This is a genomic window from Paenibacillus sp. FSL R10-2778 (assembly GCF_038593035.1).
GTDB lineage: Bacteria > Bacillota > Bacilli > Paenibacillales > Paenibacillaceae > Paenibacillus_AQ > Paenibacillus_AQ odorifer.
Window position 1 is genome coordinate 3805060 of sequence record NZ_CP151956.1, and the last position, 57671, is coordinate 3862730.

Genomic DNA, 57671 nt, shown 5'->3' on the forward strand with positions numbered 1-57671 from the left:
CGGATATATCCCGCACGCAGCAGTAGCTGATGACTGCTTGTCTCCGCCTCTGAAGGTGCCTCACGCAGAGTTGTTAATAAAAGATTACTTTGACGCATATTTGTACCCTCCCTAAAAAATGAACGCTCTAAACGCAAAAAGACACATTCGTCAGGGACGAATGTGTCGTGATACCACCCTTATTTAACCGCCAGCCCGTACATAGTCTACACTTGATTTGGCGATCCTCGATCGAATAACGGCCGATTCCGGCAGCGGTTATACGCTGCAGCTACCCAGGCAGGATACCATCCACACGTATTTGAGGAACCTTTCAGCCGGTGAGTTCCCTCTCTGTTCTAACGCTACTAGGATCGTAAGTCCTTGGTCAATGCTTTTGTCATTTAAATATTGTATTAAATCTATATGAAAATAATATTTCCGTCAAGCGTCGGCTCCAAAAAGAAGCCGCTTCTCCAGCAGGTAAACTGCTTTTGAAACGGCTTCTTGAATTAATGCCTAGACAAGAACGCTTGAGCCCATCAGGTATTTATCCACTTCACGTGCAGCTTCGCGACCTTCATTGATGGCCCAGACCACCAAGCTTTGACCACGACGCATATCGCCAGCAGCAAACACTTTATCCACGTTCGTATTGAATTTGCCGTAACGTGCTTTCACATTGGTACGACGATCAGTCTCCAGGTTAAGCTCCTCAACAATATCTTGCTCCGGTCCATCGAAACCAATAGCGATGAGAGCGAGTTGAGCAGGATATACAGCTTCCGTTCCAGGAACGGGCTGGTAGATTTTACGACCTGTCTCATCCACGATCCGGCGGATCTGCACCGTATGAAGCTCCTTCAAGTTCCCCTCTTCATCCCCAACAAATTTAGTGGTCATGATAGAGAATTCACGCGGATCATCGCCAAAAATAGCTTTCGCTTCTTCTTGCGCATAATCCAAGCTGTACACATTCGGAAATTGTGGCCAAGGATTAGCAATCGGATCCCGTTGCAGAGGCGCTTTTTCATGTGTACCAAATTGAGTGATACTGCCGCAGCCATGACGAAGCGCTGTGGCAACACAGTCAGATCCTGTATCCCCGCCACCCAAGACGATTACATCTTTACCTTCAGCGGATACATAGTTACCATCCTCCAGATTGGAATTCAAGTAACTCTTGATCGTGCCATTTAAATAATCCATGGCATACATAACGCCCTTAAGCTCACTGCCTTCAATGTTGAAACGGCGTGCCTTAGTTGCTCCACCACACAGAACGACCGCATCATACTTATCAACAAGCTGCTGAGCCGGAATGTCTTTACCAATCTCAGTGTTCACTACGAAGTTAATCCCTTCAGCAGCCAGCAAATCTACACGACGTTGTACAACTTTTTTATCAAGCTTCATAGTAGGTATTCCATATGTCAGCAGTCCGCCAATGCGGTCACTGCGCTCAAATACAGTTACAGAATGTCCAGCCTTGTTAAGCTGTGCTGCTGCGGCAAGTCCAGCAGGTCCAGAGCCTACGATTGCAATTTTTTTGCCAGTCCGTTTCTCCGGAGGATTAGGTACAACCCAGCCCTCTTCAAAACCCTTATCAACGATCGCAAGTTCAATTGTTTTGATGGTTACCGGCTGTCCGATCAGACCCACTGTGCAAGAGCCTTCACAGGGTGCGGGACAAATACTGCCTGTGAATTCAGGAAAGTTGTTTGTCTTATGCAGACGTTCCAGTGCTTCTTTCCAGAGTCCGCGATACACCAAGTTATTCCACTCCGGAATTAAATTGTGTACTGGACAACCTGAGGTCCCGCCAGCCATATCAATACCTGTATGGCAATAGGGGGTTCCGCAATCCATACAACGTGCGCCCTGTGTCCGAAGCTCGTCCTCGGATAAATGATGGTGGAATTCTTCCCAGTCCTTTACCCGCTGCTCAGGATCCCGATCACCTGGGAGCTGCCGTTTATACTCCATAAAACCTGTAGGTGTAGACATGTTTACGTTTCCCCCATCCGTTCTCTTCGTGTTGAAGTATAGTACATTGTAGTATATTGCGGCTTCGTATGGTTGTCAGCAACGCAATGAAGTACCTGCACATTCTATTCTATACCTATACATAATCATTTCTAATTTTAATTATAGTAACATTCATCACTTTTGCACAGTAATGGATAAATCTACTGATTATTTGTACTATTTCACATGTTATGTCAGAGAAAACGTTTTATTGCTATTCCGTACGTTCATAAACAAGGAAACGGTAATCATACGGATTCTTCTCATCACGAATTCCCTTGATATTGGAGACCTCTTTCCACATCCTCCAGTCAATCTCAGGAAACCGGGTATCTCCTTCAAAATCCTGTTCGATCTGCGTCAACATCAACTTGTCAGCATACGGCAACATCAACCGGTAAATTTCCGCACCACCGATTACCATCAGCTCATCTTCTTTTCTACCCTCGTTGAGAGCCTCTTCAAGCGTGTGTAGAACCTCTGCACCTTCAGCTGAATAATCAGTATCCCTAGTTAGAATTAGGCTCGTTCTGCCCTTCAAGGGCTTGCCTCCGAGCGAATCCCATGTTTTGCGGCCCATTAGCATTCTTTTGCCTAATGTTTCTGCTTTGAAATAAGCAAAATCCAGCGGCAAATGCCAAGGCATATCGTTATCTTTTCCTATGACATGATTGGCACCCATTGCCCATATTAAGCTAATACTCATGAAGTTCTCTCCTTCCTCCATACTAAAGTAAAAAACTATACTGCCAGAAATAATATTTGCGAATCTTCATTTACAATTACGTTATACTGCGATCGGCGCTTTTATCGAAGGATGCGGATTGTACCCCTCAATGACCAGATCTTCCAGTTCAATATCAAAAATTGATTTCTTCTGTGAATTAATAACCAGTGTAGGCAATGCTCTTAATTCTCTTGATAATTGCTCTTTCACTTGCTCAACATGGTTTGAATAGATATGCGCATCACTAATGCTGTATACAAACTCGCCTACTTCTAGCCCACATTCGTATGCGATTAAATGCGTAAGCAAAGAGTAAGATGGAATATTGAAGTTTGCCCCGAGAAAAGAGTCCGCACTGCGTTGCAGCAAGTGACAGCTTAGTTTACCATTTGCAACGTAGAACTGGAACATAACGTGGCAGGGCGGTAACGCTGCTTTGCTTCCTTTCGTCCCAGCATTTATAACATCTTCCGGGTTCCATGCGCTGACAATTAAACGCCGAGAATCAGGATTTGTTTTGATCTGATGAATAACATCTTGTAATTGGTCAATTGATTCGCCAGTAGAAGATGTCCAATTCCGCCATTGCTTACCGTAAACGTTTCCTAGCTCGCCATATTTGGCAGCAAACTCATCATCTTCTAAGACACGATCACAGAATGCTTTCATCTCTGCTTGATATAATTGATTAAAATCTTCATCAACTAAACAACGATTCCCGAAGTCTGTCATATCCGGGCCAGCATATTCGTCCGATTCAACCCATCTTTTAAAAGCCCATTCATCCCAAATATGATTATTATTTTTCAATAAATAACGAATGTTGGTATCACCTTTAATAAACCACAATAACTCACTTGCAATTAAGCGAAACGGTGTACGTTTTGTTGTAAACAGCGGGAATCCTTTTGATAAATCAAATCGCATCTGATAACCAAATACACTAATTGTACCAGTTCCTGTACGATCTTCTTTTTTCACACCATGATCCAAAATATATTGTAAAAAATTCAAATAGGTTTGTTCTAACTCATTCGTCAAAGTATTGCACCTCCGTAATATTTCACCTCATATATTATATCTGAAAAATCCGATTTTTGTAGAAGGTAAGATAATTTTTAAATATATTTAATAATCGGGTTACCTATTCAATTATAAAGGATTGATTCAGCAATTGTATCTCTACTCCGCTATCCTAAGCTCCACTCTTGCCCCATAAGCCCGAAGGCTTGCTTGTCCACCCACAGGAAAGGTAATCATCGGCGATGTATGTCCAAAGTCCACGTCTGCAATCACAGGAATATCGGATAATTCTTCTTTTGAGCGGATAATTGTGGTCAGCAGCTTCTTTGACATACGCGATTCTTTTTGGAACCTGCCGATCACCAACCCTTTGACCTCTTCAAACTCAGGCTGATGAATTAGGGATTGCAGATCTCGATCAAAGGTTGCAGGTGCTGACTCATAATCATCCTCAATGAACAAGATAGAATTTTTAAAACTTGGCATATACTCTGTTCCCTGCAAAAGATTTAAAGTGCATAAATTGCCACCAATAATCGTTCCTTTCGCTTCCCCATCATTGATAATGAACGAACCTTCATTTTTAATAAATATCCGGTTTTCCTGATCCAGATACCACTCATCATCACTCCAATGCCTGGAAGGCTGCACTAGAATTTCTTTATTCTCCATCATCAGCTTGCGGAAATATTCGATAGTATATTCATTATCGTGGAGCATCGCAAATGTGGAAAAATGCGGTCCGGAGTATGTAACTAATCCTGTTTGAGCATAAATCGCATTACTTAGTGCAGTAATATCCGAATAACCACATAAACGCTTTGGATTCTCTGCAATGATTGAATAATCTATATAACGCAGCAGCTGGTTACTATTGAAGCCCCCAATGGTCGTTAATATTCCTTTCACTTTGGGGTCTAAAAAGGCTTCGTGCAAATCCTCAATTCTCGAATCAATAGAAGAGGAAACAAAATCATCCGTCTCAAAAGAATTTGTTGAAATGGATATCCGAAAACCTAACCGTTCAAGCTGCTCTTTAGCGATTTTTCTTTGCTGAGCATCGATTAATGACAAACTTCTGGAAGGAGAGATAATACGCAGCTCATCTCCAGGCTTTAATTTATCAGCTCTCATCATTGAACCTCCCTATATTTATAAAATACAGATTAAGTAATTGCTCTTCCTCCCAGTATATCTCTTTTCAAAAAAGTGGAAAACACAAAAAAAGGCGGAACGCATTTGCGTCCGCCTTTCTGTTGCCTGCTAGAGCAATTTTTGGAGAAAAATTATTTCATTACATGAATTGGGTGACCTTCAACCAATTCAGCAGCTTCCATGACGATTTCGCCAAGGGTTGGATGCGCATGAATAGTCAAAGCGATATCTTCAAGCGTTGCGCCCATTTCGATTGCCAAACCAAGTTCAGCGATCAAGTTAGAAGCTTCGATACCAACGATTTGAGCTCCCAGTACCAAATTGTTCTCGGAGTTAGCAACAATTTTGATGAAACCTTCTGGGCTGTTCAAAGATACTGCGCGACCATTTCCTGCGAACGGGAATTTGCCGCTTTTCACTTTGTAGCCTTTGTCTTTTGCTTCTTTTTCAGTCAAACCAACGCTTGAACACTCAGGATCTGTAAATACAACAGCTGGGATGACTTTGTAGTCAACAACAGATGTAAGTCCTGCGATTGCTTCAGCAGCGATTTTACCTTCGTAAGAAGCCTTGTGAGCCAAAGCAAGACCTGGAACAACGTCGCCGATAGCGAAGATGGTAGGAATGCTTGTGCGTCCTTGGTGATCAACTTTGATCAATCCGCGCTCGTCGAGCTCAAGACCGATCAGGTCCAGACCAAGTTCACCGTCAGTGTTAGGACGACGACCTACAGTAACAAGCAAGTAATCTGCTGTAACTTCTTTGGACTCGCCACCAACAGAGTATTTCACGGTTACTTCTTTGTCGTTCTGAACAGCACTTTCAGCTTTAGCGTTAGTTACGATTTCGATGCCAGTTTTAGCCATGTTTTTCGCAACAAGACGAGTCATATCTTTATCGAAGCCTGGAAGTACAGTATCCAAACCTTCGATGATTGTTACTTTAGTGCCAAATTTAGAGTACATTTGACCAAGCTCGGCACCGATGTATCCACCACCGATTACGATCATGCTCTTCGGAATTTCTGGAAGTTCCAGAGCTTCAGTCGAAGACAGAATACGTCCGCCGAATGGGAAAGGTTTAAGTTCAATTGGACGGGAACCTGTAGCAATGATGCAGTGTTTGAAGCGGTAACGTGGAGATTCATGATCATTGAACACACGTGCTTCTGTGTCGCTGATAAACATGCACTCGCCGTTAAATACTTCAATTTTGTTGCCCTTCATCAAGCTAGTCACACCGCTAGTCATTTTTTTAACTACGCTGTTCTTGAATTCTTGAGTTTTGGCAAAATCCACTTTAACATTCTCAGCTGTAACGCCGAAAACTTCACCATGCTGTGCGGATTCAAATTGATGCGCAGCAGCGATCAAGGCTTTAGAAGGAATACATCCACGGTTCAAACATACACCGCCGAGTTCCGATTTATCCACGATGAGGACTTTTTGGCCGAGCTGGGCGGCACGAATTGCCGCCACATACCCACCAGGACCTGCACCAATGACCAATGTATCAATATCTAGTGAAGCGTCTCCTACTACCATAATTATACCTCCATAACCAGCAGCTCAGGATTATTGAGCAGCGATTTAATGTAGTTCATAAAGTTTTGAGCAGTCGCACCATCGATAATACGGTGGTCAAAGCTGAGTGACAACGCCATTACTGGAGCAACAACGATTTCACCATTTTTCACAACTGCTTTTTCACTGATACGGCCAGTTCCGAGGATAGCCACTTCAGGGAAGTTGATGATTGGAGTAAAGAACATACCGCCAGCAGAACCGATGTTACTGATGGAGATCGTGCTGCCCTTCATTTCGTTAGCAGACAATTTACCGTCACGGCCACGAACGGCCAAGTCAGTGATGCTGCTAGCAATCATCCAAATGCTCTTACGGTCAGCGTCTTTGATAACTGGAACGATCAAACCGTTTGGTGTATCAGTAGCGATACCGATATTGTAGTATTTCTTGTAGACAATTTCCCCTGCTTCTTCATCAATCATAGCATTGAGTGCTGGGAATTGACGGGAAGCTGCAACAAGTGCCTTAACGATGAATGGAAGGTAAGTAACCTTAACGCCTTTTTTCTCAGCAATAGGTTTCATACGTGTACGGAATGCTACCAGTTCAGTAACATCTACTTCATCCATGATGGTTACGTGTGGAGCAGTGTAAGCCGATTTAACCATTGCGTTGGAGATCGCCTTACGAATACCCTTGAATGGTACACGTTCTTCTTCAAGACTAACGTTACCGCTAGCTGCTGCAGGTGCTGCTTTAGCTTCGGTCTTAGCAGCCTTAGGAGCTTCAGACGACGCTGCTGCTGCAGGAGCTGCTGGTGTAGAACCACCTTTCAAGAAGGCTTCTACGTCTTCACGAGTGATTTTACCACCTTTACCAGTTCCGTTCACTTTGGAAATATCCACTTTTTGCTCACGAGCAAATTTGCGAACGCTTGGTGTAGCCAAAACATCGCGGTCAGGAGCTGGTGTTACACTTGCAGATCCGCCTTCTTTAGCCTCAGCAGGGCTTGTTGCTGCAGGGGAAGAAGTAGTGTTTGCACTTCCTTTTGCTGCATCGGCTTCAGCAGATGCATGACCTTCTTGTTCAGGAACGTCGCCTTCAGCAGCGATAATAGCTACAACTTCGCCTACGCGGCAAACTTGGCCATCTTTAGTCAGAACTTCCAATACAGTACCATTCACTGGACATGGAACCTCAACTACCGCCTTGTCATTTTGAACTTCCATGATGATGTCATCATCCGTTACCTTGTCACCGGCTTTGATATGCATTTTGATGATTTCACCTTCATGCAGACCTTCACCCAGCTCAGGGAAGCGATATTCAAAATTCGATGCTTTGTTAGATGCTGGAGCAGCTGGTGCAGCTGGCGCTTGAGCAGCAGGAGCTTCAGTAGCAGCACCCTCTTGATCAGGCACGTCACCTTCTGCTTCGATAATAGCCACTACTTCACCGACACGGCATACTTGACCGTCTTTTGTCAGAACTTCCAATACAGTACCGTTTACTGGGCAAGGCACCTCAACTACCGCCTTGTCATTTTGAACTTCCATTACGATATCATCATCCGTTACCTTGTCACCGGCTTTGATATGCATTTTGATGATTTCACCTTCATGCAGACCTTCACCTAGTTCAGGAAATCGGTATTCAAACTTTGCCACTTTGAAAACCTCCTCGTGAAATTGGGACTAACCTTATGATTTAAACTTTATAAGATGAAACAACGTTGTCATCCATATGGATGACAACTGTTTCTCGTAAAAATATTTAGAATTCCAAAACTTTCTTCACGCCTGCAATAATACGTGCAGGGTTTGGAAGCCATGTATCTTCTATTTGTGCGAATGGATACACAGTATCAGGACCTGCGATACGAAGCACAGGTGCTTCCAAGTGCAGTAGTGCTTTTTCATTGATTTGTGCGATAACTTCAGCAGCTACACCCGCACTCTTTTGTGCTTCTTGCACCACGATAGCACGGTTAGTCTTCTTCACAGACGCTACAATAGTATCGATGTCGATTGGACTTACAGTACGAAGGTCGATAATTTCAACATTAACGCCTTCTTTTTCGAGTTGCTCGGCTGCTTTGGTAGCTGTATGTACCATCAGCCCGTAAGTAATGATCGAAACGTCAGAACCTTCACGTACTACGTTCGCTTTACCAAGTTCAACTGTATATTCACCTTCTGGCACTTCAGCACGGAATGCATGATAAAGGTTCAAGTGCTCCATGAAGAAGACAGGGTCATTGTCGCGGATAGACGCGATTAGAAGTCCCTTAGCATCATATGGGTTTGAAGGAATTACAACTTTAATCCCTGGGCTTTGTGCGATCAAACCTTCGAGTGAGTCAGTGTGAAGCTCAGCAGCCTTAACTCCGCCACCAAAAGGAGTACGGAATACTACTGGAGCGTTATATTTACCGCCAGAACGCCAGCGCAAACGCGCTGCTTGAACAACGATTTGATCCAGTGCTTCAAAGATAAAACCTACGAATTGAATTTCAGCAATCGGACGGAAGCCTTGTACACCAAGACCAAATGCCAGACCGCCGATAGCGGACTCAGCTAGTGGTGTATCAAAAATACGATCTTCGCCAAATTCCTTTTGCAGACCTTCAGTTACACGGAAAACGCCACCTACATTACCAACATCCTCTCCGAAGATAAGAACGTTAGGGTCACGATTCAGTTCAACGCGCATCGCGTCGCGAATCGCTTCTTTCATATTCATTTGTGCCATTGCCTGATATCCCCCTTATTCAAAATCGGCTTTTTGCTCTTCCAGATGTTTAGGTGTTACTTCGAACATGCTGTCGATCAAGCCAGGTATTGTCATTTTTTCGGTTTGTTCAGCTTTTTTGATCTGCTCGTTAACAGTAGCTTTCGCTTCATCCTTCACGCGCAGAGTATCTTCTTCAGTCCAAAGACCTTTCTTCTCCAAATACTTGGCAAGACGGGCGATTGGATCCTTTTCACTCCATTGTCCTTCTTCTTCTTTCGAACGATATTTACTTGCATCGTCAGAAAGGGAGTGTGGACGGAAACGGTAAGTTACAGCTTCGATCAATGTAGCACCTTCGCCGTTGCGTGCACGTTCTGCAGCATCACGTACAGCACTGATTACTGCAAAGATGTCCATACCGTCAACCTTAATCCCTGGAATACCAGCTGCAACCGCTTTGTGAGCGATCGATTTGGAAGCCGTTTGTTTAGCGAACGGAGTCGTAATCGCATAACCGTTGTTTTGAACAAAGAAGATTACAGGCAGTTTAAAACGACCAGCAAAGTTCAAGCCTTCGTAGAAGTCACCTTCTGAAGAACCGCCATCACCAGTGTAAGTAATTGCAACATTCTTTTGTTTTTTCAATTTGAAGCCCATAGCAATACCAGTAGCGTGCAGGATTTGCGCACCGATGATTATTTGTGGCATCAATACATTAACCCCGTCAGGAATAGCTCCACCATGTTGGTGACCGCGGGAATATAAGAAAGCTTGGTACAATGGAAGTCCGTGCCATACTAGCTGCGGAATATCACGGTAGCCTGGGCATAAGAAGTCTTCTTTCTCCAAAGCGAACTCACTACCAATCATGGTAGCTTCTTGACCGGATACCGGTGCGTAGAAACCAAGGCGACCTTGACGGCCAAGGTTTACTGCACGATCATCCCAAGTACGGGTAAATACCATACGATACATAATTTCTTTCAGTTGATCGTCGGTTAAATCGGGCATCTTATCCTTATTGATAATTTCTCCATCCGGGGAAAGTACCGATAGAGCCTCGACGTCCTCTGTATACACTTCATAAGGAACTTTACTCATTATCTTCACCTCAATAAAAAAATTTGAATATCAGCTGCCTCTGTTATAATATTATTATACACCTGTTTAGTTACTTTCGTCAAAGAAATACTTATAAAATTTATATTCCTTCAAATTTTGTATGTATAACAGGTGAGGAAATTTTATATAACAGTTTAACACTTTTCCAACAAGTAAATGATTAATAACACAGTTACACATTTAATAATTTTAGCGTAACCCTGTGTGTATTGCAAAATTCGACAAGAAAGGTGACGTGACAACGATGAGCGATTCTGTTTTTCTGAAACGCACAATTGTAAAAGAAACGCTTTGGAGTGAACATCTGCAGGAGGAACGTAAATTACGTATCTATCTGCCCCCAGGCTACAATGAAGTTCTGAGTTACCCCGTGGTGTACTGCCAAGACGGAGAAGAATTTTTCAACTTTGGACGCATTGCTACACTTGCTGCACAACTTATTATAGAAGAAGATGTCGAGCCCTTCATTATCGTTGGTGTAGAAGTTAACGTCGCTGTTCGGACTCAAGAATACGCTCCGTTCGGCAGCCGATTCAAGGAGTACCTATCTTGCTTTTCCGAAGAGATTATTCCCTTCATTGAAAAAAATTATCCCGTACGCCGTACACCCGACGAACGAATCTTAGCCGGTGATTCCCTTGGAGGCAGCGTCTCCCTCCATCTCGCTCTTGCTTATCCAGCTATCTTCACACGTATCATCAGCCTATCCGGTGCATTCTATCCCGAATCACAAGCCATGCTGGCTAAAGAAGAAGATCTCTCCTGGCTCAACATTAATATGGTCGTTGGACTGCAGGAAACAGATTACCAGACTGATACAGGGACCTATGATTTTGTTCAGATGAACAGAGAAACAAAAGCATTGCTTGAAGCACGTGGAGCTACCTTATCCTACCGGGAGAAAGACGGTCGTCATCTCTGGGGCTTTTGGCAAAAGGAACTCCCTGAATCTCTACTCTATTTTTTAAACACATAATGCCTTATTGATAGAAGCAAAAAATGAACATCTAAAGAACGTATGTAGATTTCAGCCGTGTTTACGCTTACAGTTTAATCCAGCAAATTTCCTTAATTTACTTTAATACTAATCAGAGAGGCTGGAACCCAACCGGGTTACAGCTTTTCTCTTATCACCATTTCTAGCAACACGTCACAGCCTGCATTGATCAAATCATATACCTGTTCAAAATTACCTGTAAAATAAGGGTCTGGTACTTCTCTCAATTCTTCCTCAGGCAATAAATCCATGAAGAACAAAAGCTTAGCCTCTTCCCCACCAGGAACCTTTCGAACATTCTCTCCATTAGACTTGTCCATGCAGACGATATAATCAAACTTCTGAAAATCCTCGCTACTGACCAAACGCGCTGCCATATTTGCATAGCTAATCTTGTTTTGATCAAGTATACGTCTAGTCCCTTCATGCGGTTCCTTACCTATATGCCAATCTCCAGTTCCTGCAGAGTCAACCAGAATCTTATGTGAAAGCTCTCGTTCATCAATCTTATGGCGCAGAACGGCCTCCGCCATTGGTGAGCGACAAATATTACCCAGACAGACAAATAGCACGTTTACGATTTCATTCACCTCCCAATTGTTAAAACATTAGTAAATATGAATTTATGCACATAAAAAATCACACACTATCATTTTAGCGTTGTCTTGGTCAATTGTGCAACTTTTCGATCTGCATTATACTGGGACAGGATAAACAACTAGAGTTTTAGAGGAGGAATGGATGTTATGCCATCCAAACGAGTTGTTATTTTTGCCGGTGGAGAACTATCTCCGGATTATTTCGCTCTATTAGATGAAGAAGATTTTATTATCGGTGCGGACCGGGGTGCATTATTCCTCATCTCACATGGATATATACCCGATATTGCGGTAGGTGATTTTGATTCTGTATCGCCTGAGGCTTTTCAGGATATTCAATCCAAAAGTAAAAAAACAATCACTTGTGACGCCGTGAACAAGGATTTAACCGACAGTGAGATGGCACTCGATATTGCAATGAATCAGCAACCTGATTCTATTTTACTATTAGGAGTTACAGGCACTCGAATTGATCACTCCTTAGCCAGCATTCAAATGATGACAAGGGCTCTGCAACGGCAAATCAATTGCTACGTGATGGATTCTAATAACTATGTGACACTTACCGGATCCCAAACAGTCATTGAAGATTTGGGCTACACCTATGTATCTTTGCTTCCATTAACTCCTGAAGTAACAGGGATTACATTAGAAGGATTTCAATATCCTTTGAATGATGCTACTTTAAAGCTAGGGCAATCTCTAGGTGTAAGCAACAAACTGATTTCCTCCACTGGAACAGTTAGAATACGTAGTGGATTATTGCTGATTATCCAGAGCAAAGACTAAATACATAGTGATATAGAAACATCCTTGTAACTTTTGTTTCAAAATTAAAAAGCCGTTAAATCCTTTATATATCAAGGGGTTTGCGGCTTATTTTATTGCCCAAAATATCAAGTTATTAATTTTTTGTAACTTTTAATGAATTTTTAATAAAACGTTTACAACCCAGGCCCAGCCTCACTTTATTGCTGCTCTACCAAATTTTATGACATAGATAACCTGCTATACTACGAATCAGGCAAGCAAGACAAGCCAAGCAAGACAGATTGATATACTAACTTTGGAGGTACTTACAACATGAATAAACAACAATGGATAAAAAAAGCGATTGTTATAGGAATGGTTACTACAATGGGCTTAGGAACAATGATGGCAACTGGTGTAGGTGCAACTAAAGTTGAAGCCGCTACGGTGTCCAAAGGACAAAGCGTTGTCAATTTCGGAAAAAACTTTATGGGAACTCCATACAAATTCGGAGCCTCTACTTCTACTACTAAGGTTTTTGACTGCTCTTCCTTTATGAAACATATCTTTAATAAATATAATGTATCATTACCCCGCACAGCTGCGGCTCAATCAAAAGTAGGAACTGCTGTATCCAAAGCTAACCTTCGTGTCGGCGATCTTGTATTCTTCTCCAGCGGCAGCAGAGCAACTGGTAAAAATGTAACTCACGTAGCTGTTTACGCTGGAAACGGTAAAATTCTGCACACTTACGGTAAACCAGGTGTTACGGTTTCTGATCTTAATTCTGGTACATGGAAAAAGACTTATCTAAAGGCTCGCCGCGTACTGTAAACAACAGCTCTATAGTAGAGTCTTTTCTATAAAAGAGAATTAGTCTCAGGATGTGGTGCTGCCTTCGGGCACCCTCATTACATATCCTGTTCCGCGAACAGTATGAATCAACTTGTTCCGGTACCCTTTATCAATTTTTAAGCGGATATGCCTGATGTATACATCTACAACATTGGTATCTGCATGGAATTGATATCCCCATACTTGTTTGAGTATTTCCTCGCGGGAACATATAATCCCTCGATTCGCAGCGAGATAATATAGAAGATCGAATTCTTTATGCGTCATCTTAAGCTCGATCCCTTCACGGGTGACCAGCCTGCGGCTGGGATCGAGCATTAAACCATCTACCTTTAACAGATGTTTTAAATTTCGACGCCGACCCGTGAGGGTTAATAAATTTAGAATTCTACATTTAAATTCACCGGTATGTAGTGGTTTTGTCATGAAATCATTCCCTCCGGCTAAAAAGGCCGCAACTGCTCCGTTACCAGATAATTCTTCGGAAATCACCATGACCGGAAGAATCATTCCCTCATCTCTTACTGCGGAAATGATTTTCCATCCTTCCCATGTTCCCACCTCGCCTAAATCAGCAAGCAGCAATACCGGTTCTACTTCAGAAATGGATAAGCGAAGATCTTCGGGATCTTCGCTTTTTGTTATTTGCAGACCGATATCATTAAACACTTTCGCAATAGCGTCTAGTTCTTCCTCTCCTCTTCCGTTTCCCGCAAACATATACCATATCATTTGCTCACTCACGAAGATCCCCCGTATCCATCAGACATGCATCAGCATCCCATTAATAGATATAGAATCCCCGGAAAACAAAGAGACCATTCCTATGAAATGGCCTGAGGATCTGTTTATTATGCTTTTTATCCAAAATATCGATGATAAAAGCTACGGGCAGCGGCAATATCCTTCGTTCCATGGATCAATGCCCGGCCATCTGCGAAGATCACCATCCGGTAAGGACCTTCCTTAAAGGAAATTAGATAAGGATTGCTCTCTACCTCACCGTCTCCTAAACGAGACAGACGACTGGCTGTTTCCTGCAAGTTAAGTTTCTGCAGCCGGGCAGGGCGGATCTGTACGGTATCCCTGCCACAAAGCACATCACTTCGTTCCGTATTTAAGGCTGTTAGATAAGGGTAGATCGGATGAGTCCCACAAGATGGACAATTCTCCTTTTTAGCACTTTTCACGCCAATTTCTTGATGTTCATTACGCCATACATCGAAAGTCAGCAGTTTATTTCGTAATTGGTCCTTACGGTTACCGAGAAGCTTTAACGCCTCAGCTGTAGCATTTGCAGTAACCAATTGCACGGCCTGTGGGAGAATACCCGCTGTATCACAGGTATCTCCCCCTAGTGGGACTGTACCTAAAAGACAATGAAGACATGGCGTTTCTCCAGGCAAAATCGTATATGTAATTCCATAGCTTCCTACACATGCTCCATAAATCCAAGGGATATTATTCTTTTGGGCAATATCATTAATGATGAGACGTGTATCGAAATTATCAGTCCCATCCATAATCAGGTCCACCCCAGAGATGAGTCCTTCCAGCTCTTCCTTCCGCACATCCATAACATGCGCTTCTATGACAACCTCAGAATTAATCTGCTGCAGTCTGTTCTGGGCTGCAATGGCTTTTGGAGCTCGCTCCTGCGCATCCATCTCGGTATATAGCTGTTGGCGCTGCAGGTTACTCCACTCTACATAATCGCGGTCAACGATAAGAACATGCCCAACCCCACAGCGGACTAATGTCTCTGCAATCCCTGTACCTAACGCACCCGCACCAACTACAAGCACTTTTGATTTTACGAGACCCTGCTGTCCTTCAGTTCCAAACGGCGCGAAACGTATCTGTCGTGAGTATCGATCTTCTCGCCCAGCGTTATGAAACATACATTATCTCCTCCCCATATCCAAAAAGCGGAGAACAGCAGGATGTCTGCTATTCTCCGGATTTATGATTATTCTATACCTGTACAGCTGACCACTGCTCAACATCCCAAATTTTCGTAACCCAATCTTCATAAAAATCAGGTTCATGAGATACAAGCAGGACTGTGCCTTTATATTCTTGCAAAGCGCGCTTCAACTCTGCTTTAGCAATAACGTCAAGGTGATTGGTAGGTTCATCGAACAGTACCCAGTTGCTTTCGCGCATCAAAAGCTTACAAAGACGCACCTTCGCTTGCTCCCCACCACTCAGCATACTAAGCGGACGTGTAATATGTTCATTTTTTAGACCACAGCGTGCCAGATGCCCACGAACTTCGTTCTGAGTTAAACTGGAGAATTCATTCCAGACATCCTCAATGGGTGTAAGACTAGCTGCTTTCACTTCTTGTTGGAAATATGCAGGGTTCAGATAATCCCCAAGATAGGTTTTGCCGCTGTATGTTGGGATCACTCCCAGAATTGTCTTCAGCAGTGTCGATTTACCCACACCATTGCAGCCAACAATAGCAATCTTCTCACCACGTTCAATGACCATATTTAGCTGTGGCAGCAGCGGACGATCATAACCGATCTCGAAATCAATTCCCTCGAAGACGGTTTTCCCGCTTGCCCGGCTCTCTTTAAACTTAAAGGTCGGCTTAGCAGCTTCTTCAGGACGATCAATTCGGTCCATACGATCAAGCTGCTTCTCACGGCTTTTTGCCCGGCCTGAAGTTGAAGCACGCGCTTTATTCCGCTGTATGAAGTCCTCTTGTTTTTTGATAAAATCTTGTTGCTTCTCATAGGCATCGATATGCTGGTTTTTGTTCATCTCCGCCATATTAAGGAATTTCTCATAGTTGGCCGTATAACGGGTCAATTTACCGAACTCTAAGTGATAAACGACATTAACAACTTTATTCATGAACTCAGTGTCATGGGAAATCAATATAAACGCATAAGGGTACTGTTTCAAATAGTTGGTCAGCCAATCGATATGTTCAACATCCAAATAGTTGGTAGGCTCATCAAGCAATAGTACATTGGGTTTCTCCAGTAGCAGCTTCGCCAGCAGCACTTTGGTTCTTTGACCACCACTGAGAGAAGCAACATCACGATCTAGCCCAATCACGGACAGGCCTAAACCATTGGCCATTTCCTCTACTTTTACATCAATCAGATAGAAATCTCCGATATCCAGTTGTTCCTGAATGTCTCCCATCTGCTCAAGTAGTACTTCTAGTTCCTCAGGCGAAGCATCACCCATCTGCTCTGTGATCTTCAGCATTTCCTGCTCCAACTCAAGCAATGGCAAAAAAGCGTCCTTTAGAACATCGCGAATCGTTTTGCCCGGTGTAAGAATCGTATGTTGGTCCAAATAACCGTAACGCACCCGAGGGGTCCACTCTACTTTACCATTATCCTTCAAAAGCTTTCCTGTCAAAATATTCATTAGCGTCGATTTACCAACGCCATTTGCTCCAACAATTCCAACATGTTCTCCTGGTAACAACCGGAAAGACACGTTCTTGAACAATGTCCGATCCCCAAAATTGTGGGAAACGTCTTCTACAGTAAGTAAACTCATAAATTCTCCGCAAGCTCCTGTCTATACTTAAATAATGCGTAAATCAAATCACATATAAATATATATTTTATCATACTTTAGCGGAACACTGAATTAAATGTTAGTCCCAATAGCCTATCTTAAGAAAAAACCACGGCGTTTTCCAACGTTTCGCTCGCCCTTAATGTCCCCTAACAGCTCAGCAATTACATCTGCCAACTTCCCTTTTTGTAAAAATGGATCTTGCTGACACGGTAGATTATAAACTCTATCTATACCTAAAGAATTTCGCAATAGTTCAACAGATTGGTATTCAGCAAGTGGTAACCCCACTCTCCATTCCCGTTCAGGCTGCAGCCCACTCCGTTTAATCCATAATAAAGATTCCTCCAACCGCCAATCGGCGCCAGAAGCAATTAGAATGGGAATATCGCTATGCTTGATTTCTTCCAGCGCTCCATCAAATCCACCCGTGCCCAGATCTAATACCACAAATTGATAAGCTCCTCTCATAAGCTCTGCTACATCCCCATGGTGAGTTCGCTTCCAGTAATGAACCTTCCTCCAGGAAAATGCAAGCTCAGGGCTCTTAGCAGGAACTGAAGCGCTCTGCACATCAACCATATTGTGCATGCGCTCATAAACCGATGAATCCGGTGATAGATCAACCCAAGCTGTTGAACCGATCTGTGCCAGATAACTGCTAATTGCAAATGAAGTATGTGTTGTTCCAAGTCCCGGCCCTACTCCAAGTAAGGCGATCACTTTAGCCTTCCGTTTATCAACCGCTAGGGGCACAGACACTGCTAAAGGATTACCTTCATCCATATCATTCTCCACACGAACCAGCGCTTGAATAACAGCTGTTGCCTCCTGATATCTTTCCTCCGGATGAGGCCGTAATAAACGTCTAATTATAGGAATAAAAGCTTCGGGAACATGGTCACGCAACTTATTTTCCATTCCAGACTCCCAGTGGCTGCATAAGCCTCCGGTAGCCATATACAAAAGTAATGCACCAAGACCATATAAATCAGAAACCGGCTGACTCTGCCCATTCCCATACTGCTCAGGAGCCGCAAATCCTACTGTACCAAGCTTCACCGTATCTTCAACGATTCCTTTTCTAAAATTCCGCGCGATTCCGAAGTCGATTAACATCAATTCTTTTTGCTTAGTTAACATAAGATTGGAGGGCTTTAAATCACGATAAACAATGGGCGGATGATGACCATGCAAATATTGCAGGACTTCTAAAAGCTGTTTAGCTATTTGTAGGATGAATTCACAAGGCAATGGTCCGGGATTATCCTTCATCAGCTGACTTAAAGTTATCCCTTCAATATAATCCATAACTAAATAAGAATACCCTTCTTGATCCGAAAGATAGTAATCAACAATACGTGGAAGCCGCGGGTGATCCAGACACATTAGCATCTCCGCTTCCGCCTCAATGTCTGAAGGTAGTTCTTCTGAGCTTACACTTTCTTTTACAGCCCAACGTTTCCCCTTTAAACGCAGATCCTCCGCAAGATAAACAATACTCATTCCACCTGTTCCAATCTGTTCAATAATTCTGTATCTGGCGTCCATTATCTGCCCTATCCCAAGCTTCGATGCAAAATTCAACTAAACATACCCCCTTTTTCACATAAAAAAAAGAGAAAGCTTCCGCCATTAACGTTGTTACCGCAGATTACGATAACGTTAATAACGGGATGCTTTCCCTTAAGATTTTTAAATTAGGATCTAACTTAGTATTTAATCATATAAAGTGTGATCTCATCACGATTATGAAACAGCTGCTTGGCCCGTTGAATCTGCATACGTTCGCCCTCAAACATTGCAATGATCTCTTTGATCATCGCTAGTGGTTTCTTATGCATCAGCTTTACGGTCACAATCGCTGTTCCGCCTGGGGACAGGCTGTGCAGCAGCCCGGTTACAAGCTTCGCCATCAGCTTAGGACTCCAGCTCATATCACATACAAGCAGATCAAATTCATTATCACGGAATTTCACTTCTCCGGCATTTTTGCGCAGGATCTTCAGACCCGGGTAATTACGCAGCGATTCATGCATCAAAGCAGGGTCAACCGCTGTTACCTTCATTCCACGCTCCAGCAAGAAAGAAGTCCAGCCCCCTGGAGAGGCACCGATATCAAGCGCGTTACGGAAGCTGTAAAAAGGAATAGCGAACTCCTTCTCCGCTTCCATCAGCTTGAACTTAGCACGTGAGATTTGTCCGTCTTCCTTGCGGAAACGGATTGCACCGCCATTCCAGCCGGATAGATTCTCTTCTGGTCTGGACACTCCTGCATATAAGGCATTCCCGTCTGCGTAGACAGAAATGACCCATACCGGATCTTGTACTGTAAATTCTGCACCCAAGCTCTGCAATTGCTCCTGCAGCCATTCACGAAGTTCGCCCGGACTTTCCTGCCAGAAGGAAGGATCCCCTTTACGAACATTTAGGGATACTTTCTCCCCCTCTAGCTCACTGCGGCGGCTTAAATACACAGCCAAACGCTGTAACGCATCCATGGTTCCTTCATCCTGAAACTGCACAGGCTGTATATGACGAAGGAAAATGGGCAGATTCTGTGTGAGCAATCGTGATACTTCCTCGGGTTCAGACTGCAAGGTGGCTAGAAAGATTTCTCCCGGCAACAACAGCGTACTCTTTACTGCTCCGAATAAACGCCGAAGCTCTTCCTGAGCATATGGCGCAAAGCCGTGATTAGCTGTACAAATATATCGGGAGTACAATATTTCTTCCGGAGCAGTGGTCTGCTCTTCGTTATCATGTCTTAATTCGTTCAAATCGTTTTGCCTCCAGGTCTAATTTTAATCCAGGGACGACCGCTATCCCATTCTACATCAACAGGAATATCATAGGTGGCCAAGATCATTTCTTTGGTTAATACTTCTTCTTTCGGTCCGGAACCAGCTAGCTTACCGTCGCGAATTAAAGCAACATGTGTAAAAAGCGGGACGATTTCCTCCACATGATGAGTTACATATACAACGGAGACATTACGTTGTCTCAGCTTGTCTACTTCAGCCAGCATTTTTTCTCTTTCGTACAGATCAAGACCTGCACAAGGCTCGTCCATAATCAGAAGTTTGGGGTCAGCCATAAGACATCTTGCCAGCATTACTTTTTTTCGCTCTCCCTGTGACAAGGTTCCAAAAGGATGAAGTGCCATATTGCCCAGATTCATATCCTCTAGCAAACGGATTGCCTTCTCCTTCACATCGTGTGGAATGCTCTCGTAGAAACGCAAATAAGCGTAAGCTCCTGTAGCGACAACCTCCCACACCGGATCATTTAAAGACATCTTCTCCATTAAGGAAGGACCAATATAACCAATTTCTTTACGAACCTCGCGTAAATCACATTGACCATATTTATTCCCCAATACCTCAACAGTTCCTTTGCTAGGGAATATATAACCTGTCATAATCTCCAAAATGGTTGTTTTGCCCGAACCATTTCGTCCCAAAATGACCCAGTTTTCGCCTTCCTTCACTTCTAACGATACATCGTCCAAGATTAGGCTTTCTTCTCTGCGCAGAGATAAATGTTGTAATGAAATGATCATGATATAACACTCCTTATGTATTCCAGAATCCGCTCAACTGAAACCATTGAATAATAAATATGCGGATTCTCTATCCGGTCAGCAGAAGCCACAAGTAGAGCAGGGACACTGGTAATACGGTATTGTTGGACCAGATTAGGCAACATGTTTACATTTCCGGCAACCATTTGGAGTTCAGCAGGCAATAGATGTGCCGCTACTTCCAACATGCGTTCTGTAGCCTTACAGGTACCACACAGCGGAGTATGCAAAAATACTACCAGCGGTTCTCCCGGTCTCGTGAGTATCTCCAGTAAATCCGCTTCATTCATTTCCTTCATTTCAGACCCGTCTCCCCAGCGATATCATAAAGCTTATCAGAACTTAGGGGACCATTAAACAAGATCATCCCCTCAGGTTTAGCCGCGTATAAGATTTCATACATTTCTTTTCTCCCTAAAACACTGGAGGTGTGTAGATAGATTTCACGGGGGTACAGTCCTTCCAGAACAATCCGTCTAGCCACTTCCCCACCAGAATAATCATCCGGTCCCATATCATAATCTAACGACAAAATACCAACCTCACACTCACGCAACATCAGAAGACATTCTTCTGTTGTCCTGGCTAAAGCAAATCCAAGCGGACCTTTACGGAGATCGTCCATATAGATATGAGTCACTTTCTAGCCCCCCGCTTCAAACCAACTGCGAACAGTAGCTATTTCATTCCGATGACTGCCATCTGAACCCTTTTCAGTTTCCAAAACAACAGATTTTTTACGTAATGGATCAGAAGTTATTAAGCGCTTAAGACCCTCTTCGCCGATATAACCTTTTCCTATTCCAGCATGCCGGTCCCGTCTCGAATCAAAGGGAAACTTAGAATCATTTAGATGAACAGCTACAAGATGTGGCCAAAATCCAAGCTGGTTTCCTCGTTCAAGCAAGTCTTCCGTATGCTCAGGATTCCAAATTCCCGCTGCAAAAGCATGACAGGTATCCAGACAAAATCCAATCTTCTCGGGAAACTGGCTAAGCTCACGAACCTTCACCAATTCTTCAAGTGTAATCCCTTCGGTACCATGATTGCCCGCTTGATTCTCGATTAGCAGCTTGGCGTTACCTTCCCATGACTCCAGCGTCTCATTCATACATTGTATAATATTTTGATAGCCTTGTAACGGCTCCATTCCAGCAAAATGTCCAAAATGAACAACAATACCTAAGGAACCGCAGGCTTCAGCAATTTCCAGATCATTAAGTAGGGAGTCTACATACACCTTTCGAGGGGTAGTGTCATCCCTATTCGCAGCCATATTGATTGCATAAGGAGTGTGGGCGATAGAGGTGATTCCTTTTTCTTGGCAAAAGAGTGCACAATCCCTTGTATCTCGAATATCAACCGTCTTTAACTTCAGACTGCGCGGATTTTTCGGAAAATATTGAAAACTTGTTGCACCGCTCTCCCAAGCAAATCGGGCAGCTCTCCCATATCCACCACGAATGCTGACATGAGCCCCTATTTTGGGTTTAGGCTTCATGCTGACAGTCTGGGCAATAAAATACTTTGCGTCCAGACAGCTCTGTTTTGATAATCGTTCCCCCATCGCGTAGGCAAGGCTCGCCCTCACGGTCATAGACTTTACATTGATCATTATAAGAACCCGTAACCGTATCACCGGTCATAAATGGCATTTCCATGTATCCGCCAATCTCTGTCGCATCAGTTAATACTTTTTGAATGCTTTGATACAGACGGGAAATGGCTTCAGGTGATAAATTTTGTACTAAAACTGAAGGCAGAAGTCCTGCGTCAAAAGCAATCTCATCCGCATAACAATTTCCAATACCCGCCATTACATGCTGATTCACTAACAGACTTTTTAACGCACCACGCCGCCCTTTTAATATTCCAGCAAAACGTTCCGGCGTCATCCGTCGATCCAGCAGCTCAGGTCCAAGCTTACCCATCGTTGCTTCGCTTTCCTTCACGGATACTAAATGTAAGAACCCTAACCGCAGGCCCATAAAATAAAGGATCTGATCACCAAATGCGATTTCTACTTGGGTATTACGATCCGGCCGTTCTTCTTCTGAACCATAAAAAAGCAATCCACCCAGCATTAAATGTAATAGTAATCTTCGTCCATCATGGAGATGAAACAAAATGTACTTGGCACGCCGCTCTACAAAAACAACACGCGCACCGATCAAGGCATTAATGAAAGCTTCTGTCTCCATGTTAATTGTTTTTTCTCTGTTCACAATTACATTAGTTATCGGAACATTTATAATACGCTGGCTAAGCAGCTGTCTATAATTCTCCATTTCCGGCAATTCTGGCATACTCATCGTCCCCTCTAAGTTGGTGAAGTAAATAAGACCCTAGCTATTATACACCGAGAAACATTTTAAGTTCAGCTAAATCGGCACATATTTCATCGGGAGTGATCCCTGTGATGCTTTTATAGTGCTCCAGATTCTCTGTAGTGGTTAAACCGGTAAGAACAAGGATTGTACGACAGCCCGCATTAACACCCGCAGCGATATCCGTACGCATATTATCCCCAACAACAGCAGCATGTTCAGGTTGAATGTTCAGAAGATCTGTCGCATATTTGATCAGGTGGGATTCTGGCTTACCGATCACTACTGGCTTCACTCCACTAGCAGCCTCAATTGCTGCACCAATCGCACCCGCACCCGGCATAACCCCATCATCTGATGGTAACATTAAATCTGGATTGGTGAGCACAAACTTTGCCCCGCTCAAAATCCAACGCGAAGCTTGAGCTAACGAAGCATAATTAAAAGAACGATCGATACCTTGCACCACATAATCAGGGGATTCTGTGACGATTTGGAGCCCTGCCTCAACACAAGCCATACGCAGTCCCTCTTCTCCAAGTATCGCCACTGTAGCCCCAGGTGATTCCTCAGCTATGTAACGTGCGGCTGCCATAGAAGAGGTACATACCTCCTCAGGTTTCGCCTCAATTCCCATTCCACTTAAGTGGGCAGCAACGTTAGCTGCCGTACGCGATGAGTTATTAGTAACAAATAAAAAAGGGATATCCGCTTCACGAAGAGCTTTTATCAGCAGATCAGCACCGGGAATCATTTTATGCCCATGGTACAATGTACCATCTAGATCAATCAATAATCCTTCAATTTGTTCCATCACTAACCCCTCAGTTTCCACAATAAATTTAATTAATATAATAAATAAATAATAGTATTAACAAACTCGTAGCCTTTGCCCTGCTTGGATTTACAGAAAAACTCAATCCCTTTAGGTGGAAGATATCACCTACTGATTTTCGGCAATATGTCCAGCCATTCGTTCGTCTTTTACTCCGTGATTACTTTAAATCTAACACACTTCGTCGAATGAAATCGAACAACCGTCCCATCCAGCATTTTTTAGCATAGCACTGTCATTTCCTGCGCTTTCCCGGAAAATAATCATTCCCCCTGTTGCCCATTTAGTCTGCGAGGTACCGGATATGCATTAAATTCCTCAGCTAATAATGTCTCTGGGAATAGGAGTTCAGCTTCCTCAAGCAAAGGAATTAACTCTTCATGCGAGCTGTAACGAGAACTGAAATGAGTCAGCAACAGCTGTCCTGCTTTGGCTTGTTTTGCTAACTCTGCAGCCTGACGGGCTGTACTATGATGATATTGATACGCCATGTCAGCCAGATCATGGGCGAAGGTTGCTTCATGAACGATAAGGTCTGCATTAAGAGAGAGTTCTAAGGCTCCCGAACAAGGTCTTGTATCTCCAAGGATAGTAACAATACGTCCTCGTTTGGGTTCCCTGACAACATCAGCAGCACAGATTCGTACACCTTCATCCGTAACAACATCTTCACCTTTTTTTAATTTCCCATAAATCGGTCCCGGTTTTAAACCATAACTCTTAAGCAATTCCGTATTGAGGCTTCCGGGACTATCCTTTTCCGTTACCCGGTAGCCATAGCTGTCAATGCGGTGCTCAAGTAATGCAGCCTCAACTTTAAAGCTATCATCCTCGAATATAATTCCTCCTGTATGCTCTACAATCTCAATCTTATAAGGAATTCGGGATTGGCTCACAGCTAAGGAGATCTCTAAGTAAGCTTTTAATCCAGGGGGTCCGTACACCGTTAACGGCGCTGTCCCTCCCTGATAACCACGACTTGATAATAGACCTGGAAGACCAAATAGGTGATCACCATGCAAGTGGGTAATGAATAGCTTTTCCAGCTTTCCTAGCCGAATCGGTGAACGAAGAACCTGATGTTGTGTACCTTCCCCACAATCGAACATCCAAATACTGCGACGTTCTTCCAGCAGTCTTAATGTAACGGACGTTACATTGCGTTGTAGCGTTGGCACACCTGCATTAGTACCTAAAAAATATAAATCCATTCTTTTTCCTCCCTTCTGCTTATTGGCTCAACCATCTCTTTTCAATTCTAAACGACCTTCTTCCAGCAAAAAACCCCCCAGTTACGGGAGGTTCCGCTGAAAGGGATACAATCCCCTACAGACCAGGTATATAAATGAAAGAATTACAGCTTCTCTACATTAAAATACTGCGCTTCTGGATGGGCAAATACCATAGCCGAAACGGAAGCTTCGGGCTCCATCATAAAGCCTTCTGTAAGGTGAACACCGATATCCTCCGGAGATAACAACTTAAACAGTGGACCTTGATCTTCTAAATCCGGGCATGCAGGATAACCAAATGAAACACGGATTCCTTGGTATCTTGCCCCATGTCTTTGCTTCATCGTCATATCCGCCGGATCCGGGAAACCCCAAGTATCGCGCATCATATGATGGACGCGTTCCGCCAGTCCTTCTGCCACTTCAAGAGCAACCGACTGCAAGGCGTGTGAACGCAGATAATCTCCGCTTTCTTTCAGCTGAGTAGACAATTCACGTACACCGTGACCTGCTGTTACAACTAGGAATCCAACATAGTCCATAATACCACTGTCAACAGGTTTCAAAAAGTCCGCCAAGCACAGATGAGGCTCTACCCCTTGTCTCGGGAAAGTAAAGGTATGCAGGATCTCGGACGTATTCTGTGGATTATACACTATAATATCATTCCCTTGCGATTGTGCAGGGAAGAATTGATACATAGCATGTGGAGTAATGGTACCCTCTAGCATTGCTTGATGGAGAATATCGTCTACGGTACCCTTCAGTTCAACAGTCCGCTGATCTCCAGCAGCTAATTGGGCTTCTACCGAACCCCGTAACCCCAAATGATGACCCAGCAGCATTTGCATATTCACATAGGGGATAATATGCCCCAATGGATAGTTACGCAGTACGTGGCGTTCTAAATCCGGTGGAACAAATACAGGTGCATCTGGAGATATTTTGGAACGCACTGCTCTGGTTAGTTTCGGCAGTTCTTGCTTAGGCGCCACCGCAACCGCTGCTTCTGCCTCCACACGAATTTCCTCGGCAATCTTCTCCCGTTCTTCAGGGTTCATAAGCCGATTGGCAATATCCAGCCCGTCCATAGCGTCCTTAGCATACAATACTAGACCGTCATATTCTGGACGAATACGGGTCTTCGTAAATTTACGGGTCAAAGCTGCGCCGCCAACCATAATCGGAACATCGATCCCTGCTGTACGTAAATCCTGAGCGGTGAGGACCATCTGCTGAGCAGATTTCACAAGCAGCCCGGACAATCCTATCGCATCAGCTTTTTCTCGACGGAAGGCTTCGATAATGGTCTCTGGTGGTACTTTTATACCCAAATTAATGATCTGATAACCATTATTGGAGAGGATGATCTCCACAAGATTCTTACCAATATCATGCACGTCCCCTTTTACGGTTGCCAGCATAATTTTTCCTTTAACTGCTGTCTCATCCTTCTGCATAAACTGCTCTAGATGATTGACAGAAGCCTTCATAACTTCAGCGCTTTGCAGCACCTCAGCAACGATCAATTCATTATTATTAAATAACCGGCCGACTTCCGACATCCCTGCCATCAGCGGTCCATTGATGATCTCCAGCGGGCCAGATTTAGTCAATGCTTCATTAAGGTCAGGAATGAGTCCTTCCTTCGTACCTTCAACCACATAGGAAGCTAAACGTTCTTCAAGTGACAGGTTGGAAATCTTCTCTTTTTTCTCTACTTTTTTACCACGGAAAGCAGCTACAAAAGCAGAAAGCGTCTCATCATTCGTATTATAAATCAGTTCCTCAGCAAGATGACGTTCTTCAGCAGGAATGGAAGCATACCGCTCCACTTTCTCTGTATTTACGATCGCATAATCCAACCCAGCTTTTGTACATTCATAAAGGAATACGGAGTTCAACACTTCACGTCCCGCTTCCGGCAATCCAAAGGAGACGTTGCTGATGCCCAAGATCGTATGAACACCTGGAAGTGCTTCCTTGATCAAACGAATGCCGTCAATCGTTTCTTTTGCTGAACCGATATATTGTTCATCTCCGGTTCCTACAGGGAACACCAACGTGTCAAAAATAAGATCTTCTCCTGCTAAACCGTACTTATTCACTAGCAAGTCATAGGAGCGTTTAGCCACTTCCAGTTTATCTGTCGCCTTAATGGCTTGTCCCGTCTCATCGATGGTACCCACAACAATAGCTGCACCATATTTATGAATGATCGGCGTCACCAGCTCGAATTTTTCTTCACCATCTTCAAGGTTAATGGAGTTAATTATCGCCTTACCTTGACAGTACTGCAAAGCCAAATCGATAACCTTAGGATCGGTAGTATCGATCATCAGGGGTACTTTAACCTTTTTCACAACCAGTTCTAAGAAAAGCTTAATATCTTCAATCTCATCACGGTCAGGGTCTTGTACACACACGTCAATAACCTGTGCCCCACTCTTCACCTGAGCACGGGCAATTTCTGAGGCTTCCTCATATTTACCTTCGACGATAAGACGTTTAAATTTACGAGAGCCAAGTACATTCGTACGTTCACCAACCATGTATGGGCGGTTGTCGTTCTCAATATAGATAGGCTCAATGCCTGAAAGTGCAGGTGGATGATTACCTGTCAGCGGGCGTGGAGGATATTCAGAAAGTGCTTCCTTCATCGCACGGATATGCTCTGGTGTCGTTCCACAGCAACCCCCTGCAATGTTCAGCCAGCCTTTTTCGGCAAAGGCTGCAATCTTGCGAGCTAAAGAATCTGGAGATTCATGATAATGTCCGTTCTCATCCGGCAATCCTGCGTTTGGATAACAGCTCACGGCTGCGGAGGAGATCTCCGAAAGCGAACGAATGTGATCCCGCATAAACTCAGGACCAGTCGCACAGTTGAGGCCCATAGAGATAGGCTTCAGATGTTCTAATGAGATATAAAATGCTTCAATATTCTGACCTGCCAATGTAGTACCCATTGGTTCAATTGTTCCGGAAATCATAACCGGCAACGTGATGCCAGTCTTTTCAAAAGCATTACGAATACCAATACTTCCAGCTTTAACGTTAAGTGTATCTTGAGAGGTCTCCAGCAGCAAAACATCTACTTTACCGTCGATCAATGCCACTGCTTGTTCCTCATAGCTATCAACTAACTCTTGGAAAGTAACGCCTCCAGTTACTGAGAGCGTTTTTGTTGTTGGACCCATAGCCCCCACGACGTATCGCGGACGGTCAGGTGTGTCATATTTGTCTACTGCTCTTCGAGCCAACTCTGCTGCCGCTAGATTGATCTCACGTGCCCGCTGAGGAATATCATATTCAGCTAGCACAACAGAGGTTGCACCAAATGTGTTAGTCTCAATGAGATCAGCCCCTGCTTCGAGGTACTGCTCATGAATCGTCTGAATGACTTCTGGGCGTGTTAATACCAGCATTTCATTACAGCCGTCCAGCTCATCGCCTCCAAAATCTTCTCCAGTAAGAGGCACCTGTTGGATCATCGTGCCCATTGCGCCATCAAGGATCAAAATCCTTTGTTGTAAGCTTTCCTCAAGTGTATATTTAGCCAACTAATAGTCCCCCCAGTAAAACATTAGAGTAAGTTTAGCAGAATAAAGGAATTTCGAAAAGCCTTCCTTTCCACTCTGCTTTATCTGTTATTGCTCAGTAACCTTTGCGAACCTTTGAATCATGGTTTCACAGACAGCTCTTTGCTAGGCATAGAGTGCTGTGTCCGGGCTGTCACATGTGAAGTGACATTATATTGTCCTTCCTTTTCAAGGGTCCCTTCTGCTTGATAGACTCCTTTACCAATTAGCTTTCCCTTAAGCTCTATTTTCTGTCCCTCATCATTTTTATTCACAATTTCGAACAGAACCTCTTTTGCATCATCTACTGCCTCGTTATCTTGGGTCACCACAGCTTCAAAGGTTACCTTTTGATTTACAACAACTTCTTCAGGACTCCATTGTAGTTCGACTTTGATAGGTTCCATAGACATGTTCATATTCATGTTATGTATTTCTGAATGCTTGGTTCCATTTGAAGAACATCCACCTAGTACTAGAAGTGTTGCACCTAATAATACAGCGACTAATTTCTTCGATCTCATCATTTGGAGCCCTCCCAATCATTATCGAATAATAAAAATCTACCAATTCATGTTATACATCTCCATCTATTATACACATTATTATTGGTTTTTCAGTATTTCGCATCAATTCCGCATTAGTCTTGTGACTTAAATCATTTACTTAAAAATCTAATGAAATCCTTATGTTAGTATGTATGTACAGAAAAGCAGCGAGTTTCTTAGGATCTCAGAAACTCGCTGCTTTTATAAAGTCTTTATGTTGGAGCTAATAGCTCTGTATATCTTACAAGGATTGAACTAGTGGAAGAAGTTCCTCAAGGTGATTGATTTCATGATCCGGATGAATATCAAGACTAGGTGCTCTACCTTTTCTATTAATCCAGACCGTGGTCAACCCTGCTGCCAGCCCCCCACGGATATCCGTTGTCAGCTTATCGCCGACCATAACCGCTTGCTCAGGCGTTACATCAAGAAGCTCTAAAGCATGCAGGAAAATTTCCTTATCCGGTTTGCCTTTACCAAAGCTTCCGGAAATCACAATATGATCAAAGAAAGGAATTAACTCGGGCACACCATCTAGTTTCTCTTGTTGCAATGCAGGACAGCCGTTCGTAAGTAGCAAAAGCTTCACTTGACCCCGTAACTGCTCCAGTACATGCATTGTTTCTTCATAGATGTATGGACGTTTTCTGCGCTCTGCTGCGAATTTAGTTGCCAAGGTCTCAGCTAGTGCTTCGTCTTCCACCCCTAACGCTGCAAGTCCGCGACGCCAAGACTCTTTACGATATACCGGTGCAAGCTGCTCCAATTGACGGAATTCTGGCTGTTCACCTGCCGTAAAGTTAGCCCAGAGTGCTTCATATGGATTAATTCCGATCATCTTTGTAAATGGGAACGTCTCATAAGATTCATACAAGCTACTTGCTTCCTTACGAACTGCAACTTCTAGTTCTTGTGGATCAATCGTATCCCCGGCGGCTTCACAAGCAGAACGAAATGCTTCTTCGACGCTCCGATCATCCCACAGCAATGTATCATCAAGGTCAAATAGTACAGCAGAAATTGGCATTACAGGTCTCCCTCTCCCTTTAACTGGTCTAGTTCTATTCGTGAACTACTTCAATGTTGTGAGCTTTAGCAAATGCTTCTAATCGTGTACTCATCGCATTAGTATCATAGCGATTCATAAGTTTTGTGAAAATCCATTTCGTACGTTTCCCTTTGTGCTTAATGACTACAGCTCCACGCGAAAGGGTGATTTTCTCAATATCTGCAGCTGGAAGTCCGCGTTCGCGATTGAATTTAATAGTGGACAGTCTTGCTTTTTCCACCTTCAAGTACGGACGACGGAAGAACAATAGCGCTGCCAGCAAATAGTACAGTACTACTCCCAGCCAATTAGCCAGCATGCCATTGCCTTTGGCCTGATCAATAGAACCAACTACCCAAAACATAGTGCCAAGTATCACTAACACTACCGGAAATGCAATGTTGCGACCTTTAAAGACTTCGGCATTCTGGGTAGGAGATTTAGAGGCATAAATCGTATCCTTGCCTTGTTTCTTTCTTTGCTTGTTGATTTGCTGTGTGTTGCGTTGAACCATTCTTTCCCAAGAACGGGCCATGTGCGTTCCCCCTAGTCATCCTGAAATATCTATGAAAAGGAACAGCGAGCTAATGTTTAAGCCCCTTGTTACCTTGTTCATGTTCATCGTTATCTACTACTTCAATAGTATTTAATTGTGCTCGGAAGTTATTGCGGATATTCCCCAGGTAAATTTCACGAAGCTTGGCGCGTTCCGCCACTTCCTCTTGATTAAGGCCTACGCTCTTCTGTTTGCGTGCCAATTCGTTAATTCGCGCGACCAACTCATCAATATTCAATACTTTCCCTCCCCCTATAAATTAATTCTAACTCTGCCATGAGAAAAAGAGCTTGTCAAGGTCTACTCCCTGCAAGCTCTACTGGTCATTCTATTATGTTCTCAGAAAATTAATAAATAGGTAAAGTAAGTATGTCTCCAGCGTTAATTTGACTACTCTTAATCCCACTTGAACGTTTAATTCCTTCTATATAAACAACTGTCTTCATATCAGCTGGTTTATTCTTAAGGGCAATACTCCATAGTGTATCTCCACGTTCAACCACAATCCGCTTCTCTTCCTTCATTATAGTCGTCGATCCTGCAAACACATTTCCCACTACTGTTAGGCCAGATAATACTAGCACGAAAATCAATATTAACTTAATAAAGAAATCTTGACGGAACAACGAAATCATCCCTCCAAGCAAACGTTCCGTTATCTCTTTCACCTTAGCGGAATTACGGGCAACGTCATTATGTCCTATAGATTCAACCACTGGGGCCTTGTCGTAGATGCTGCGGTATGTACTGTATTTTAGCATAATCATCATCCTCCAAACACTTGTTCTTACTTTCGAATTTATAATAACACGAACATGTGTTTTGTTCAATACTATTTCAGAACAATTGTTCTCTTTTTTTTGAGAGACTCAAGCGGTTCATTTTATTATCATTTGTCTACCATTTTTTAACTCTAGCAGATTAATATTTATAATAGTTAGAACTTATGTTTGTGCGAACGGTAGTTCTATGTTATAATTTTCCCAAACATTACTATATGGGGTTGATTCCAATGTCAAAGATTTCAAGTCGCCAGCTGGCGATCCTGGAATTTATACGAAGCGAAGTCCGCAGCAAGGGTTATCCACCTTCCGTCCGGGAAATTGGAGAAGCTGTTGGCCTTGCTTCCAGCTCCACAGTTCACGGTCATTTGGACCGGCTTGAGAAGAAGGGACTTATTCGTCGAGATCCAACGAAGCCACGTGCAATAGAATTACTAGGCCAAGAGGATTCAGAGAATGTTCACCAATTCGCGCAGACCATCTCACGGATTCCTGTCGTAGGTAAAGTTACCGCCGGGGTACCAATCACTGCTACAGAGAATATCGAAGACTACTTCCCACTTCCTACTCACTATGTAGGTGACAACAAAGTATTTATGCTGTCTGTCATGGGTGATAGTATGGTGGACGCAGGCATTATGAATGGTGACTATGTGATTGTTCGCCAACAACAAACAGCGGACAACGGAGATATCGTTGTAGCCATGACCGAAGAAGATGAAGCAACCGTTAAGACCTTTTACAAGGAACGTGATCATATACGGCTTCAGCCGGAGAATCCAGCTTATGAGCCGCTTCGCCTTAATCGCGTAACTATTCTCGGAAGAGTCATCGGATTGTTTCGAGATATCCACTAAGTATGCACTTCTAACATAAAAGGCTGTTCCGCATATGCGGAACAGCCTTTTTTCTACGTTTTTTTGCTTTCCAACCACTTACGAACAATTGTTCCCAATGGCTAAAATGGCCATTTTCTATGAATAACCCTTTAGGCGTTCTGCTCATATCCTAATTAGAAAGGAGTGTTGCGTATAATGCCCAACTACCGAATTATTGTAGATCTGACCCAACGAATGTTATATCTTCTGGACAATGATATTGTGATTAGAGGTTTCCCTGTCGGCATCGGTAAGATGTTAACCCAATCCCCAGTGGGTGAATTCACTATTATTAACAAACAACCCGACCCAGGGGGTCCCTTCGGTGTTTTTTGGATGGGACTGTCTAAACCACACTACGGAATTCATGGAAACAATGACCCTTCCTCCATTGGGAAAGAGGTGTCCCACGGCTGCATCCGGATGTACAACGAGGATGTGTTAGCACTCGCTGCTATTGTCCCTATAGGCACACGAGTAACGATAAGAAATTAAATTCGAATGGAGGCTCGGCAACCCCCAAATCACATTAAAAAATGGGGGTCATTACATAAGTAAGTATTTTTTCATTAGCATACTAGGAGTTTGGTGATTATATGTCGAATATTGTTAACAGGATTGCAAATTGAAAAGGATGTGTTTAGTTTGAATAATTCAAAAATTAGAACCCTCGTCGATTTTAAAGTCGATGCACTGGGTAAGCTGTCCGGTTTACTTTTAAATGATGAACAAGCTAGTGGAAAAAAAGTGAATTTGCTCACCTCTTTTGGCAGCATTCAGGGAATCGTCTCTCCAACCGTCTCCAACAAAGAGGATGTATTTGATTTAAAATCTTTGATGGATGATGTAATTGTAGACGAATACATATCTTATTTGGGAGCAGAACACCCTGATAAAAATTTCAGCTATAACTTTGTTGTCCTCAATGACGTTACTGTAAGACCTTATGCTAGTTATGGGACTCCGATCGAATACAAACAGCTGATTGTTTATACCGATCATATCACTGCCTTCAATTTTCTATAGGTTTACATAATCACCTTAAAAAGCACTCTTTCAGCAACCCCCAATTTTGCATCATTTGCAGAATCGGAAGGTTTCTCTGGGTGCTTTTTTTGGGTTAATCGTGAAGTCGATCCTATAATTCCACGAATTTCCCTTTTAAAAGATACTAGTGGAGATCATTCAGGCATATCTTTCAATAAGCAACAATTTGAGTCTAATGAAATAACTAGGAGGTGTGATTATATGCTGATTATCCTGATGTACTTATTTGCTATTTTAGGAGTTGTTTTAATTCTAAGTGCCGCCATTATAAAATTGAAAACGCTATCTGCTTCATCTGAAATTTCTAAGCTAGTTAATGCGACCTCATCTTTTAACATCAGCTTCACCAAAACATTCATTCCCCCCAATCAATCTCACTTGATCGCACTTAACGAGCCTAATAAAAAATTAGCAATTGGCACCAAAAATCCGAAGAGTAACAAAAAAGCAGTAGCAAAGCTATACTCATTTGATAATGTAATGGGATCCGAGATTGTGGTTAACGCACTTACCCTTTCAAAAGTATCCAAAAGACATCAAAACAGCAAAACTACTGCAACAAGTGCAGATATTAACATCCTTAAGGACACCGATGAAGAAGCTAATGTGATTGAAGAGCTTACGCTTAAAATATATATGAACAGCAAAGAAACGCCTGTGTATTGTATCTCCTTCTTGCCGGGTTTATTGCCTATTCGACAATCCGACAACCAGTACAAGGAAGCTTTCTCCCAAGTACAGCAATTGCATGCACTGTTCAGGTCAATCGTCTCTGAATAATTAAGTTGCTTTTTGCGCAATAAGATGTGTGAAAATAGCAACGTCCTTGTATGGAGATAAACTGCTTAACTTAAGCTCTAGCTCCACCATTTCTACATGCCATTGCTCATCCATTTTTATTTCATTATCCACGATATATCCGTAGATATTATGTATTCCGTATATACTTCTAATCTCATAACCACACTCCGCGAGCCATTCCACTAATTGATCTTTTGTATAGATGGTAATGTCTGTTTGAATAATGCCGCTATATTCCTGCGTGTTTCCAATACTGTCTATAGCCCCCATAGGATCTTTATTCATAACGGCTTTTTTCATCACTTTTGCCACTGGATTATGAGTTATAAGAGAAAGCATTCCGTTTTCATTTTGTTTTTTACTAATGTCCATTAACAATTGTTTTGGATCATCGAGATATTCAAGCACATTATGGCAAAAAATCCAGTCATATCCGTCCGCTAATACATCTGCATCTTGTAGCGTTGCCGATCTAAAGGCTATGTTAAGACCGTCTTTACATGCAGACTCTTGCGCAATGACTATCATCTCTGGAGTCGGATCTATCCCTGTAACTGTATAACCTTTTTTTGCGAATTCACGACTGGTTATCCCAAAACCACAGCCGATATCTAAAATAGATTTTGCCTCATCAGAGCTGCAGTGATTGTCAATTTGCTGCCAAGCGGAATGATAAAACAATCTCCCCCAAGGCATTTTAATGTAGTTTAAATAGGAATCTATTGATTTAGTAAAAGCCTTTGATGTAGACACCATATCGCCATACCTCTCATTTGTTTTCGACATAGAAAAATCTAAAATTGCACACTAAACCCATCAAACTGGTGAATGCCCGTACCATGTGCTACTACCTTTTGCTCACGTAACTCACGAACCGCCTTTTTGACCTCTTGTAAAATAGATGGATCTAAACCCAGTGTATTATGAGAACCGAATACTTGGGTAACTCCTGGAATTTCCGTAATCTTTTCTAAGGATGCCACTAAATCAACCGGACTAGTCGAAGGGTAAAAGGCATAGATTGGCGTAACGTCATACAATAAATCACCTGTAAACAGATATCCGTTGGCATGATCAAAAAGGCTGATATGACCTGGCGAATGACCTGGTGTGTGGTATATTTCTATTTTGCGCCCGCCTATGTCGAGCACATCCCCTTCTTGTAAAAGAGCTGTTGGTTTCCCTTGAAAAGGTATGTAGGTGTTAGGATCAAAGGTTTCAGGAACAGGAAGGCTGATGTCCCGGCTCATATCTTTACGAATCTGGGCAAGGGACAAGCCTTTTATTCCGTTAATCAGCCAATCCGCATCCTCTTTATGTACATAGATTGTCTCGAATTGTCCATGACTGCCAATATGATCTGCATGCACATGCGTAGTTATGACAGCGATAGGTAAATCCGTTAACTGATCCGTTATTCTTTTAATATTATCAATACCTAATCCCGTATCAATTAACGCGGCTTGTTTTTGCCCCAAGAGTAAAAAAGAATGCACCTTTTCCCAATGTCCATATTCACTGATTGCATAGGTGGTCGGATCAATTTCCGTTACTGTAAACCAACGATCTTTAATCAATTACGCTCCCCCATTCCATTTTTCCCTTACATGCTCTTCTCCCTTACAATAATCCGCCTGTTCATCTGCTTGATAGATTTCTTGATAGGGCAAAATGTTGATTTTGCCTGAGTCTGGATATTCGCAAATATCTATTCCCTGGTTCGTTCGGAGATCCAGATACCTGCATGGTGCATCGGAATGATTATAAAGCTGGTGCGCCCCTTCCGGTCCCATTTCAAAAAATATTACATCCCCTTCAGTAACCTAAAGATCTGATATCAAAAACTAAATGCTTGGAACCCACCATTTCAGCTAATCTTTCACTCGTATGCCAAGCAAACTCTGGGATCGGAGACTGTTTTTGAGTAAATGAGACCGTATTTTCATTAAAAATCTTCACCATCTGCAACACTGCTCCTCCTTATGCTGTTCGTTCAATTACAACAAATAAAGAATCCCAGCTATAGCTAATGAAATAAGACCACCTAAAGCGGACCAATTAGCTACTTTGTTTTTAGCTTTACGGTCTCGCTTGGATTCCGAATAAAAGTTACCTCTTTGTTGTGTACCTGTCGTGAAGGCTCCAACACATATACCTGCAATTATAAAAAAGCCCAATCCTATGTAAATAAAAATTTGCATGAACTTACTCCTTCCCAGGAAAGAATTAGTTATCTATATATAAGATATTTTAACATTAAATCCCTCTACTACGTGCCATGACTTTCGGACCCAGATGACGCTATTTGCTAATTTTCAGCCTTTGGAGCATGGTTTCGGACTCCAGTGACGTTATTCCTAAGGATGAGGCTCATATTGAGTGTTTTCAATGCCAATGGCGACTATGGAGTCCTTTATTATCCCAAATGTAGGGTAAAGCTTCATATAAGGTCTACTGGGTCCTATAGCGGGCTCATACGCGAAATTTGCAACCTCAGCAAACGGAAATTGGCGTTCGAATGAAGTAAGGTACCAAAAAAGAAGTAGAAGAAGTGTGCCAACAACCATTTTTTTGATTATGGTTATGGCACACTTCTTCTACTCCATACAACCCCTTCGGTTCTGTTTACACTTAATTCCCTTCAAGTTCAAGTGTTGCAAGTGAAACCATCACCCAAGGTGCAAACTTATTCGACGAATCCCCCTTAGGATTGTGTATCCGAAAAAGAAAAGCTTCCCCCGCCTGATTCTTCCAGACCATATAATCTTCTATCCCTTTATCACCAGTTGCCTGCAGATATAGTTCAGCAAAACCTAGAGGATGTTCAATTAGTTCCCCGCTATGGTCGTTTGCTTTGCCAATTGCAGAAAGCTCGGTTTGTCCCTGCTGCTTCAAAGCTGTAAGATCGTAATCGGCAGGTAAGTGTTTAATTTCGGCATAATAGGTTGGATCCTCAGTTAATGATAAACGACCAGACTGTGAGTCTAGTGTGAAACCCTGAAAAACATACAGGGAATATCCATCACCTTTCCCAAGTGTACCTTCTTGCCCTGAGACCCCTCCCTCCTGTTCACCAAATGCTTTGGTCTTTGGCCGATCGGATGTTAGAGGATCAGTGGCCTCCGGACTGGCGGACTCCTGCGCCTCCATAGAAGGAGTAGCAGAAGGTTCAGGAGTGCTTGTAGCTTCAACAACTGGCATTGTCGCTGCACTTGACGCTGTAGGTTTTGCCTCGTCTGTTGTTTTATTGTTACTACATGCACCGAGAATTGAGGCAGACAGAAGAATACTAGTAACTGTAATTAATAATATTTTTTTCATTACGCACCTCCTTATTACTATATTAGTTATTACCCACATGAGTGACGTGTCCTCTTATTCTTCAAACCTTTTCTCAATTTTATTGCTACGGATTGAAAAATTTCAAACAATCGACTCGTTCTTATTTACAGCTATGGAGTTGTGCTCGAAATTCAAATTGTTCTAGGACGGTTCGGGCACCTATTATTTTAAGTTCAGAGAGCAAAATAAAAAAAGCCTCAATGGGCGTGTCTATATAATTATTAGTATCAAAAAAAGAAGCACCTCAATCTATTATTGAGATGCTTCTTTGCTAAAATTAAATACTGTAATCGTAATGAGAAAAGTTCAAACGATACTGCGACATAGAAGTAAAGTTTGGATTGTCTACAACAACATAAATGCTTGCTCCAGGTGGAAGTATAATATTACTAAAAGACTGAGTCTCCCAAGTTCCCGCTTTAGCAGTATATATAGGTCCCAGTTCACTGACGCCGTTATAACTAACTATCACACCTGCTCTTGTGGGACCATTACCACTATACCCTCCCACATTAACTACAATTCTTTTGAAATTTGCTGATGTATTTGTCCATTTAAACCAATCTTGATCGGTAGCACTTTGGATGAACAGATCAAAAATTTGGCCGCCATATTCATTAGGTGTTATTGTTATTGCATTCGCTCTACTATCGCCAACTCCAACAACATAAGGAGTGATTTGGGACGTTGAACTATTCTCGTCAGCAAATGCGGAGGCCGATGGAATCAAAACTACTGCTGCAACAAGAAGTACAGATAGATATTTTTTTATTTTCACTATGCTTCCATCCTTCGATAAGATAGTTAATCGGCCGATTACATTTTAATATTATCATTCTTTAGAAAATATACATATAGTTCATAAGTTTCCAAATTATTTAATAGAATATCGCAAATACTGTCCTTTAGTGTAAATATAAAATGAAAAACGTCTATTTCTGTTATTCGACATCTAGATATACATAATTGTGCAGGATTTTATATCCAAAGTTATTTATCAGTTGCCCACATCACCCTGTCATTTTGTGATGTTCCTGAAACGAAAGTATTCGGCGCTTTATTTATTGGATATTCTATCGTGTATTAATTCTTCTTTATTCAATCCATTTTCCCGAATTTAGAAACGGATCGGTCTCCCACCTATGCCGATTCACTCACTAAGACACACTCATGCAGTGCTCCTACTAGAAGCAGACAATGATATGAAGTATGTTCAGGAGCGAATCGGACATGGCAGTATTACAATTACATCTGATGTCTATTCTCACATTTCCAAGAAGATTGAAGTAAGCAGTATAGAAAAGTACAAAGCTCACATAAGATCTATCCTCGATTAGCATCCACTAATTTTTTGTGGGCATTTTGTGGGCACCGTCATTACAGAGATTCCTTACTACTCCCACGCCTACACACAAAAAAAACCTCAACGCCAAAGACGTTAAGGGTTTTAAGATTCTAGTAAAGCGTCATGCATTACCTTCAAGTTTCTTACGCTGTTTGGTTTCATTGTCTTCGTCGACTCCTCCGCAAAGTAGGTGGATAGTGATTGACTTTGATCATCTTAATCAACGCTTCAAGGACTTCTTTTTCTTTTATCCGTTAATGGTTTCATGCAATTGCTCCTTTATCACTTGCCTGCCAAGCTAATATACTTCCCGCTAGAAATACTCTTGGGACACCAGTGTTTAAGCAAGTTGCGCAAATCTTGCCGTCCTTCATACCTTTAATTTTAATTTTACGCTGAGTAATCTTGCCAACTTTATCTAAGTAAACAATTTCAACAGTTTAACCACTCTTTATTTGCATGTTGATACCCCCTAAAAAACAAGAACCTTTGTTCGCATTATAATCAAACATATCTTCTTAAATCAATAGAAATCCTATCACCAAATGTAATTATTATGAATTAATAAATATAACACTCTTTTTATTACATATTTAAAAAATATTGTTTAGACGGTTCTTGTTGCATTATGTATCTTTGATTCCTATAAACATACTAAAGGAGATACATATGAAAAAGAAAATTTACGTACCTATCATTTTATCCTTACTTCTGCTATTTAGTTTTGTTTCTATTACTAAAGCAAATACCACAACAGTATCAAGTTTAATTCCGGTAATGACATCTAATACTTCTCCATCTGGAGTGGTAAGTGCAAGTAGCGAATGGGGGATTGACCATCAAGCATTCAACGCATTTAACAATAACAACAACGACTATGGGTGGGCTTCTAAAGAAGGTGTGCCATATGGATGGATAGCTTATGAATTTGAAAGTCCACAAATTGTTAACTCTTACTCTCTAACAGGTCGTGGCAAAAACGAGAATGTAGCAAAAGAATCACCTAAAAATTGGACTTTCGAAGGATGGAATGGGGAAAACTGGGTTGTTCTTGATACTCAAAACAATATTACTGGTTGGACTACATCAGTGAACAAAGTATTCGCGTTTAATAATGAAAAAGAGTATAAAAAATACAGATTAAATATATCAGAAAATAATGGATACTCTTATTTTGTTACTATTGGTGAAATAAAAATGAACTACACTCCTGCTCCAGAACCAACTATCACGCCTGTACCAACTCCATCTGCTACTCCGGAAGTTCCAACAAGTGACAGAGCAATTTTGACAGTAACTCTAACCACTGGGTTAGAAAAAGAGTTTGATCTACCAATGTCAGAAGTTACTACATTCCTAAATTGGTACGACGGTGCTTCGGGATCTGCTAAGTATGGAATAGATAAGCACGAGAACAACAAAGGCCCTTTTAGCAAACGTACTGAATATGTTGTACACGATAAGATACTTACATTTGAAGTTAGTGAATATACCTTAACAAAATAGCTTTTCCTATCACTTCCCTCCTCCAGCCTTAGTAGCCAGAAGCTATAATTGGATGAAGGAGGTTTTTTATGTTTATATCACCTATGTTATTACAAACTACTGCTGGACCATTCAGTCATAGCGATTTTATATATGAACCAAAGATAGATGGGCATCGTCTTATTTATTCTCAAGAGTCCGGAAAAATCCGGCTATATACACGGCACAATAATGATTGCACTCGGCAGTATCCTGAATTACATCTCCCATTTGCTGAAGATGTTGTTTTGGATGGAGAAGTAGCCTGTGTTGACCCTACAACTGGAGTATCAGATTTCGAAGCTGTTATGAGTCGCTTTCAAGCGAGACGAACTGATAAAATAACTCAACTCACAGGGACTCTCCCAGTATATTATGCCATCTTTGATATCTTAATGTACAAAGGTAAGGATCTACGTGGACTGCACCTAATGATAGACATTTCCTAAATTCATGTACTACTAGAAGATAGTATGTATTAAATGAATTTAATAACCCTTTCTCTATCTATTATCCCATTTTAATATTTAATAATATATAATTATACATTTTATGTTTACTTTTGGATATAAGTACATCATAATTGGATTGTATCCCAAATATAGGAAGGATGGTTGAATCATGAAAAAGAAAATCTTAGCTGGCCTCTTAACTATTTCTGCTTGTTTTGCTTTAGGATCTACTTCATTTGCTGCTGATGCCACAATTCCAACGCCTACTAACTCTTCACCATCGGTAACTTCTGAAGTGACACCTTATGTTTATTATGAGAAAGACATTTACTTAAAAGTAGGAGATTTTGGTTCTGAATATTCGGGTATAACTTGGAATGTAATTTATAATGATGGCTCTACTATTGTAGGAACAGATCGCTTCGTAGTTACTCCGGTTGAACCTGGTATTACCGTTGTAAGCGCAGAGATGGGCAATGCCGTTGTATTTCTTTTTAGGTTCCATGTAAGTTATTAAAAAAATATCTTTTATTAATAAAACTCAATAAAATAACCCGCAGGCATAAGCCCGGCGGGTTATTCTAGGTATGTTCTGAATTCAAACCACCCCCGATCAAAATGAGCTCCAGCGAGCTTAATAGAATCTGTTGAAATCCTATGCAGCACTCAATTAATCAACTCCCTAAACAATAAAATACCCATCCACTCCGCAGGGTTTAGGTGTTTCTGAACTGTTAAATTAACTTTATTTAGAACATTATTTAAACAAGCTTTATGTCACACAATAAGACAATTCCACGAAAAACAAACCATTTAATTGTTATATATCCTAAATTAATATTCAATAGTCTATTAATCTACTATATATGTTTACTTTTATACATTTATACTACATAATTGGTTTGTGTTCCAAAATTAGGAAAGAGGGTTGGATTATGAAAAAGAAAATTTTAGCTGGTCTATTAACTGTTGCTACCTGTTTTTCGTTAGGGTCGACCTCTTTTGCATCCAGTACTTCTACAGTTCCGAATTCATCACCTTCCGCAAACGAGGTAGTTGCTGCGGGAGAATATTATCAGGCTATTCTTAATCTTAAAGTCGGGGATACAATGTGGGTAACAGGGTATGACTTTTGGTATATCCATACGGATGGTAGTATTGAAGTAAGGCAAGACGGATTGATTACAGCTTTGTCTCCGGGGGCAAGCACTGTAGCCGCAGATTTTGGAAATGGAAATACAATGTATTATATAGTTCTTGTTAAATAATAATCAAAATAAGACCTCTCTTTACTATAGGGAGGTCTTATTTATGCACACTTTAAACTCGAACCTTTCATGGATAAACGAGATCCGCTGATCTTATTGATTCCGGTGTATCCCCCTCTACAATCCCACCATAATCTATAAGATGGCCAATTGGATCAGGTTCCAGCCGAACCATACGGATACCTTGGATTGGGATAGAGCTGCTGTCAAAAATTCCGTATCGCTCTCTAAGACTTTCTTTGTAGCACTCAATTAATCACTGCCTGGCAATAACTCGATAATCAAACTCTTCTTCCCCCCAGTCTTCATATATAGCACCCTCAGCGATACCCCAATCTCCGTCACTCTCAACCCTATGATGCTTTGGTTTATTTATGCTTCTTTATCCACTCAAATAGCTTGCGGTCCTCGTCTCACAGGAACTCATTACATCGATATGTTGTAGTATCCACAAATGTATCTGGGTTCTCGGTATCAAAGAAGCGATGTTTCAACCAATGTTTTTCATTCCATGGGTTAAAAGTAATCGTTAGCTGCTTATAGTATCCTTCCGGCAGCAGAACACGAATTGACATATCCAGCTTATCGAAATCATCCTCATTAAGGATCTGATAGGCTTCTTCAAACCATGCCCAACACAAATATCCGGTGTCCACCGTAATAGAGATGATTGACATCGGATCATCTAGACCTCGGAACAATATCTTTTGACCTGTTGGCTTATATATAGCTTCTAGTGGTACTTTCTTAAATTGCCACTTGTTACCCACTCCTAGCCTATTAGCTGCCCATTTAAGCTGTGCCCAGGTAGAGTCTTTATGAGTATTGAACGTCTTACGCAGAACTAAAGTATTCGCTAAAGGATATTCCATCATCTTTGCAATAATAGATAAAGCGGCTGTAGTGCTCTTTTTCGAACCCCTACCGCCTTTGACTACCCGGTAACGCCCTTTAAAATGCCAAAACTTTGCGTATCCCTTGCCGACGCTCTCCTGTAAGCTAATAACTTTACTCATGAAGATCATCCTTTATGAATACAACCTCAGATTGGACTTCTTTACTGATGGCCCGCAACTTCAAGCTGCATCTTCTTCACGCGGAGCTTAGTCTCTTCATCCATATATTTAAGTACAAACATTCTTTGCTTGTCAGTTAGATCAGCTTCTACTTCTGGTGGATCGCCTCGAGCCACTATTTTTTCCTGTTTGTTGGATTTCGGTTTCTTTTGTTGTACAACACTTTTCTTTGGCTGTTGTACAACGTTATTTGATGATTGTTGTACAACACTCCATTTATCACGCTGCTTCCAGACGACTACCTTCTTTTCGTCAATGTCCAGTTGCTCGGCTATCTGCCTGTTTGTTATTTCCCACCGTGTTCACGCCATATCTCTAGTGAGCGGTCCCGGTTTGGATCACGTGCTCTTGGCATTATATTATCCCCCCCGTATTTAAGGCATGAAAAAAGCACCCGAAGGTGCCTATGCAAATCTATTCTCTAAGAATTTTTGAACTGCTTGTTTTGTGTCTCCATCATAATTAACAAATCTACCTGCTTCATGCTGTTCCTTGTAATCCAGAACGTTCTTTTTAGTCATTATAACTTCTTTATTGTTAATAGAGACCTTCCATTCAAGCGGATGCAGAGTAAGATATTCATAACGAGCAGCCAAGCCTAAACCTTCTAATTCAGATATGCTTTCGTTTAACGCTAATTCAATTTCTTGAGCCAGTATTTCGTGTGCTTTTATTGCTTTTTGTATATTTTCTGCCCAATTCAAAATGATCACCCCCCTCATCGTCATAATTCGACGCACAAGGAAAATTCACCTGCTATTCAATACCCATGTACCTTACTTCGCCGTCACCCCTGCAGCTTTTGGGGTTTAGATTATGGGTTATTTACAATACAAAAAGAGTCGCTTTTCAGCGACTCCCCGAGTTCAAAATATTACTTCAATTTTAATTCTCCTTTCCTTAAAAATATCAGTTAATAACTCATTCCCGATCTTTGCATTACCTAAAAGCTCAGTGTGGTCGGTATAATTTTGCATAGTAGATGGTTCATTGTATTTTGTAAAAGAAAATCCAGTACTAACCCTACTTATTGAATATCTTTCATTCTCAAAAGTAAATTCGATTTCCCTGCCAATAGAAAGATCGCTTTCTAAATCAGTTATACCATAATCCATTAAACCACCCCCAATCTTAAAATCTATTGATTATACAATAAATTCTATTTAATACCAAGGTCCTCGTACTGGATTTCCGAATACTCCATTAGGGAAGGTCCAGTTATGTCTATGTGGAACTACCGGATGTAACACCGGATTCCCATGATTAGTATAATAAATATCCATTTAAACTTTTCCTTCAGAATCGAAATATCTTCTTTGAATCAAGTCGCCACTTACTACTAAGTCCATACTACTGTATGCACTTTGACTCCTTACCGGTAAAGATGTCCCTATTGATTGGACCGAATGTCCGTAAGGTGAAGGCGTACCATTCGCTTTTGCCTCCTCATAACCCATTGGCCAATCTGCCGCTGAAGCACCGCTTGGAACAACCGAAATAATCAGTGATAAAAACATTAGAGTCATGACAACAATTCTCGAAATTTCACTTTTCTTCGTTGTTACTTCCTAAAATGTATTTTATTATCTGTATAATGCTATCATATTTTAGATATATAGCAAATTTTAGTATAAATCCTTTATTATTAATATTTGTGATCTGTTTCTGATTTACAATAAAAAAAATAAATTTCCCGCTTTCAGCGATTCTCGACTAAGGAAATTTTTTCCTGCCATCAGCAATACAACCATTTCGCCTTATTACCGGATATTTAACAACCACACTACCATATACAGGATTATCACTTTACAAATCAGCATGATTTAGGCAAAAACCTTACAACTAAAATGTAAAGCGCTGTGAATTTGGATTAACCTTTATCGTTTTGCTCCAGCCACACTTACAGGTGCGTTCAAATGAGTTTTCGTCAATATTGATTGTTCCTTCACCTGCTCCAATATTTCCATTCCCACACTTTGGGCACTCAGCATACTTCTTTGAAAGCCTAATCGCCTCTGTGAAATTCATAGATTTCACCTCCAATTTCCAACCGCTTGGGAATATTAAAAAAGTATGCCGCTCTAACGCCCGTAGGACATTGTCGGCATACCGTTTAATGTTTTATGTGGTTGAGCTCAATTAACCGTGAGCTCAACGGTTGGCGTGGGTTTTACACGTCATTCATTATAAGAGTCAAACCGTTAATAGGTTCCTCCTATATATATGTGGCAGCCGGATGGGGAAATTAGCTTTTTTAACTGCTAATGAGAAACAGGCTGTTTTCCGTTGAATCTTTTACTTTCCTTTCTGCATTTCCTACATATTCTTGAACTGTGCTCTTAGATATTGATAGTTCCTCAGCAATTTGTTTAAGAGAAAAACACATCCCGTGTTTTAAAACATAGCACTCTTTTTCTCTCTTGGATAAAGTGGATAAAGCATCATCTATTTGAAATCGTTCTGAATCCGTTAAAGTCGTAGGGCTTCCACACGCTGCTGGTTGGGCATAAGATTGCATTCGCAGTGGATCTACTGGAATTGTTAGTTGATCGATTGATAACCGATGTATGCCACGCCGTGGTCCTGTATTATGTCCTAATCTCAGCCAATCAATAGCTAACTGCACATCTGATAACATGCTATTCAACACGGATATATGACTTTCTATTGCAGCGAGTTCCTTTTCTGCTTCCTCATAGTCTTCTTTAGCTTCTCTTTTTGCTTCAATAAGTTTCTCAAGCTCCCTTTTATTTTCAACTATTGGGGCTTTGCAATTTCTTAGAATCGTCCTAGTTTTCCGATAACTAATTAACATCTCATCCACAATTAATGCCCCTCCCCTTTATGCTATAATATGGTGAGGATAAAGCTGCTATTGCCCTGATGCTTCAGGGCTTTTTTCTGTATAAATACCTTCCACCAACATTGAGAACATCTTCATATTCGTACTGATAGGATATGTGTTATACGGATCTTTGAATCTAACCCAGCTCGGACCCCACGCCAGTAAATTAACAGGCTCTCCAGGGCTTGCAGTAAAGATGAACTGTCTTTGACCTTCTGCTAATGCTTTTTGAGTGTCCTTGTATCTCATTCTACTTACCTCACTTTTAGAGTATCTTGTTCCTCTCTTTATGGGGTGCAGATAAGCCATAAACCCTTATCCGGCCCTCGTTTCACTGGGATTATTCAGTCTGACTCGATGGCGCTGCGCGCAAACTCCCAAAATCAAATTCACTCAGCACTTTAAGAAGACGTTCTACCTTTGTTGCTCTCCATGCTGTCATTGCCCATGTATGAGCTTCTTTAGTGTAATGGTAATGATTCGCTTCAATATGCTACTTGGCTTCTGCTTTGGTCAGGAACATGGTGTTTTCTCGGACGAAATGTTCTTTCTTTTCCGAATGAAGGCTTGCTCCTTCGTCATAATGATCCTGTATCCATTCAAATGCACTATCCTCACAACTGATTTCCTCAAACGCTTCCAGCGCCTCCTCAGATAGTTCTTATTTATCCACGACTTCAACCAGAAAATAATTGATTTCATGTGATTCGCCGTCATTTGGTAGATACACAGAAAATCGTTCTGCATTATCGGATGAGCATTCCACCCATCTTTAATCGCCTACTGTCCAGAAGCCTGGGGCTGCTTGGCAGTCGTTAGCTTGGTTATTCAGTTCAGCCTGCAGTTCCTTCAAGAATTCAATATCAGTGCTCATATCCTCTTCTCCCCCTTATACCTCTATTAGTTCTGGATTCTCGTAGATGTTGCCGATCAACTCAAACCCTTTTGTAAATGTTTTACTGAGCCAAGTTCGTTCTTTTCTTTCAAGGACATTTCGTTTTAACCAGCTATCGTAAACCTTTTAAAAGTAAAAAGAATGTTCGTCAAAAGTGACAAGGTGAATGTTCTCAGCTGTATCAACGAAAATGTCTCCTTCATAAATCTCCTTATCGTTCTTATCTTTCACTCCGGTGAATTGCTGTACCGTATCATTAAGCGCGTTGTCTTCATCAATCAAATCAGTTTTTGAACGGTAAACGTTACCTTTCGCGTCTAACCATGGTGAATAGAATGTCAAACCGTCCCACGCCCGGAACTTAATCTCTCTGCCCATCGTGTATCGTCTCCTTTGATTGGGGTCTCAGCCCCCTAAATGTCACTTTTTCGGAACTTTTGCTGTAGATCCACACTCCGGACATTCCATCCATTCCTCAACACCGCCGCAATCGTCTCCATCAGACCATTGGTATTTCATCTCAGTCTTGCACTTTCGGCACTTCTTCACTTTTTGTTTCATGTGTCTCAGCCCCCTTATAAGTTCAGTACAGCCAAGAGGGCTGCTTTACAAATGGCTTCTGGTGCTGTTGATTGCATCGAAACGACCACCTTATCAACATCACCCTCATGTATCACACAGTCGAACAGCTTATTCATTTTCATTGACTCGCAGTAGATCTTCACATCCATATTTCTGCTAATGATATTCTCTACTACTTCCCATGCTGAGGATATGTCCGTAGACCAACCCCGATTTACAAAGTAGGCGAACGGTATTTCTCCCTTTGGTTGCATGTACCTGAATGCCTCTTCTGCGCTGGTGATGGTTGGCGGAACAATTACATCATTCGACTCGCAAGGGCCGTCATAATCGAATTTCGGCCCTTTTATGCTTCGCCAACCGAAGATATGTTCAGCAATAAGAGCATCCAATTCTTCTCCCGGCTCCTTCGCCAGTATCTCTTCCCTTGTGAGTGTCATTGGGCACCAACTTCCTTAATTACTTGGCAATCATCTTTCTGTATGTGCCGTCCGTATGGATAGTAATCATTTTTCGGTATTAGGAATAGACTGGGATGTTTGATATCTTCATCGACTTCAAAGGTTTCACCAATATGTTCGTGGTACCACCATGGAATAATCGGTGCAGGTGGAGTGTGGAAAATGATCTTTACTGTAGTCATTGGTTATCTCCTTCCTCAACATGCCCCCTAGCAATCTTCAACGCAGCCTGAGTAAGGTCATACGGTAGCACATGGTGATAATTATTGACAATGGTAGCAAGGATAATTTCAGAGTCATCTAACTGTTTACGTGCCAGTTTCACGTCAGACACAAGCTTTGTAATGTCTCCCCGTACTGCCGTGCTGTTGTACTCTTGTTCAATGCTGTTACCTTCGCCATCTCTGGACATTGTGCGGTATTCCTTACTAAGTTCATCCAATAGCTGATTTGTGAAATATGCGTTCATGATCTATTCGCCCTCCTTGGCTTCCAAATCCGGTCTGCACTCTGAACACCATTCATATCCTTCAACGGGCTTATTTCTTCCACAGCGGGCACAAGACTCTTCATTAAGCCAATCTATTCCCTCCTTGGGTGCTGGGGTATCTGGGTAAAGGGTGGACATAATTTCTGATACACCCATGATCGCCTTCCAAGCAAGCCACGTTTCGTAACTCTCGTAAGCAGATGGACGATCATTGTAGAATTTACTGAAGAAATATGAGTTTGCTTCTTGGAATGACCATTCTTCATGACCTTCTGGCAAATTGTAATTCATGATAATGCTGCCAAGTGAATTACCTGCCACCAAACATCTACCGATTGCCCGTTTAATCTCTTTTTCCCGTTCTCCGCGCTCTTTGGCTTCTTGGAGCCAGTACCCTAAAGCTACCTCTGTTAGTTCATATTCAATGATGGTGGAAACGGGTTGTTACACAGTGTTTTTGCATGTTCGAAAACCTTGATTCTCTCCATATCCTTTTGCCAGTCCCTTTGTGTCATTAGGCTTCCTCCCGCAATGCCATTTCTTTGAGATCAACGCTTTCCGAATAGTATCCGTTGGATTGTCCGTACCATCTAATCGTCACATATCCCTGAAGTGTGGCAAGTTTGTAGAACGTCCACGTTCCACTTTCGCTGGCATTATCGTCGTCTTGCGATACTTCCTCTGCCATAAGGATTGGCGAATTAATCAAGTCTCTTTAATCTCAACGCATTCACAACAATCCTGGTAGTGATACATTTTGTATGCTCTGCCACAGTTAGTCTTGAAGATCAGTTCGTCATTCAGAACCTGTGTTATATCAACTACTGTTTTTCCGAGTAAATCTGATATGGAGTTCACGTTTATAACCTCCTTTGGGAGAGGAGGGCTATTAACCCTCTCTGTCCCTGTATCTTCGTACTGTGCATCACTATTTCTCTTCAATAAAACTAATATATGTTCTATGTTTCTTATAATGGTTTAATAAACTATACTTAAATCATTAAATATTCCGGGGGTATAATATAATGCTGTCTGATGCCTTAAAATCGTTAGTTGTATTAGAAATGTACACTAATACTTATGATGAACAATTATCCAACTTCCACTTAACTAAAGAGCAACTCCAATTTACCAGTATGCCTTTGGACAAAATTAACAATCCTAATATTTCCAATAGAACAAAACATGTCTTGATTCTTGAAAATAGTGTTCCCGTGGGTTATTTTGCTTTAGAAGATGGCGATAAGCTTTTAAAATATAGTAATAATTCTAATGCTCGTTTGCTTACATCCTTCTCTATTGATTCAGGTAATCAAGGAAAGGGATTAGCAAAGATCGCTCTTAAACTATTACCTGACTTTGTAAAAAATAATATTCCTCAAACTGACGAAATTGTCTTAGGTGTAAATAAGAGAAACAAGCCTGCTTTGAACCTTTACTTAAAATCTGGTTTTATTGACGAAAACGAATTTTATGAAGGTCCAAAAGGTCCTCAACATATACTACATTTGAGAGTCTAATCAATGTCGAATTAATTACAAATGAGTGAGATTATTGATAGCTATATTTTGTAATACTATCACTAGTATTTTCACATAAACGTAAGCGGCGTAAATAATGCGCCGTCTTTTTATGAGTCCACTTCTTGTTACGCAGTATGCGTCTATTTCAAACTACTTAGCGTGATATATGCCGCTTCTACCCTCTCTCGGGGAGCGGCTTTTAACATAGATATGATTTCATCATCTTCCCATATATCTGCCGCCTCGTACCCGTTAACAACGGTCGCTAAGTTGTACAGATATCCTTGTGCATCTACCTCTATAGCCTTTGTCTGTACCTCTAAGCTGGCAGCAGGGTCGGTGCAATAGTCAGTAATAAGAAAACACCTTGCTGACCCTTCTGAAAATTCTTCGCGTATATATGCGTTTCCGTCAAATTCAATTACTGTCTTATCCTTTACTTGTGTCATGACTTACCCTCCCTAAGTGGCTTAACGTCAGCAACCCACACTGGAAACGATCCTCTATTTGGCTCACAGAAAGCATAAGTACCACCTTCTCTATCAATCCCTTCAGGTGCTACTGGATACCATCTTGCGTATAGCTCCTTTGTTTCTCCCAGTTCGTAACATCCGTCAACCTCAATCGCGATTTCTTTCTCAAACTCTTCTTTGGTATATCTTAATTTTGGTGCTACATAGCAGGATCGAGTATCACATTCGCACCATATTCCAAATCCCATGTTACTCATGCCTTGTCGCTCCCTTCCTCTGCTGGTAGCAGTGCGTCTTGTAACAATCTGTAAGCTGGGTGCTTATGATTCATCATGTCAGACGCTCTATCCATTGCCTCTTGTTGCCGGGCTATGGTCTGCTGTGCCTCTGCAAGCTCTGTGCGCTTCTCCCTGAATTTTTCGTGGAGTGATAGATAGCTTTCTTCCCAATTTTTTGCGCTTTGTTGTGACTCTTCTAGAGCAGCCAGCAGCCGCTCTACCTCATCCCATGCAGCATCGTATCCGACATTCATAAGATTGAATTCACTCAGAATATCTTCAAGCTGTTCTCCGTCTTCTGCATGCGCTAGTTCGCATATTTTGTCGTATAAATCGTTATTTTTCTCCTCCGGCATCCGTGATACTGTCACTGCTATTTGTTTCTTCTCTTCTATCCGTTCTGGTATCATAGGCTTAGTCATCGTCCGTGTCATCCTCCTCGTTATATAGATTGTCGGGGTGTTGGCGGCTGTGGCGTATGTCCTCAAGCATACAAAGGATTGTCGCGTGCTCGGATAGCATGCCGGCGCGCCCGGAGTATTTGAGCCTATTAGTTCGTTTCCTCCACCGCGCCGCGGCTTAGTACCATGCTTGTCAATCCTACGGAGCTTCCGACGTAGATACTGCCGCCGCTTATCCATACCTTGCAGGAGCAGTTCAAGTGTTTCTTCAGCCGATCTCATTCCTAATATCCATTGGATTGACGATCATGGTTTACTTTGTTCTTGGCTGTATAGGCTTCTGCAATCTGCTCGAAGGTAAATCCTAATCTTTGCTCCCCCAAAGCGTAGAAAGCATATAGTGCCCCTTTGAAAAAATGTTTTCGATGCATATCGAAATTCTCCAAAACCTGGTATAACAAAAAAAGCATGCCCACCGCATCTTTCTTTGCTATAGAAGTTGTAAATGGTAAGATATATGTAATTGGTGGGACGCTTGGAAATCCTGTGAATTTGGATTCTGATTACTCAAATAAAGTTGAAATTTATGATCCTGCTTCTGACTCCTGGACTGTCGGAAGTAATGCTTCTATTCAAAGAGGAGTCGGAGCTTCAGCTAATCTAAATGGTAAGATTTATTATTTTGGGGGATTAAATAAAACATCTGAAGGTTTAGGAACAGTTGAAGAGTATAATACTATAACGAATACGTGGTCAACTAAAACCGGCATTCCTACACCAGTGCATGCAGCAGGGGCGGTTACGAACAATGGGAAAATATATTTATTTGATGGAGGCTACTCAAGCAATACATATAATAAAGTGCAAGTGTACGATCCAGCGACTGACACATGGTCAAGTAAACGCAGCGCCCCAACCAGTAGAGATACTGTTTCAGCCATAAATTATCAGGATAAAATAAATGTAATTGGTGGATATTCAAACCCTGCACTCGATACAGTTGAAATATATAATCCAACAAATGATACATGGGAAACAAGTGCAAGTCTTAATACGGGACGTTGGGGATTTGGAAGTGTAGTATTAAACGACTCTATATATGTTTTTGGAGGTAGTACAAAAACAGTGGAGAAGCTTTCGATTGTACCCGAACCGACTTCAACGCCAACGGCGACATCGGAGCCACCCCCAACAGTTACACCTTCACCAACTCCAGGGCAGCAGTCAGGCGATCGTGCAATTCTGACAATAATAATGAATACCGACCTTGAGAAAGAATACGACTTGTCAATGTCAGAGGTTCAAGCATTTTTAAACTGGTATGACTCAGCTTCCGGATCAGCTCGTTACGGAATTGATAAGCATGGTAACAACAAAGGCCCGTTCACTAAACGAACCGAATACGTTGTGCATGACAAGATCCTATCGTTTGAAGTCAGTGAATATACCTTAACAAAATAGCTTTTCCCATCACTTACCTCCTTTATCCTTTGTAGTCACGAGCTATAATTGCATGAAGGAGGTTTTATATGTTTATATCGCCTATGTTGTTACAAACTGCTGCTGGACCATTTAGTCACAGCGATTGTATATTTGAACCGAAGATAGATGGCCATCGACTTATTTATTCTCAAGAGTCCGGGAAGATCCGGTTATATACACGGCATGATAATGATTGCACTCGGCAGTATCCTGAATTACACCTACTCTTTATGGACGATGTTATTTTGGACGGCGAGGTCGCCTGCGTTGATCCAGAGACTGGTGTATCAGATTTCGAATCTGTTATGAGCCGATTTCAGACGAGGCGAGCAGATAAGATATTACAACTCACTGGGACGCTCCCAGCATATTATGCAATCTTCGACATCTTGATGTACAAAGGCAAGGATCTGCTCGGGTTGCCCTTGATGAGCCGTTAGGAAATACTAGCGGGATTAACTCTACCATCTAATAGCTTTGGAGTAGTGCCGCACGTGGAAGGTGCTGGAGAGGCATTGTTTGAGCAGATCGAAACTCGGGGTATGGAAGGCATAGTAGGTAAGCGTAAAAACAGCGTATACGAGACTGGCCGCCGCTCTCACGTGTGGCAAAAGGTTATCAACTGGACCTATGCAGATGTTTTTATAACCGGATATCGCAAACAGGAATTTGGTTGGCTAGCTGCTGTACCGTTCGGTTCATCTGGTAAATTACGTCCAGCTGGGATTATAGAGCTCGGCGCGTCACCGATCCATAAGCAAGTATTCAGAGGCGTTGCCCAACAGCTTGTAAAAGGCGAGGATAAGGAGTTTGTACATCTGGAGGTGCGCTTAAGAGCGAAGGTAAGAATGAGGAACTGGACCAAGTCAGGTATGCTTAGAAGTCCAGTGTTTACGAAGTTTATAGTATAGACAAAACACCCCACCGACCAATTAAGGTCAGTGGGGTGTTTAGCTTTCAGACTTCACAGATCAGTTCGACCGAACTGTTAGTTCAATACTATTCTTTTATTGATCCTAACCAATCGGAAGTATCAATTCATCGCGAACTGAATTCGAAAACTACTCATTGTTTAATAGGACTTGACCAGATTAAGATTATTGAATATTGTAAAAGTCTTTTTCATACCAATACTTAAAATGATTTGTGGAATACGACATAGTGAATACTCCGGTCCATAATTTGCCCCCAACTTCTACTCCGCCTGACACAATAGTCGTTCCTAAATCATAGAAATGTCCATTGATTACCCAGTATATACTTTGGGCAGTAGCTATTTTTGCACTAGCAGTCCCTATGAACGACTTATCAGGTCCTAAAGCTTTATGCGAACCGAGATCGAATTGTACATCAAACAACTCATTAAATTGACTAAAGGAACCTGAGTTATAATACCAAACCAATATTACTAATTCTGGCTTATACAAAGTACCTACGCTTTGTGGAAGTTTAATTTCTTTAATCCATGTGTCAGCATATGTAGAAGCATTTTTCGCTGAATTTTGAGCTGATTTGTCCGGATGAGTCCTTTCAATTTCCGATTTTGAAACACCTCTCATTCTTGCAACCTCAGTAACAGCTTCTTCATAACTAATATCTCTGACTTTCACTTCATCGCCAAGATCGTCAATGTTGTTGAGATCGATTACTCCTTCTAGACTTGGAACTGATTGAGCTTCACTCGAAGTACTTTGGGCAAAGGTCGGAAGTGGTACGGACAATAGCATACCGAGAGTTAATGCACTAGATAATAGAATAGATAAACGCTTCTTCATAATATAAATCCTCCTTTTTTGGAATATTTATACTATAACGCACATAATAAGAAATTTTATAGCGTTTTTTATTATTTTCTACTATAAATTTTATTTTCTTCCATTATTTTAGCGATTCTATTAGCTAGATCTTTTTCATCAAACCTCGTAGGATTATCTGGTAAATGAAACTCCCAAGTCCTATATCCCTCTTTTGAATTAACAAACCCCGAAACATGGGGACCCCAGCCATCAATTTGAACATCTTCTAGTGTCACATTATCTGCGCGAAACATTGCAACAAGTATGTTTTCTGTTCCAATAAAGAAAACTGGATATTTAATATATTTAAAATAATCTCTATACTCTTTTTTCGAAGCTTCTTCAATACTATCTTGAGAAATGATTAAACCATCGAATATCTCTTCTGAGTGACTTATTAGCTCTTTTAGGTCTTTTTTAACATAATCTACGTTTTCCACTTTTACCAAATCATTTGCACCTACTACAGCTATCTTCAAGGCAATATTGGGTCCCTCTAGATCTTTCTCCATCGGACCAGATATTTTCTGAATAGAACAACCTACTAAAAGAATAGACACACAAATGGCTAAAAAAAGCGATTTAATCATAATGCACTCCTTTTTCGGTAAATTTCTTTAATAAATAAGATTTATTCTTAAATTGGAATTTTATTACTTATATTAAAATATTTATTTTATTATAAGATGGGTGAAATTGCAAATTTTTTTAAAAAAATAAGTTTGTAAACTTTTAAAAACTAGTTTAACTATTCACTTGTAAGGAAAATTTTCCTGAACTCCTAAATACCCCACCAACCACTTAAGGTTGACGGGGTATTTGTTATACATGCTTATGCCAAAACCATTCTAAATTCAAATTCACTTCTCATGTAATAAGCATCAGCAACCTTAACGCTAACTGGGCTCCATTTCTGGACTGGACCTCCACAATCAATTATGCAGCCAGCTAGATCACCACGGCGTTCAAGTATATCTACCTGTAATTAGCTGTTAGAAATTCTACATCCGTCTTCAAGACTTTGTATACATTACTCAATACGATCACTCCATTTGTATTAATTAAGTTTGATAAAGATAAGTTTTAGAACTCATATGTATTTCACATCATTTACATTCAGGTTATCCACAACACCCCGCCTGCATATAGAATACTAGAATTGGAACATTATGTATACATTACTATGTCATACGATAAGAGTATCACTCGAATTAGAATTAAATTAATATTTAATATCCCAAATATATTATAAATAATCTATTTGGATATATATGTATCATAATTGGTGTGTATCCCAAATATAGGAAGGAAGGTTGAATTATGAAAAAGAAAATCTTAGCTGGCCTATTAACTGTATCTGCATGTTTCGCTTTAGGGTCTACCTCATTTGCAGCAACTGCTCCCACCACAGCTCCTGACCCAATACCAGTTTCTAGTGTAGCAAGTGGACCTACTTTTGAACAAATTACTATTTACATGGATTCAGGAGAACAGAGATGCATCCCTGGCGTTCTCCGTGAACTAATTTATAATGATGGAGCCATTATATTGCATGAAAATGGATGGGTTAGTGCCGTTCAATATGGAACTGCAAATATATTTGCCTATGATGCATTAGGAAACATAAAGTCATTTACAATTCTAGTAGATAGAGATAAATAAAAATATTATGAAAAAAAAGCCCGCCAACCTGTGTAAGGTTAGCGGGCTACTTTATGTATGCTCTGAATTCAAATCGCCCTCGAACAAAATGAGCTCCAGCGAGCTTAATAGAGTCTGGTGTATACCCTTCTACAATTCCTCCATAATCCATAAGATGACCTACTGCGAAAACCAAAACGAATAAAGCTTGCTACGGAATCCGCTATCAACAAAGCGCCATATAAAAAAACATCATCTACCATGAGGGTAGATGATGTGTTCTAAAGCGCTTTTTTTTAGAATTGTCTAGCACTTACATCAACATCAAGCGAATATCCAGATGTACTATATATATACACTTTATAAGTTCCATCCAGACCATTACCTAACAAATCTTTGAAAGAAACTGTTTTCTGTGCGCCAGCAGCAATTTCTTGATCAGTGAATAGTAACCCATTTCGTTTTACTTGAAATTGAACCGAATGACCACTGTTATTTCGCATCCAGATGTTTAAGTTAACCCCATCTGAAGGTGTACTAGTGAATTCATCATTAAAAGCTCCACCAGTATGGTTCACAGGGATTATCTTATATGCCTCTGAAAAAAGTGAAATTTCTGGTACTTCAATTCCGTCTCCCACCAAAATCTTCGTTCCTGGTCCTTCGTAAATATTATTATTAAAAGTAAAACTTTCTACAGAAGAAACCTCAGATACTGAAGGTTTTTGAACCGTTGGTGAATCTACTAAGCTTGTTATAGGAGTAAAAAGTAATGATGCGGCCAAACCTAGTCCTAAAAATTTGATCAAACTAACTACCTCCCAATATTATGAATAGTTTGGATTTTAATGGTATCAAACCATTATTTGTATTAATAATATAGTATTTAATTACTATAAATAATTCACGAAAATAAAAGGATAATTGAGGTTTTTTGTCGCATTTAATCCATAAATAGATATTAACTCATAAAATGAGTTTATACAATAATTTAGTTTTTTTGTAGAGATGATGGAAACTTCATGCCAAAGTGTTCTTTATTCAATTCCTTTTCGAGAATTTTGAAATGGATCGGTCATCCACCTATGCCGATTCACTCACTAAGACACACTCATGCAGTGTTACTGCTAGAAGCAGGCAATGATATGAAGTATGTTCAGGAGCGACTCGGACACGGCAGTATTACAATTACATCTGATGTCTATTCTCACATTTCCAAGAAAATCGAAGAAAGTAGTATGGAAAAGTACGAAGCCCACATGAGATCTATCCTCGAATAGCACCCACTATTTTGTGGGCACCGGCATTACAGAGGTCCCTTACTACTCCCACGCCCACACACTAAAAAAACCCTCAACGCCTAAGGCGTTAAGGGTTTAAAGGTTCTAGTAAAGCGTCATGTATTGGTTTCTTTCCCACTCATGAACTTGTGTACGATAGATATCCCATTCGATTTCTTTCAGCTCGTAGAAGTGAGCCAGCGCATGTTCGCCGAGAGCTTCGGTAATTACATGGCTGCGGATCATTTCGCTTAGCGCT

General features: G+C 41.5%; 70 protein-coding genes and 3 pseudogenes (2 of these 73 only partly in view). 17 read left to right on the forward strand and 56 right to left on the reverse strand.

Translation table 11 applies throughout. The features are described from left to right. The 9 genes from NST40_RS16845 to pdhA all read right to left on the reverse strand — a co-directional run. Positions 1-98: the 5' end (the start) of a proline--tRNA ligase gene (locus NST40_RS16845; RefSeq protein ID WP_341002939.1), read on the reverse strand. Its footprint begins 1615 nt before the window's first position; only the first 98 of its 1713 coding nucleotides appear in the window; the start codon lies at positions 96-98; the stop codon falls past the left edge of the window. A gap of 400 nt (positions 99-498) precedes the next feature. After that, positions 499-1986, reverse strand: coding sequence for a glutamate synthase subunit beta (locus NST40_RS16850; protein ID WP_342409745.1), 1488 nt, complete (start codon positions 1984-1986; stop codon positions 499-501). A gap of 235 nt (positions 1987-2221) precedes the next feature. Continuing rightward, complete coding sequence (locus NST40_RS16855; RefSeq protein WP_340976192.1) at positions 2222-2713, reverse strand: dihydrofolate reductase; 492 nt, start codon at positions 2711-2713, stop codon at positions 2222-2224. Positions 2714-2794: 81 nt separating this feature from the next. Further along, complete coding sequence (locus NST40_RS16860; RefSeq protein WP_076184426.1) at positions 2795-3775, reverse strand: thymidylate synthase; 981 nt, start codon at positions 3773-3775, stop codon at positions 2795-2797. 141 nt (positions 3776-3916) lie between these two features. Further along, a complete protein-coding gene (locus NST40_RS16865) occupies positions 3917-4891 on the reverse strand; it encodes a S66 peptidase family protein (protein ID WP_076277048.1) in 975 nt (324 codons plus the stop codon). A gap of 152 nt (positions 4892-5043) precedes the next feature. Next, complete coding sequence (lpdA, locus tag NST40_RS16870) at positions 5044-6456, reverse strand: dihydrolipoyl dehydrogenase (RefSeq protein WP_036687684.1); 1413 nt, start codon at positions 6454-6456, stop codon at positions 5044-5046. Between the two features lie 2 nt (positions 6457-6458). Further along, positions 6459-8105 carry a 2-oxo acid dehydrogenase subunit E2 gene (locus NST40_RS16875; RefSeq protein WP_076217978.1) on the reverse strand — a complete coding sequence of 549 codons (1647 nt, stop codon included), beginning with the start codon at positions 8103-8105 and terminating at the stop codon, positions 6459-6461. A 106-nt stretch (positions 8106-8211) separates the two neighbouring features. Continuing rightward, positions 8212-9189: an alpha-ketoacid dehydrogenase subunit beta gene (locus NST40_RS16880; RefSeq protein WP_038571553.1), complete on the reverse strand. Its 978-nt coding sequence runs from the start codon at positions 9187-9189 to the stop codon at positions 8212-8214. A 15-nt stretch (positions 9190-9204) separates the two neighbouring features. Next, the gene (gene pdhA, locus NST40_RS16885; protein ID WP_038571556.1) at positions 9205-10272 is read right to left on the reverse strand and encodes a pyruvate dehydrogenase (acetyl-transferring) E1 component subunit alpha; all 1068 of its coding nucleotides are present in this window, start codon (positions 10270-10272) and stop codon (positions 9205-9207) included. 265 nt (positions 10273-10537) lie between these two features. On the opposite strand from pdhA, the gene NST40_RS16890 reads away from it, so the two are divergent. Beyond that, on the forward strand, positions 10538-11269 hold the full coding sequence (locus tag NST40_RS16890) for an alpha/beta hydrolase-fold protein (RefSeq protein ID WP_342409746.1): 732 nt from the start codon (positions 10538-10540) through the stop codon (positions 11267-11269). 137 nt (positions 11270-11406) lie between these two features. Here the strand turns inward: NST40_RS16890 and NST40_RS16895 are convergent, their stop codons facing one another. Continuing rightward, a complete protein-coding gene (locus NST40_RS16895; RefSeq protein WP_076184504.1) occupies positions 11407-11871 on the reverse strand; it encodes a low molecular weight protein-tyrosine-phosphatase in 465 nt (154 codons plus the stop codon). 165 nt (positions 11872-12036) lie between these two features. Between NST40_RS16895 and NST40_RS16900 the strand changes: the two genes are divergently transcribed. Both NST40_RS16900 and NST40_RS16905 read left to right on the forward strand, forming a co-directional pair. Beyond that, positions 12037-12678, forward strand: coding sequence for a thiamine diphosphokinase (locus NST40_RS16900; RefSeq protein ID WP_036687693.1), 642 nt, complete (start codon positions 12037-12039; stop codon positions 12676-12678). 294 nt (positions 12679-12972) lie between these two features. Beyond that, positions 12973-13473, forward strand: a complete 501-nt coding sequence (locus NST40_RS16905; RefSeq protein ID WP_076128433.1) for a C40 family peptidase — start codon at positions 12973-12975, stop codon at positions 13471-13473. Between the two features lie 45 nt (positions 13474-13518). On the opposite strand, the gene NST40_RS16910 is transcribed toward NST40_RS16905, so the two are convergent. The 18 genes from NST40_RS16910 to NST40_RS16995 form a co-directional block, all read right to left on the reverse strand. Then, positions 13519-14238 carry a response regulator transcription factor gene (locus NST40_RS16910; RefSeq protein WP_342409747.1) on the reverse strand — a complete coding sequence of 240 codons (720 nt, stop codon included), beginning with the start codon at positions 14236-14238 and terminating at the stop codon, positions 13519-13521. 116 nt (positions 14239-14354) lie between these two features. Further along, positions 14355-15395: a ThiF family adenylyltransferase gene (locus NST40_RS16915; protein WP_342409748.1), complete on the reverse strand. Its 1041-nt coding sequence runs from the start codon at positions 15393-15395 to the stop codon at positions 14355-14357. Positions 15396-15468: 73 nt separating this feature from the next. Then, positions 15469-17022, reverse strand: coding sequence for an ABC-F family ATP-binding cassette domain-containing protein (locus tag NST40_RS16920; RefSeq protein ID WP_342409749.1), 1554 nt, complete (start codon positions 17020-17022; stop codon positions 15469-15471). A gap of 114 nt (positions 17023-17136) precedes the next feature. After that, entirely contained in the window at positions 17137-18630 is a 1494-nt protein-coding gene (locus NST40_RS16925; protein ID WP_342409750.1) for a serine/threonine-protein kinase, read from the reverse strand. Positions 18631-18755: 125 nt separating this feature from the next. Further along, a complete protein-coding gene (locus NST40_RS16930; RefSeq protein WP_342409751.1) occupies positions 18756-19823 on the reverse strand; it encodes an SAM-dependent methyltransferase in 1068 nt (355 codons plus the stop codon). Further along, the gene (locus NST40_RS16935) at positions 19820-20602 is read right to left on the reverse strand and encodes an ATP-binding cassette domain-containing protein (protein ID WP_342410907.1); all 783 of its coding nucleotides are present in this window, start codon (positions 20600-20602) and stop codon (positions 19820-19822) included. The genes NST40_RS16930 and NST40_RS16935 overlap by 4 nt, the downstream gene beginning before the upstream one ends. Then, a complete protein-coding gene (locus tag NST40_RS16940; protein WP_076128425.1) occupies positions 20602-20925 on the reverse strand; it encodes a thioredoxin family protein in 324 nt (107 codons plus the stop codon). The genes NST40_RS16935 and NST40_RS16940 overlap by 1 nt, the downstream gene beginning before the upstream one ends. Further along, positions 20922-21266: a cyclic-phosphate processing receiver domain-containing protein gene (locus NST40_RS16945; protein WP_076184432.1), complete on the reverse strand. Its 345-nt coding sequence runs from the start codon at positions 21264-21266 to the stop codon at positions 20922-20924. The genes NST40_RS16940 and NST40_RS16945 overlap by 4 nt, the downstream gene beginning before the upstream one ends. A gap of 3 nt (positions 21267-21269) precedes the next feature. Continuing rightward, positions 21270-22127 carry a deoxyribonuclease IV gene (locus NST40_RS16950; RefSeq protein ID WP_342410908.1) on the reverse strand — a complete coding sequence of 286 codons (858 nt, stop codon included), beginning with the start codon at positions 22125-22127 and terminating at the stop codon, positions 21270-21272. After that, a complete protein-coding gene (locus tag NST40_RS16955; RefSeq protein ID WP_076133771.1) occupies positions 22117-22932 on the reverse strand; it encodes a DNA-formamidopyrimidine glycosylase family protein in 816 nt (271 codons plus the stop codon). The genes NST40_RS16950 and NST40_RS16955 overlap by 11 nt, the downstream gene beginning before the upstream one ends. A 46-nt stretch (positions 22933-22978) precedes the next feature. Then, on the reverse strand, positions 22979-23767 hold the full coding sequence (locus tag NST40_RS16960; protein WP_076217983.1) for a TIGR01457 family HAD-type hydrolase: 789 nt from the start codon (positions 23765-23767) through the stop codon (positions 22979-22981). 284 nt (positions 23768-24051) lie between these two features. Further along, positions 24052-24999: a ribonuclease Z gene (rnz, locus tag NST40_RS16965; RefSeq protein ID WP_076277053.1), complete on the reverse strand. Its 948-nt coding sequence runs from the start codon at positions 24997-24999 to the stop codon at positions 24052-24054. Positions 25000-25142: 143 nt separating this feature from the next. Further along, a complete protein-coding gene (gene metH / locus NST40_RS16970) occupies positions 25143-28580 on the reverse strand; it encodes a methionine synthase (protein ID WP_076128413.1) in 3438 nt (1145 codons plus the stop codon). Positions 28581-28699: 119 nt separating this feature from the next. Beyond that, on the reverse strand, positions 28700-29125 hold the full coding sequence (locus NST40_RS16975; RefSeq protein WP_038571571.1) for a FixH family protein: 426 nt from the start codon (positions 29123-29125) through the stop codon (positions 28700-28702). 262 nt (positions 29126-29387) lie between these two features. Next, positions 29388-30173, reverse strand: coding sequence for an HAD family hydrolase (locus NST40_RS16980; protein ID WP_036687714.1), 786 nt, complete (start codon positions 30171-30173; stop codon positions 29388-29390). Positions 30174-30207: 34 nt separating this feature from the next. After that, the gene (locus tag NST40_RS16985) at positions 30208-30729 is read right to left on the reverse strand and encodes a hypothetical protein (protein WP_076128411.1); all 522 of its coding nucleotides are present in this window, start codon (positions 30727-30729) and stop codon (positions 30208-30210) included. Positions 30730-30778: 49 nt separating this feature from the next. After that, positions 30779-30988, reverse strand: coding sequence for a DUF896 domain-containing protein (locus NST40_RS16990; protein ID WP_036687717.1), 210 nt, complete (start codon positions 30986-30988; stop codon positions 30779-30781). 109 nt (positions 30989-31097) lie between these two features. Beyond that, positions 31098-31511, reverse strand: coding sequence for a LysM peptidoglycan-binding domain-containing protein (locus tag NST40_RS16995; RefSeq protein WP_076128409.1), 414 nt, complete (start codon positions 31509-31511; stop codon positions 31098-31100). A 251-nt stretch (positions 31512-31762) separates the two neighbouring features. Here NST40_RS16995 and lexA point away from each other — a divergent pair, with 251 nt between their 5' ends. From lexA to NST40_RS17015, 4 genes are all read left to right on the forward strand, one after another. After that, complete coding sequence (gene lexA / locus NST40_RS17000) at positions 31763-32389, forward strand: transcriptional repressor LexA (RefSeq protein WP_036687720.1); 627 nt, start codon at positions 31763-31765, stop codon at positions 32387-32389. Positions 32390-32566: 177 nt separating this feature from the next. After that, on the forward strand, positions 32567-32905 hold the full coding sequence (locus NST40_RS17005; protein ID WP_076128407.1) for a L,D-transpeptidase: 339 nt from the start codon (positions 32567-32569) through the stop codon (positions 32903-32905). Positions 32906-33055: 150 nt separating this feature from the next. Further along, positions 33056-33436 (forward strand): hypothetical protein, encoded by a 381-nt coding sequence (locus tag NST40_RS17010; protein WP_139329870.1) that lies wholly within the window; start codon positions 33056-33058, stop codon positions 33434-33436. A gap of 222 nt (positions 33437-33658) precedes the next feature. Next, positions 33659-34237, forward strand: coding sequence for a hypothetical protein (locus NST40_RS17015; RefSeq protein WP_076277054.1), 579 nt, complete (start codon positions 33659-33661; stop codon positions 34235-34237). Here NST40_RS17015 and NST40_RS17020 read toward each other — a convergent pair whose 3' ends face one another. From NST40_RS17020 to NST40_RS17045, 6 genes are all read right to left on the reverse strand, one after another. Continuing rightward, the gene (locus NST40_RS17020) at positions 34238-35014 is read right to left on the reverse strand and encodes a methyltransferase domain-containing protein (protein ID WP_076277055.1); all 777 of its coding nucleotides are present in this window, start codon (positions 35012-35014) and stop codon (positions 34238-34240) included. A gap of 38 nt (positions 35015-35052) precedes the next feature. After that, positions 35053-35835, reverse strand: a complete 783-nt coding sequence (locus NST40_RS17025; RefSeq protein WP_342409752.1) for an MBL fold metallo-hydrolase — start codon at positions 35833-35835, stop codon at positions 35053-35055. A gap of 238 nt (positions 35836-36073) precedes the next feature. Then, positions 36074-36226 (reverse strand): hypothetical protein, encoded by a 153-nt coding sequence (locus tag NST40_RS17030; RefSeq protein ID WP_179087018.1) that lies wholly within the window; start codon positions 36224-36226, stop codon positions 36074-36076. A 29-nt stretch (positions 36227-36255) separates the two neighbouring features. After that, entirely contained in the window at positions 36256-36459 is a 204-nt protein-coding gene (locus NST40_RS17035; RefSeq protein ID WP_076217990.1) for a DUF5316 domain-containing protein, read from the reverse strand. Positions 36460-36889: 430 nt separating this feature from the next. Continuing rightward, positions 36890-37579: a hypothetical protein gene (locus NST40_RS17040; protein WP_342409753.1), complete on the reverse strand. Its 690-nt coding sequence runs from the start codon at positions 37577-37579 to the stop codon at positions 36890-36892. 298 nt (positions 37580-37877) lie between these two features. After that, on the reverse strand, positions 37878-38378 hold the full coding sequence (locus tag NST40_RS17045; RefSeq protein ID WP_076217993.1) for a hypothetical protein: 501 nt from the start codon (positions 38376-38378) through the stop codon (positions 37878-37880). Between the two features lie 364 nt (positions 38379-38742). Here NST40_RS17045 and NST40_RS17050 point away from each other — a divergent pair, with 364 nt between their 5' ends. From NST40_RS17050 to NST40_RS17070, 5 genes are all read left to right on the forward strand, one after another. Next, complete coding sequence (locus tag NST40_RS17050; RefSeq protein WP_076217994.1) at positions 38743-38937, forward strand: tyrosine-type recombinase/integrase; 195 nt, start codon at positions 38743-38745, stop codon at positions 38935-38937. A 677-nt stretch (positions 38938-39614) separates the two neighbouring features. Then, on the forward strand, positions 39615-40451 hold the full coding sequence (locus NST40_RS17055; protein ID WP_076217995.1) for a discoidin domain-containing protein: 837 nt from the start codon (positions 39615-39617) through the stop codon (positions 40449-40451). Between the two features lie 68 nt (positions 40452-40519). Then, a complete protein-coding gene (locus NST40_RS17060; protein ID WP_081387530.1) occupies positions 40520-40918 on the forward strand; it encodes a hypothetical protein in 399 nt (132 codons plus the stop codon). A gap of 172 nt (positions 40919-41090) precedes the next feature. Beyond that, a complete protein-coding gene (locus tag NST40_RS17065; RefSeq protein ID WP_076217996.1) occupies positions 41091-41438 on the forward strand; it encodes a hypothetical protein in 348 nt (115 codons plus the stop codon). Positions 41439-41856: 418 nt separating this feature from the next. Continuing rightward, entirely contained in the window at positions 41857-42189 is a 333-nt protein-coding gene (locus tag NST40_RS17070) for a hypothetical protein (protein ID WP_076217997.1), read from the forward strand. A gap of 413 nt (positions 42190-42602) precedes the next feature. On the opposite strand, the gene NST40_RS17075 is transcribed toward NST40_RS17070, so the two are convergent. From NST40_RS17075 to NST40_RS17140, 14 genes and pseudogenes are all read right to left on the reverse strand, one after another. Beyond that, positions 42603-43205, reverse strand: coding sequence for a phage terminase large subunit (locus tag NST40_RS17075; RefSeq protein ID WP_076217998.1), 603 nt, complete (start codon positions 43203-43205; stop codon positions 42603-42605). Positions 43206-43246: 41 nt separating this feature from the next. After that, positions 43247-43381: a hypothetical protein gene (locus NST40_RS17080; protein ID WP_256719019.1), complete on the reverse strand. Its 135-nt coding sequence runs from the start codon at positions 43379-43381 to the stop codon at positions 43247-43249. A gap of 288 nt (positions 43382-43669) precedes the next feature. Next, positions 43670-43969: a hypothetical protein gene (locus tag NST40_RS17085; protein WP_076217999.1), complete on the reverse strand. Its 300-nt coding sequence runs from the start codon at positions 43967-43969 to the stop codon at positions 43670-43672. Positions 43970-44131: 162 nt separating this feature from the next. Continuing rightward, entirely contained in the window at positions 44132-44380 is a 249-nt protein-coding gene (locus tag NST40_RS17090) for a hypothetical protein (protein ID WP_076218000.1), read from the reverse strand. A gap of 727 nt (positions 44381-45107) precedes the next feature. Then, positions 45108-45293, reverse strand: a complete 186-nt coding sequence (locus NST40_RS17095; protein WP_076218001.1) for a DUF3797 domain-containing protein — start codon at positions 45291-45293, stop codon at positions 45108-45110. Between the two features lie 226 nt (positions 45294-45519). Then, complete coding sequence (locus tag NST40_RS17100; RefSeq protein WP_342410909.1) at positions 45520-46080, reverse strand: sigma factor-like helix-turn-helix DNA-binding protein; 561 nt, start codon at positions 46078-46080, stop codon at positions 45520-45522. A 57-nt stretch (positions 46081-46137) separates the two neighbouring features. Then, a complete protein-coding gene (locus NST40_RS17105) occupies positions 46138-46359 on the reverse strand; it encodes a hypothetical protein (RefSeq protein ID WP_076218003.1) in 222 nt (73 codons plus the stop codon). Positions 46360-46999: 640 nt separating this feature from the next. Further along, a pseudogene (locus NST40_RS17110) lies at positions 47000-47383 on the reverse strand (YopX family protein). A gap of 42 nt (positions 47384-47425) precedes the next feature. Beyond that, the gene (locus NST40_RS17115) at positions 47426-47566 is read right to left on the reverse strand and encodes a hypothetical protein (RefSeq protein ID WP_179087019.1); all 141 of its coding nucleotides are present in this window, start codon (positions 47564-47566) and stop codon (positions 47426-47428) included. A gap of 14 nt (positions 47567-47580) precedes the next feature. Further along, the gene (locus NST40_RS17120; protein WP_076218004.1) at positions 47581-48027 is read right to left on the reverse strand and encodes a hypothetical protein; all 447 of its coding nucleotides are present in this window, start codon (positions 48025-48027) and stop codon (positions 47581-47583) included. Continuing rightward, positions 48024-48230, reverse strand: a complete 207-nt coding sequence (locus NST40_RS17125; RefSeq protein WP_076218005.1) for a hypothetical protein — start codon at positions 48228-48230, stop codon at positions 48024-48026. Before NST40_RS17125 ends, NST40_RS17120 begins: the two co-directional genes overlap by 4 nt. Further along, positions 48227-48517, reverse strand: a complete 291-nt coding sequence (locus NST40_RS17130) for a hypothetical protein (protein WP_076218006.1) — start codon at positions 48515-48517, stop codon at positions 48227-48229. The genes NST40_RS17125 and NST40_RS17130 overlap by 4 nt, the downstream gene beginning before the upstream one ends. A gap of 3 nt (positions 48518-48520) precedes the next feature. After that, positions 48521-48829 carry a hypothetical protein gene (locus NST40_RS17135; RefSeq protein ID WP_342409754.1) on the reverse strand — a complete coding sequence of 103 codons (309 nt, stop codon included), beginning with the start codon at positions 48827-48829 and terminating at the stop codon, positions 48521-48523. A gap of 223 nt (positions 48830-49052) precedes the next feature. Next, on the reverse strand, positions 49053-49247 hold the full coding sequence (locus NST40_RS17140) for a hypothetical protein (protein ID WP_256719020.1): 195 nt from the start codon (positions 49245-49247) through the stop codon (positions 49053-49055). A gap of 316 nt (positions 49248-49563) precedes the next feature. On the opposite strand from NST40_RS17140, the gene NST40_RS17145 reads away from it, so the two are divergent. Next, the gene (locus NST40_RS17145) at positions 49564-50058 is read left to right on the forward strand and encodes a GNAT family protein (RefSeq protein ID WP_341002958.1); all 495 of its coding nucleotides are present in this window, start codon (positions 49564-49566) and stop codon (positions 50056-50058) included. A 143-nt stretch (positions 50059-50201) separates the two neighbouring features. Here the strand turns inward: NST40_RS17145 and NST40_RS17150 are convergent, their stop codons facing one another. The 4 genes from NST40_RS17150 to NST40_RS17165 form a co-directional block, all read right to left on the reverse strand. After that, on the reverse strand, positions 50202-50510 hold the full coding sequence (locus tag NST40_RS17150) for a hypothetical protein (RefSeq protein ID WP_076220380.1): 309 nt from the start codon (positions 50508-50510) through the stop codon (positions 50202-50204). Next, positions 50507-50791 carry a hypothetical protein gene (locus NST40_RS17155; RefSeq protein ID WP_076220381.1) on the reverse strand — a complete coding sequence of 95 codons (285 nt, stop codon included), beginning with the start codon at positions 50789-50791 and terminating at the stop codon, positions 50507-50509. Before NST40_RS17155 ends, NST40_RS17150 begins: the two co-directional genes overlap by 4 nt. Continuing rightward, positions 50788-51234: a hypothetical protein gene (locus NST40_RS17160; RefSeq protein WP_342409755.1), complete on the reverse strand. Its 447-nt coding sequence runs from the start codon at positions 51232-51234 to the stop codon at positions 50788-50790. The genes NST40_RS17155 and NST40_RS17160 overlap by 4 nt, the downstream gene beginning before the upstream one ends. Before the next feature lie 263 nt (positions 51235-51497). Beyond that, positions 51498-51683, reverse strand: a complete 186-nt coding sequence (locus NST40_RS17165) for a dUTP diphosphatase (protein ID WP_076220383.1) — start codon at positions 51681-51683, stop codon at positions 51498-51500. Here NST40_RS17165 and NST40_RS17170 point away from each other — a divergent pair. Together NST40_RS17170 and NST40_RS17175 are read left to right on the forward strand one after the other, a co-directional pair. Then, positions 51682-52674 carry a kelch repeat-containing protein gene (locus NST40_RS17170; protein WP_076220384.1) on the forward strand — a complete coding sequence of 331 codons (993 nt, stop codon included), beginning with the start codon at positions 51682-51684 and terminating at the stop codon, positions 52672-52674. The genes NST40_RS17165 and NST40_RS17170 overlap by 2 nt on opposite strands. A 68-nt stretch (positions 52675-52742) precedes the next feature. Further along, a pseudogene (locus NST40_RS17175) lies at positions 52743-53606 on the forward strand (ATP-dependent DNA ligase). Positions 53607-53792: 186 nt separating this feature from the next. Here the strand turns inward: NST40_RS17175 and NST40_RS17180 are convergent. After that, positions 53793-54470, reverse strand: coding sequence for a hypothetical protein (locus NST40_RS17180; RefSeq protein WP_342409756.1), 678 nt, complete (start codon positions 54468-54470; stop codon positions 53793-53795). A gap of 71 nt (positions 54471-54541) precedes the next feature. Beyond that, positions 54542-55081 carry a hypothetical protein gene (locus NST40_RS17185; protein ID WP_341002960.1) on the reverse strand — a complete coding sequence of 180 codons (540 nt, stop codon included), beginning with the start codon at positions 55079-55081 and terminating at the stop codon, positions 54542-54544. A gap of 730 nt (positions 55082-55811) precedes the next feature. Between NST40_RS17185 and NST40_RS17190 the strand changes: the two genes are divergently transcribed. Then, complete coding sequence (locus NST40_RS17190; RefSeq protein WP_076277064.1) at positions 55812-56153, forward strand: hypothetical protein; 342 nt, start codon at positions 55812-55814, stop codon at positions 56151-56153. Between the two features lie 275 nt (positions 56154-56428). Here NST40_RS17190 and NST40_RS17195 read toward each other — a convergent pair whose 3' ends face one another. Further along, positions 56429-56941: a hypothetical protein gene (locus tag NST40_RS17195; RefSeq protein WP_076220983.1), complete on the reverse strand. Its 513-nt coding sequence runs from the start codon at positions 56939-56941 to the stop codon at positions 56429-56431. A 189-nt stretch (positions 56942-57130) separates the two neighbouring features. Here NST40_RS17195 and NST40_RS17200 point away from each other — a divergent pair. After that, positions 57131-57412, forward strand: a pseudogene (locus tag NST40_RS17200) (tyrosine-type recombinase/integrase); the annotation flags it as partial. Positions 57413-57517: 105 nt separating this feature from the next. On the opposite strand, the gene glnA reads toward NST40_RS17200, so the two are convergent. Further along, positions 57518-57671, reverse strand: the 3' end of a protein-coding gene (gene glnA, locus NST40_RS17205; RefSeq protein WP_036687730.1) for a type I glutamate--ammonia ligase. It continues 1175 nt past the right edge of the window; the window shows 154 of its 1329 coding nt (coding positions 1176-1329); the start codon falls outside the window, past its right edge; its stop codon occupies positions 57518-57520.

Bases quoted from the DNA above. Each gene is read 5' to 3' on its own strand.
- NST40_RS17040 (WP_342409753.1), bottom strand. From the start codon at position 37,579: ATGAAAAAAATATTATTAATTACAGTTACTAGTATTCTTCTGTCTGCC.
- NST40_RS17155 (WP_076220381.1), bottom strand. From the start codon at position 50,791: ATGAGTAACATGGGATTTGGAATATGGTGCGAATGTGATACTCGATCC.
- rnz (WP_076277053.1), bottom strand. From the start codon at position 24,999: ATGGATTTATATTTTTTAGGTACTAATGCAGGTGTGCCAACGCTACAA.
- NST40_RS17065 (WP_076217996.1), top strand. From the start codon at position 41,091: ATGAAAAAGAAAATCTTAGCTGGCCTCTTAACTATTTCTGCTTGTTTT.
- NST40_RS16985 (WP_076128411.1), bottom strand. From the start codon at position 30,729: ATGGCCCGTTCTTGGGAAAGAATGGTTCAACGCAACACACAGCAAATC.
- NST40_RS16850 (WP_342409745.1), bottom strand. From the start codon at position 1,986: ATGTCTACACCTACAGGTTTTATGGAGTATAAACGGCAGCTCCCAGGT.
- NST40_RS16950 (WP_342410908.1), bottom strand. From the start codon at position 22,127: ATGAAGCCTAAACCCAAAATAGGGGCTCATGTCAGCATTCGTGGTGGA.
- NST40_RS17060 (WP_081387530.1), top strand. From the start codon at position 40,520: ATGTTTATATCACCTATGTTATTACAAACTACTGCTGGACCATTCAGT.
- NST40_RS16855 (WP_340976192.1), bottom strand. From the start codon at position 2,713: ATGAGTATTAGCTTAATATGGGCAATGGGTGCCAATCATGTCATAGGA.
- NST40_RS17145 (WP_341002958.1), top strand. From the start codon at position 49,564: ATGCTGTCTGATGCCTTAAAATCGTTAGTTGTATTAGAAATGTACACT.
- NST40_RS17135 (WP_342409754.1), bottom strand. From the start codon at position 48,829: ATGAATTACAATTTGCCAGAAGGTCATGAAGAATGGTCATTCCAAGAA.
- NST40_RS17185 (WP_341002960.1), bottom strand. From the start codon at position 55,081: ATGATTAAATCGCTTTTTTTAGCCATTTGTGTGTCTATTCTTTTAGTA.
- NST40_RS17070 (WP_076217997.1), top strand. From the start codon at position 41,857: ATGAAAAAGAAAATTTTAGCTGGTCTATTAACTGTTGCTACCTGTTTT.
- NST40_RS17090 (WP_076218000.1), bottom strand. From the start codon at position 44,380: ATGGATTATGGTATAACTGATTTAGAAAGCGATCTTTCTATTGGCAGG.
- NST40_RS17150 (WP_076220380.1), bottom strand. From the start codon at position 50,510: ATGACACAAGTAAAGGATAAGACAGTAATTGAATTTGACGGAAACGCA.
- NST40_RS17125 (WP_076218005.1), bottom strand. From the start codon at position 48,230: ATGACTACAGTAAAGATCATTTTCCACACTCCACCTGCACCGATTATT.
- NST40_RS16890 (WP_342409746.1), top strand. From the start codon at position 10,538: ATGAGCGATTCTGTTTTTCTGAAACGCACAATTGTAAAAGAAACGCTT.
- NST40_RS17020 (WP_076277055.1), bottom strand. From the start codon at position 35,014: ATGGTGTCTACATCAAAGGCTTTTACTAAATCAATAGATTCCTATTTA.
- NST40_RS16865 (WP_076277048.1), bottom strand. From the start codon at position 4,891: ATGAGAGCTGATAAATTAAAGCCTGGAGATGAGCTGCGTATTATCTCT.
- lexA (WP_036687720.1), top strand. From the start codon at position 31,763: ATGTCAAAGATTTCAAGTCGCCAGCTGGCGATCCTGGAATTTATACGA.
- NST40_RS17005 (WP_076128407.1), top strand. From the start codon at position 32,567: ATGCCCAACTACCGAATTATTGTAGATCTGACCCAACGAATGTTATAT.
- NST40_RS17095 (WP_076218001.1), bottom strand. From the start codon at position 45,293: ATGAATTTCACAGAGGCGATTAGGCTTTCAAAGAAGTATGCTGAGTGC.
- NST40_RS17115 (WP_179087019.1), bottom strand. From the start codon at position 47,566: ATGAAACAAAAAGTGAAGAAGTGCCGAAAGTGCAAGACTGAGATGAAA.
- NST40_RS17130 (WP_076218006.1), bottom strand. From the start codon at position 48,517: ATGAACGCATATTTCACAAATCAGCTATTGGATGAACTTAGTAAGGAA.
- NST40_RS17190 (WP_076277064.1), top strand. From the start codon at position 55,812: ATGAAAAAGAAAATCTTAGCTGGCCTATTAACTGTATCTGCATGTTTC.
- NST40_RS16880 (WP_038571553.1), bottom strand. From the start codon at position 9,189: ATGGCACAAATGAATATGAAAGAAGCGATTCGCGACGCGATGCGCGTT.
- NST40_RS16975 (WP_038571571.1), bottom strand. From the start codon at position 29,125: ATGATGAGATCGAAGAAATTAGTCGCTGTATTATTAGGTGCAACACTT.
- NST40_RS17050 (WP_076217994.1), top strand. From the start codon at position 38,743: ATGCCGATTCACTCACTAAGACACACTCATGCAGTGCTCCTACTAGAA.
- NST40_RS16940 (WP_076128425.1), bottom strand. From the start codon at position 20,925: ATGAAGGAAATGAATGAAGCGGATTTACTGGAGATACTCACGAGACCG.
- pdhA (WP_038571556.1), bottom strand. From the start codon at position 10,272: ATGAGTAAAGTTCCTTATGAAGTGTATACAGAGGACGTCGAGGCTCTA.
- NST40_RS16980 (WP_036687714.1), bottom strand. From the start codon at position 30,173: ATGCCAATTTCTGCTGTACTATTTGACCTTGATGATACATTGCTGTGG.
- NST40_RS17160 (WP_342409755.1), bottom strand. From the start codon at position 51,234: ATGACTAAGCCTATGATACCAGAACGGATAGAAGAGAAGAAACAAATA.
- NST40_RS16900 (WP_036687693.1), top strand. From the start codon at position 12,037: ATGCCATCCAAACGAGTTGTTATTTTTGCCGGTGGAGAACTATCTCCG.
- NST40_RS17075 (WP_076217998.1), bottom strand. From the start codon at position 43,205: ATGAGTAAAGTTATTAGCTTACAGGAGAGCGTCGGCAAGGGATACGCA.
- lpdA (WP_036687684.1), bottom strand. From the start codon at position 6,456: ATGGTAGTAGGAGACGCTTCACTAGATATTGATACATTGGTCATTGGT.
- NST40_RS16995 (WP_076128409.1), bottom strand. From the start codon at position 31,511: ATGCTAAAATACAGTACATACCGCAGCATCTACGACAAGGCCCCAGTG.
- NST40_RS17120 (WP_076218004.1), bottom strand. From the start codon at position 48,027: ATGACACTCACAAGGGAAGAGATACTGGCGAAGGAGCCGGGAGAAGAA.
- NST40_RS17055 (WP_076217995.1), top strand. From the start codon at position 39,615: ATGAAAAAGAAAATTTACGTACCTATCATTTTATCCTTACTTCTGCTA.
- NST40_RS16915 (WP_342409748.1), bottom strand. From the start codon at position 15,395: ATGTTTCATAACGCTGGGCGAGAAGATCGATACTCACGACAGATACGT.
- NST40_RS16905 (WP_076128433.1), top strand. From the start codon at position 12,973: ATGAATAAACAACAATGGATAAAAAAAGCGATTGTTATAGGAATGGTT.
- NST40_RS17105 (WP_076218003.1), bottom strand. From the start codon at position 46,359: ATGAGATACAAGGACACTCAAAAAGCATTAGCAGAAGGTCAAAGACAG.
- NST40_RS16955 (WP_076133771.1), bottom strand. From the start codon at position 22,932: ATGCCAGAATTGCCGGAAATGGAGAATTATAGACAGCTGCTTAGCCAG.
- NST40_RS17035 (WP_076217990.1), bottom strand. From the start codon at position 36,459: ATGCAAATTTTTATTTACATAGGATTGGGCTTTTTTATAATTGCAGGT.
- NST40_RS16920 (WP_342409749.1), bottom strand. From the start codon at position 17,022: ATGAGTTTACTTACTGTAGAAGACGTTTCCCACAATTTTGGGGATCGG.
- NST40_RS17015 (WP_076277054.1), top strand. From the start codon at position 33,659: ATGCTGATTATCCTGATGTACTTATTTGCTATTTTAGGAGTTGTTTTA.
- NST40_RS17170 (WP_076220384.1), top strand. From the start codon at position 51,682: ATGCCCACCGCATCTTTCTTTGCTATAGAAGTTGTAAATGGTAAGATA.
- NST40_RS17100 (WP_342410909.1), bottom strand. From the start codon at position 46,080: ATGTTAATTAGTTATCGGAAAACTAGGACGATTCTAAGAAATTGCAAA.
- NST40_RS17180 (WP_342409756.1), bottom strand. From the start codon at position 54,470: ATGAAGAAGCGTTTATCTATTCTATTATCTAGTGCATTAACTCTCGGT.
- NST40_RS17165 (WP_076220383.1), bottom strand. From the start codon at position 51,683: ATGCTTTTTTTGTTATACCAGGTTTTGGAGAATTTCGATATGCATCGA.
- NST40_RS16960 (WP_076217983.1), bottom strand. From the start codon at position 23,767: ATGGAACAAATTGAAGGATTATTGATTGATCTAGATGGTACATTGTAC.